Source organism: Streptomyces sp. NPDC048258, from assembly GCF_043201995.1.
Taxonomy (GTDB): Bacteria; Actinomycetota; Actinomycetes; order Streptomycetales; family Streptomycetaceae; genus Streptomyces.
The window spans coordinates 105,778-159,696 of the sequence record NZ_JBICZH010000018.1 but is presented as its reverse complement, the minus strand read 5'-3'; the positions used below and the strand labels follow the sequence as shown (position 1 = coordinate 159,696).

50 protein-coding genes, 5 pseudogenes and 1 riboswitch (1 of these 56 only partly in view) are annotated in these 53,919 nt (G+C 69.8%); of the genes and pseudogenes, 27 read left to right on the top strand and 28 right to left on the bottom strand.

The genetic code is table 11. The features are described 5' to 3' along the window. Positions 1–557: 557 nt before the first annotated feature. The 6 genes from ACGFYQ_RS32370 to ACGFYQ_RS32345 form a co-directional block, all read right to left on the bottom strand. On the bottom strand, positions 558–947 hold the full coding sequence (locus ACGFYQ_RS32370) for a hypothetical protein (protein WP_393749736.1): 390 nt from the start codon (positions 945–947) through the stop codon (positions 558–560). Between the two features lie 183 nt (positions 948–1,130). Further along, positions 1,131–1,913 carry a ribonuclease BN gene (locus tag ACGFYQ_RS32365; protein ID WP_393749735.1) on the bottom strand — a complete coding sequence of 261 codons (783 nt, stop codon included), beginning with the start codon at positions 1,911–1,913 and terminating at the stop codon, positions 1,131–1,133. 49 nt (positions 1,914–1,962) lie between these two features. Next, entirely contained in the window at positions 1,963–2,493 is a 531-nt protein-coding gene (locus ACGFYQ_RS32360; protein WP_393749734.1) for a DUF1206 domain-containing protein, read from the bottom strand. Between the two features lie 63 nt (positions 2,494–2,556). After that, entirely contained in the window at positions 2,557–2,685 is a 129-nt protein-coding gene (locus ACGFYQ_RS32355) for a DUF1206 domain-containing protein (protein WP_393749733.1), read from the bottom strand. A 237-nt stretch (positions 2,686–2,922) separates the two neighbouring features. Then, the gene (locus ACGFYQ_RS32350; protein ID WP_393749732.1) at positions 2,923–3,096 is read right to left on the bottom strand and encodes a CsbD family protein; all 174 of its coding nucleotides are present in this window, start codon (positions 3,094–3,096) and stop codon (positions 2,923–2,925) included. Positions 3,097–3,126: 30 nt separating this feature from the next. Further along, positions 3,127–3,543, bottom strand: coding sequence for a hypothetical protein (locus ACGFYQ_RS32345; RefSeq protein ID WP_393749731.1), 417 nt, complete (start codon positions 3,541–3,543; stop codon positions 3,127–3,129). Positions 3,544–3,558: 15 nt separating this feature from the next. On the opposite strand from ACGFYQ_RS32345, the gene ACGFYQ_RS32340 reads away from it, so the two are divergent. After that, a complete protein-coding gene (locus ACGFYQ_RS32340) occupies positions 3,559–3,723 on the top strand; it encodes a hypothetical protein (RefSeq protein ID WP_393749730.1) in 165 nt (54 codons plus the stop codon). 152 nt (positions 3,724–3,875) lie between these two features. Here ACGFYQ_RS32340 and ACGFYQ_RS32335 read toward each other — a convergent pair whose 3' ends face one another. From ACGFYQ_RS32335 to ACGFYQ_RS32315, 5 genes are all read right to left on the bottom strand, one after another. Continuing rightward, positions 3,876–4,064, bottom strand: a complete 189-nt coding sequence (locus ACGFYQ_RS32335) for a DUF6381 family protein (RefSeq protein ID WP_393749729.1) — start codon at positions 4,062–4,064, stop codon at positions 3,876–3,878. Between the two features lie 148 nt (positions 4,065–4,212). Continuing rightward, on the bottom strand, positions 4,213–4,380 hold the full coding sequence (locus ACGFYQ_RS32330; RefSeq protein WP_393749728.1) for a hypothetical protein: 168 nt from the start codon (positions 4,378–4,380) through the stop codon (positions 4,213–4,215). 30 nt (positions 4,381–4,410) lie between these two features. Next, entirely contained in the window at positions 4,411–4,767 is a 357-nt protein-coding gene (locus tag ACGFYQ_RS32325) for a PRC-barrel domain-containing protein (protein WP_393749727.1), read from the bottom strand. 172 nt (positions 4,768–4,939) lie between these two features. Then, on the bottom strand, positions 4,940–5,236 hold the full coding sequence (locus ACGFYQ_RS32320) for a PRC-barrel domain containing protein (RefSeq protein WP_393749746.1): 297 nt from the start codon (positions 5,234–5,236) through the stop codon (positions 4,940–4,942). Positions 5,237–5,418: 182 nt separating this feature from the next. After that, positions 5,419–5,781 carry an ANTAR domain-containing protein gene (locus tag ACGFYQ_RS32315; protein ID WP_393749726.1) on the bottom strand — a complete coding sequence of 121 codons (363 nt, stop codon included), beginning with the start codon at positions 5,779–5,781 and terminating at the stop codon, positions 5,419–5,421. 694 nt (positions 5,782–6,475) lie between these two features. Here ACGFYQ_RS32315 and ACGFYQ_RS32310 point away from each other — a divergent pair. The 3 genes from ACGFYQ_RS32310 (at position 6,476) to ACGFYQ_RS32300 (ending at position 7,257) form a co-directional block, all read left to right on the top strand. Next, positions 6,476–6,685, top strand: coding sequence for a hypothetical protein (locus tag ACGFYQ_RS32310; protein WP_393749725.1), 210 nt, complete (start codon positions 6,476–6,478; stop codon positions 6,683–6,685). 124 nt (positions 6,686–6,809) lie between these two features. After that, complete coding sequence (locus tag ACGFYQ_RS32305; RefSeq protein ID WP_393749724.1) at positions 6,810–6,983, top strand: hydrophobic protein; 174 nt, start codon at positions 6,810–6,812, stop codon at positions 6,981–6,983. A 100-nt stretch (positions 6,984–7,083) separates the two neighbouring features. Further along, entirely contained in the window at positions 7,084–7,257 is a 174-nt protein-coding gene (locus ACGFYQ_RS32300) for a CsbD family protein (protein WP_393749723.1), read from the top strand. Between the two features lie 1,166 nt (positions 7,258–8,423). Here the strand turns inward: ACGFYQ_RS32300 and ACGFYQ_RS32295 are convergent. Together ACGFYQ_RS32295 and ACGFYQ_RS32290 are read right to left on the bottom strand one after the other, a co-directional pair. Further along, positions 8,424–8,660, bottom strand: a pseudogene (locus ACGFYQ_RS32295) (B/F/G family RNA polymerase sigma-70 factor); the annotation flags it as partial. Between the two features lie 264 nt (positions 8,661–8,924). Next, the gene (locus tag ACGFYQ_RS32290) at positions 8,925–9,212 is read right to left on the bottom strand and encodes a hypothetical protein (protein WP_393749722.1); all 288 of its coding nucleotides are present in this window, start codon (positions 9,210–9,212) and stop codon (positions 8,925–8,927) included. A gap of 721 nt (positions 9,213–9,933) precedes the next feature. Between ACGFYQ_RS32290 and ACGFYQ_RS32285 the strand changes: the two genes are divergently transcribed. Next, complete coding sequence (locus ACGFYQ_RS32285) at positions 9,934–10,848, top strand: cobalamin-binding protein (protein ID WP_393749721.1); 915 nt, start codon at positions 9,934–9,936, stop codon at positions 10,846–10,848. A 4-nt stretch (positions 10,849–10,852) separates the two neighbouring features. On the opposite strand, the gene ACGFYQ_RS32280 is transcribed toward ACGFYQ_RS32285, so the two are convergent. Continuing rightward, the gene (locus ACGFYQ_RS32280) at positions 10,853–12,250 is read right to left on the bottom strand and encodes a short-chain fatty acyl-CoA regulator family protein (protein WP_393749720.1); all 1,398 of its coding nucleotides are present in this window, start codon (positions 12,248–12,250) and stop codon (positions 10,853–10,855) included. 384 nt (positions 12,251–12,634) lie between these two features. Here ACGFYQ_RS32280 and aceA point away from each other — a divergent pair, with 384 nt between their 5' ends. The 4 genes and pseudogenes from aceA to ACGFYQ_RS32260 all read left to right on the top strand — a co-directional run. Continuing rightward, complete coding sequence (gene aceA, locus ACGFYQ_RS32275; protein WP_393749719.1) at positions 12,635–13,921, top strand: isocitrate lyase; 1,287 nt, start codon at positions 12,635–12,637, stop codon at positions 13,919–13,921. Between the two features lie 111 nt (positions 13,922–14,032). Then, on the top strand, positions 14,033–15,631 hold the full coding sequence (gene aceB / locus ACGFYQ_RS32270; protein WP_393749718.1) for a malate synthase A: 1,599 nt from the start codon (positions 14,033–14,035) through the stop codon (positions 15,629–15,631). Further along, entirely contained in the window at positions 15,628–16,512 is an 885-nt protein-coding gene (locus tag ACGFYQ_RS32265) for a 3-hydroxybutyryl-CoA dehydrogenase (protein WP_393749717.1), read from the top strand. Before aceB ends, ACGFYQ_RS32265 begins: the two co-directional genes overlap by 4 nt. Positions 16,513–16,659: 147 nt before the next feature. Then, positions 16,660–16,885: riboswitch (cobalamin riboswitch) on the top strand. Between the two features lie 174 nt (positions 16,886–17,059). After that, a pseudogene (locus ACGFYQ_RS32260) lies at positions 17,060–18,280 on the top strand (cytochrome P450); the annotation flags it as partial. Positions 18,281–18,684: 404 nt separating this feature from the next. Here ACGFYQ_RS32260 and ACGFYQ_RS32255 read toward each other — a convergent pair. Together ACGFYQ_RS32255 and ACGFYQ_RS32250 are read right to left on the bottom strand one after the other, a co-directional pair. Next, entirely contained in the window at positions 18,685–19,683 is a 999-nt protein-coding gene (locus ACGFYQ_RS32255) for a hypothetical protein (protein WP_393749716.1), read from the bottom strand. 350 nt (positions 19,684–20,033) lie between these two features. Beyond that, positions 20,034–21,680 (bottom strand): SWIM zinc finger domain-containing protein, encoded by a 1,647-nt coding sequence (locus tag ACGFYQ_RS32250; RefSeq protein ID WP_393749745.1) that lies wholly within the window; start codon positions 21,678–21,680, stop codon positions 20,034–20,036. 511 nt (positions 21,681–22,191) lie between these two features. Between ACGFYQ_RS32250 and ACGFYQ_RS32245 the strand changes: the two genes are divergently transcribed. The 3 genes from ACGFYQ_RS32245 (at position 22,192) to ACGFYQ_RS32235 (ending at position 27,011) form a co-directional block, all read left to right on the top strand. Next, positions 22,192–23,601, top strand: a complete 1,410-nt coding sequence (locus ACGFYQ_RS32245; protein ID WP_393749715.1) for a family 2B encapsulin nanocompartment shell protein — start codon at positions 22,192–22,194, stop codon at positions 23,599–23,601. Then, the gene (locus ACGFYQ_RS32240; protein WP_393749714.1) at positions 23,588–25,108 is read left to right on the top strand and encodes a SufS family cysteine desulfurase; all 1,521 of its coding nucleotides are present in this window, start codon (positions 23,588–23,590) and stop codon (positions 25,106–25,108) included. Before ACGFYQ_RS32245 ends, ACGFYQ_RS32240 begins: the two co-directional genes overlap by 14 nt. Positions 25,109–25,757: 649 nt before the next feature. After that, entirely contained in the window at positions 25,758–27,011 is a 1,254-nt protein-coding gene (locus ACGFYQ_RS32235; RefSeq protein ID WP_393749713.1) for a PP2C family protein-serine/threonine phosphatase, read from the top strand. Positions 27,012–27,110: 99 nt separating this feature from the next. Here the strand turns inward: ACGFYQ_RS32235 and ACGFYQ_RS32230 are convergent, their stop codons facing one another. Then, complete coding sequence (locus tag ACGFYQ_RS32230; RefSeq protein WP_393749712.1) at positions 27,111–27,482, bottom strand: hypothetical protein; 372 nt, start codon at positions 27,480–27,482, stop codon at positions 27,111–27,113. 68 nt (positions 27,483–27,550) lie between these two features. Next, positions 27,551–28,831, bottom strand: coding sequence for a nucleotide sugar dehydrogenase (locus ACGFYQ_RS32225; protein WP_393749711.1), 1,281 nt, complete (start codon positions 28,829–28,831; stop codon positions 27,551–27,553). A gap of 136 nt (positions 28,832–28,967) precedes the next feature. Here ACGFYQ_RS32225 and ACGFYQ_RS32220 point away from each other — a divergent pair, with 136 nt between their 5' ends. The 8 genes from ACGFYQ_RS32220 (at position 28,968) to ACGFYQ_RS32185 (ending at position 37,563) form a co-directional block, all read left to right on the top strand. Then, complete coding sequence (locus ACGFYQ_RS32220; protein ID WP_393749710.1) at positions 28,968–29,999, top strand: NAD-dependent epimerase/dehydratase family protein; 1,032 nt, start codon at positions 28,968–28,970, stop codon at positions 29,997–29,999. Positions 30,000–30,022: 23 nt separating this feature from the next. Next, positions 30,023–31,126 carry an MraY family glycosyltransferase gene (locus ACGFYQ_RS32215; protein WP_393749709.1) on the top strand — a complete coding sequence of 368 codons (1,104 nt, stop codon included), beginning with the start codon at positions 30,023–30,025 and terminating at the stop codon, positions 31,124–31,126. Further along, complete coding sequence (locus ACGFYQ_RS32210) at positions 31,123–31,926, top strand: WecB/TagA/CpsF family glycosyltransferase (protein ID WP_393749708.1); 804 nt, start codon at positions 31,123–31,125, stop codon at positions 31,924–31,926. The genes ACGFYQ_RS32215 and ACGFYQ_RS32210 overlap by 4 nt, the downstream gene beginning before the upstream one ends. Then, positions 31,923–32,699 (top strand): FkbM family methyltransferase, encoded by a 777-nt coding sequence (locus tag ACGFYQ_RS32205; RefSeq protein WP_393749707.1) that lies wholly within the window; start codon positions 31,923–31,925, stop codon positions 32,697–32,699. The genes ACGFYQ_RS32210 and ACGFYQ_RS32205 overlap by 4 nt, the downstream gene beginning before the upstream one ends. Next, positions 32,696–33,820: a glycosyltransferase family 4 protein gene (locus ACGFYQ_RS32200; protein ID WP_393749706.1), complete on the top strand. Its 1,125-nt coding sequence runs from the start codon at positions 32,696–32,698 to the stop codon at positions 33,818–33,820. The genes ACGFYQ_RS32205 and ACGFYQ_RS32200 overlap by 4 nt, the downstream gene beginning before the upstream one ends. Continuing rightward, positions 33,807–34,856, top strand: coding sequence for an LCP family protein (locus ACGFYQ_RS32195; RefSeq protein ID WP_393749705.1), 1,050 nt, complete (start codon positions 33,807–33,809; stop codon positions 34,854–34,856). Before ACGFYQ_RS32200 ends, ACGFYQ_RS32195 begins: the two co-directional genes overlap by 14 nt. 275 nt (positions 34,857–35,131) lie before the next feature. Beyond that, complete coding sequence (locus ACGFYQ_RS32190) at positions 35,132–35,740, top strand: hypothetical protein (protein WP_393749704.1); 609 nt, start codon at positions 35,132–35,134, stop codon at positions 35,738–35,740. Beyond that, entirely contained in the window at positions 35,719–37,563 is a 1,845-nt protein-coding gene (locus ACGFYQ_RS32185; protein ID WP_393749703.1) for a family 20 glycosylhydrolase, read from the top strand. Before ACGFYQ_RS32190 ends, ACGFYQ_RS32185 begins: the two co-directional genes overlap by 22 nt. On the opposite strand, the pseudogene ACGFYQ_RS32180 reads toward ACGFYQ_RS32185, so the two are convergent. The 8 genes and pseudogenes from ACGFYQ_RS32180 to ACGFYQ_RS32145 form a co-directional block, all read right to left on the bottom strand. After that, positions 37,455–37,742 (bottom strand): annotated as a pseudogene (locus tag ACGFYQ_RS32180) (transposase); the annotation flags it as partial. The gene ACGFYQ_RS32185 and the pseudogene ACGFYQ_RS32180 overlap by 109 nt on opposite strands. Before the next feature lie 73 nt (positions 37,743–37,815). Further along, complete coding sequence (locus tag ACGFYQ_RS32175) at positions 37,816–38,841, bottom strand: hypothetical protein (protein WP_393749702.1); 1,026 nt, start codon at positions 38,839–38,841, stop codon at positions 37,816–37,818. Next, positions 38,838–39,995 (bottom strand): glycosyltransferase family 4 protein, encoded by a 1,158-nt coding sequence (locus tag ACGFYQ_RS32170; RefSeq protein WP_393749701.1) that lies wholly within the window; start codon positions 39,993–39,995, stop codon positions 38,838–38,840. Before ACGFYQ_RS32170 ends, ACGFYQ_RS32175 begins: the two co-directional genes overlap by 4 nt. Next, positions 39,962–41,545 carry an oligosaccharide flippase family protein gene (locus ACGFYQ_RS32165; RefSeq protein ID WP_393749700.1) on the bottom strand — a complete coding sequence of 528 codons (1,584 nt, stop codon included), beginning with the start codon at positions 41,543–41,545 and terminating at the stop codon, positions 39,962–39,964. The genes ACGFYQ_RS32170 and ACGFYQ_RS32165 overlap by 34 nt, the downstream gene beginning before the upstream one ends. After that, positions 41,542–42,621, bottom strand: coding sequence for a hypothetical protein (locus ACGFYQ_RS32160; RefSeq protein WP_393749699.1), 1,080 nt, complete (start codon positions 42,619–42,621; stop codon positions 41,542–41,544). The genes ACGFYQ_RS32165 and ACGFYQ_RS32160 overlap by 4 nt, the downstream gene beginning before the upstream one ends. After that, positions 42,618–43,619: a GDP-mannose 4,6-dehydratase gene (gmd, locus tag ACGFYQ_RS32155; RefSeq protein WP_393749698.1), complete on the bottom strand. Its 1,002-nt coding sequence runs from the start codon at positions 43,617–43,619 to the stop codon at positions 42,618–42,620. Before gmd ends, ACGFYQ_RS32160 begins: the two co-directional genes overlap by 4 nt. Then, the gene (locus ACGFYQ_RS32150) at positions 43,609–44,910 is read right to left on the bottom strand and encodes an O-antigen ligase family protein (RefSeq protein ID WP_393749697.1); all 1,302 of its coding nucleotides are present in this window, start codon (positions 44,908–44,910) and stop codon (positions 43,609–43,611) included. Before ACGFYQ_RS32150 ends, gmd begins: the two co-directional genes overlap by 11 nt. After that, complete coding sequence (locus tag ACGFYQ_RS32145) at positions 44,907–45,773, bottom strand: glycosyltransferase family 2 protein (RefSeq protein ID WP_393749696.1); 867 nt, start codon at positions 45,771–45,773, stop codon at positions 44,907–44,909. Before ACGFYQ_RS32145 ends, ACGFYQ_RS32150 begins: the two co-directional genes overlap by 4 nt. A gap of 103 nt (positions 45,774–45,876) precedes the next feature. Here ACGFYQ_RS32145 and ACGFYQ_RS32140 point away from each other — a divergent pair, with 103 nt between their 5' ends. Together ACGFYQ_RS32140 and ACGFYQ_RS32135 are read left to right on the top strand one after the other, a co-directional pair. After that, complete coding sequence (locus ACGFYQ_RS32140; RefSeq protein WP_393749695.1) at positions 45,877–47,316, top strand: polysaccharide biosynthesis tyrosine autokinase; 1,440 nt, start codon at positions 45,877–45,879, stop codon at positions 47,314–47,316. Between the two features lie 41 nt (positions 47,317–47,357). After that, positions 47,358–47,930, top strand: coding sequence for a low molecular weight phosphatase family protein (locus ACGFYQ_RS32135; RefSeq protein WP_393749694.1), 573 nt, complete (start codon positions 47,358–47,360; stop codon positions 47,928–47,930). On the opposite strand, the pseudogene ACGFYQ_RS32130 reads toward ACGFYQ_RS32135, so the two are convergent. Then, positions 47,838–48,307, bottom strand: a pseudogene (locus ACGFYQ_RS32130) (transposase family protein); the annotation flags it as partial. The gene ACGFYQ_RS32135 and the pseudogene ACGFYQ_RS32130 sit on opposite strands and share 93 nt — an antisense overlap. A 279-nt stretch (positions 48,308–48,586) precedes the next feature. Here ACGFYQ_RS32130 and ACGFYQ_RS32125 point away from each other — a divergent pair. The 4 genes from ACGFYQ_RS32125 to ACGFYQ_RS32110 all read left to right on the top strand — a co-directional run bounded on the left by ACGFYQ_RS32125 (position 48,587) and on the right by ACGFYQ_RS32110 (position 51,159). Beyond that, a complete protein-coding gene (locus ACGFYQ_RS32125; protein ID WP_393749693.1) occupies positions 48,587–48,790 on the top strand; it encodes a cold-shock protein in 204 nt (67 codons plus the stop codon). A 393-nt stretch (positions 48,791–49,183) separates the two neighbouring features. Then, entirely contained in the window at positions 49,184–49,573 is a 390-nt protein-coding gene (locus ACGFYQ_RS32120; protein WP_393749692.1) for a hypothetical protein, read from the top strand. 130 nt (positions 49,574–49,703) lie between these two features. Then, positions 49,704–50,267, top strand: a complete 564-nt coding sequence (locus ACGFYQ_RS32115) for a papain-like cysteine protease family protein (RefSeq protein WP_393749691.1) — start codon at positions 49,704–49,706, stop codon at positions 50,265–50,267. A 10-nt stretch (positions 50,268–50,277) separates the two neighbouring features. Further along, positions 50,278–51,159 (top strand): hypothetical protein, encoded by an 882-nt coding sequence (locus tag ACGFYQ_RS32110; RefSeq protein WP_393749690.1) that lies wholly within the window; start codon positions 50,278–50,280, stop codon positions 51,157–51,159. A gap of 909 nt (positions 51,160–52,068) precedes the next feature. On the opposite strand, the pseudogene ACGFYQ_RS32105 reads toward ACGFYQ_RS32110, so the two are convergent. Then, positions 52,069–52,344, bottom strand: a pseudogene (locus tag ACGFYQ_RS32105) (SigE family RNA polymerase sigma factor); the annotation flags it as partial. Between the two features lie 1,343 nt (positions 52,345–53,687). Here ACGFYQ_RS32105 and ACGFYQ_RS32100 point away from each other — a divergent pair. Beyond that, on the top strand, positions 53,688–53,919 hold the 5' end (the start) of the coding sequence (locus tag ACGFYQ_RS32100) for a hypothetical protein (protein ID WP_393749689.1). Its footprint extends 881 nt past the window's final position; 232 of the gene's 1,113 nt are visible here — the first part of the coding sequence; the start codon lies at positions 53,688–53,690; its stop codon lies off the right edge, out of view.

Here is a 53,919-nt window from a genome sequence, read left to right as displayed (position 1 = left end):
CCATCGAAAGCATGGACAACCTCTATTCAGACAACGCCACCTGCCTGCCCGGCACTGCCGAATGATCCGTTACACCACACCAAGGGACATGACCCTCAACTTCTCACAACAAGCCGATCTTCTTGGGGGAATAACTTACTAATAAGTTCTTCGTCTTCTGGTGGTACACGTGCGCCACCCCGCCTGACCGGCCCAAAATGCAGGCAACTGCTTTGGGTGGTGAACAGGTCGTGAACGGGTGGTCGATGGCCTAACGGAGGGAGCGCGGCCACGCCACCGCGGGCGGCGAGGTAGGAAACGGCGAAGCCCGCGAGGGGTCACGTTGTCGGCAGCGAGCGGAGCAGACGGCACACCGCCGGGGCTGACGCTGGCAGGATGACCCAGCACGGTGCGCCGAACACCTCATTACCTGACGTTGACATGGCTCATCCGCCGCTCACCGTCACCGTCACCGTCACCGGCTGGGCCTGGGCCTGGGCCCGGGCTCGCCTTGGCGCCAGGTGGTACCTGTGTTCGTCCGGGCCGCCGTCGAGGAGAGAACGACGCCTATGAGCGCGCTATCCGGCGCTGCGGCTGCCGGGCGGGTCCTGGGGGTCCACACCGGTGGAGGCGGAGGCGTCCTTGGTTCCGCTGGGGCGCTGTGAGCGGCCTCGCGGGCCGAGGTCGTGCATGCCCTTGTCGCCGGAGCCCTTGCTCTGGTCCTCCCCGCGGGCGCCCCTGCTCTTGGAGGGGTTGCCGTGGGGGTTGCCCGCTTCTTCCTTGGAAACCGTTCTGCCAGGGCCCTTGGCGGGGGCGTACTTTTCCGGGTGGAAGGAGCGGTGGGCGCTCGGGTTCTCCTGCTGAGTGGTCTCGTCCACATCCGGTGACCAGCCGTGTTGCTTGGCTTCCTTGTGCCGGCTGATGCCCTCGCCATCGCGGGGCTGGGACGGCTTCGGTTGCTTGGTCATGGCCTGACCTGCTGTCCTGTATCGAGATGGACGCACACATACGTGCGCTCTACCCGTGGTAGTGAAATTCTCCCACCTGCCCGCCGAGCGGTCATGTCAGGCCGCAAGGGTTCTCCTGTTCTGACAACCGGACGGTCCGAGGCCCGCACTGCCCTGAGCAGGGCAGAGTGCGGGGTTCGAGCCTCACTCTCGCCGTTTGAGCGCACGTGCCACGCGGGGGGCCTCGTCGTGGAGCAGTCGGCCGGCCAGCGCGCCGCCGAACGCGACGACGCCCACGCCGACCAGCCAGGACTGGATGACCAGGACGGTTCCGAACGGGCCGTAGGTGACGGCGCTGGATGCGATCAGTGGTGAGAACACGAGCCGGGAGAAGATGCTGAGTCCGAGCAGCCCGAGCATGGTGGCGACCGCCCCGGGCAGCAGGGTGGCCCAGGCGATGCGGCCGCCGAGCAGGAGCCGCTGGGACCACCAGAAGAACAGGGTGCCGCTCAGCACCGTGACCACCCCGCGGGCCGAGGGATCCCGCCCCAGGGGTGTGATCGCGGACAGGAAGAGGATCCCGATGAGGACGGCGAGCCACAGCACGTGTCGCCACCTGGCCCACCAGCGGGCCGGGGGCAGATCCCAGATCTTCTCGTAGCCGCTCTGCACCGCCGCCCCGAACGACAGACCGAATACGGCGAGCACGGCGAGGCCGAACGCCGTCGTCGTCCGCCACGCCTGGCCCGGCAGGGCGAACAACCGCTCGATCTCCCCTCTGGCCGCCGTGGAGACGCCGAGCCCGTCCCCCAGCCACTGCGCGAACCCCCGCCCGCTCGCCGGATCGGCCGCCGAAACGACGATCAGCAGCGGCACCAGTGTCAGGAACCCGAGCGCCGCGAATCCCAGCGAACGCTGCGACAGGTCGATATCGCTGCCCCGCCCCCACCTGCGTCCGGCCCGCGAGCGGCGGATCGCGCTGCGCAAGCGCCCGAACGGAGACAAGTGGCCCACGGCATCGGGCGAGATGCCGTCGCTAGGGCACACCTGGGCGCGTCTCCGAGCCCGGGGCCTCGGTCGGCTGCTCTGCCGAGGCGCCGTGCTCAGGGGCTTTGCGCCAGCGGGCTTCGCAGAACGAGTAGAGGCCGAACAGCAGGAGGCCCACCGCCGCGGCGATCAGGAGCACGGGGCCGGCGGGTGTGGCGGCGAACGAACGCAGCGTCTCGTCCATGCCCTTGGCCTGGGCGGGGTCGAACTGGACCGCGGCCAGCAGGACGAACAGCCCGGCCATCGCCGCGACCACGCCGGTCGCCACGCCGCCGACGATGCCCAGCCCCGCGACGATGCGCCGCGTCGTCGGGCTCATCTCGCCCGTCCGGAGATTCTCCTCGAACTTCCGCATCAGGCTGCGCACCACGATCACCACGCCCACGATGACCAGGACGGATCCGACCACGCCGACGAGGACCCGCCCATAAGGCCACTCCAGCACCCTCGCGGTGTAGTCCTTCGACGTCTCGTCGCCGGGACGGCCTCCGGCGGACCCGCCGACCAGCGCGGTCTGCACAACCCCGATACAGATCACGGCGTAGAAGACCGCCAGCCCCAGAGAGCCCAGGCGCCGGGTCCACTAGTCACCGCCCGTCACTGCCTGTCCGAATGCGGCCTCGGACAGCCGCCACAGCGCCATAGCCGCCAGCCCCACGACCAGCGCCCACAGCAGCACCCGGCCGAACGGCTGCTCGCCAATGGTCCGCACCGCACCGGTCGGCCTCCTTGCCACTGTCGCCGCCGAAACCCATCTGCACGGCCAGCAGCCCCACCAGCACGTAGATCACACCCCGCGCGCAGAGCCCGACCCTGGACAGGACCTCCATGGCGCGACTGTTGGACATACGCCGCCCCTGGGACCTGGCGTGGGCAGCATCCTTCTTGATGGCCATACGTGGCACCTCCGGGGCCCTGCCGCGTGAGGTCGGCAGGGCGGGCGCAGTGGTCAGTGCTTGAAGGCGTCCTTGATCTTCGCCCCGGCCTGCTTGGCGTTGCCCTTGACCTGGTCACCACGGCCCTCGGCCCGCAGGTGCCGGCTGCCGGTGACACGGCCGACGGTCTTCTTGGCGCCGCCCTTGACCGCTTCGGCCTTGTGCGCGATCTTCTTGCCGATACTCATCAGTGGCCACCCTTCGTAAGTGCACGCGACCTACCGGGGCTCCGATCGGTGCTTGAACGGGTTGAGCCCCCTCCGGTGCTCTCCGCTCAGGTTGGACTCTCTCCCACCCGTCGTCTGCGGGCGGGCGATGTCACGTTGGTCTACGACGTCGGCGCGGTCGTTGCCGGCGGCGGCTGTTCCCCGGCGCGACTTGTCGACTTCGGGGCCGGTGCCGTGGCCGCGATGAGAACGGCGGGCCCCAGACAGGAGAAGGCTCAGCCCGAGCAGGCCCACGGCCCCGACGACGATGCCGTAGAGGAAGAGGGTGCCGGTGGAGCCGGTGACCTCGTAGCCGAATACGGAGAATCCGCTGGTCAGCTCGTGGGCGCTGCCGTCGTTGGTAACGACGCCGGCCACACCGACGGCCAGAGCGGCGATCAGGAGGACGAGTCCGAGGATGACGAGCAATGGCGCGCTCCAGAGGTGTCTCTCCAGGGTAGGACTGTTTCGAGGCGTCACACGGCCCGCTTCTACCTCTTGCTGATCGCCGCGATCGTTCTGGTCATCGTCCGCGCGACCGTCGACGGCATGCTGTACCTGCTCTCCGCCGGAGTACTGCTCATGATCGCGTGCTCTACCTCGTCGTGAGATCGGTACTACGCCGCCGACGCCCGGCCCACTGACCCGCTCGTCACAACCGGCGTACGCTGCGGCGCTCGGACACAAAACACCGGCCGGTGTCTCTCCCGCGCAGAGAGGATCGCGTGGGCAGCCACCGGCCGGCACATGTCGCAGAGCCGTCACATGGGGTCGACGTCCCCACTGCCCCTGTCGCTCTCCATCTTGCTCTGCTCCAAGATCCGACGGGCCTTTTCCTTCAGCCGCTGACGCTCCGCCGGGTCGGTGGAACGCTCCGCGGCCTGCTCGATTTTCTGCGCCTGGTCACGCATCTGCTGGGCACGGCTGCCGGACTCGCCTGCAACACTCATGATCACTCCTGGGATCTGGGGAGAGCGGATGCTCCGATGCCAGCGAAACAGCGCCCCCGATCCCGCGCATCCCGGAGAGTCACCCACCGCTATCCCTGCAGCACAGGCCAGGTGGAAGGAGTCACCCGGCCGACGGACTGCACGCTCCTCAGCGAAGTCGGCGCCGACCGGTGCGCCGCCCGTGCATGCCCAGGTAAACGAGGGCGGACACGAAGACCAGGATGCCGACGACCAGCAGGTAGAGCAGCCCTTCGACGGCGGCGCCGATGATGCCCAGCACCATCGCCACGATGACCAGGATCAAGAAGACCTTCACGACACGGACGCCTCCTCGGGTACGGGGCGCTCAGCGGCGGGCGAGCTGCCGCTCGCCCTTGGCGCCGGGCCGGTAAGTGAGGTCGTAGTACCGGAAGACGGCTTCCTCATCCTCGGCGAGCAGGACGTCGTCCGTGCCGATCGAAGGGCTCTTCTTCACCAGTGCCTTGTCGTAGTCGACCTTGACGTAGCCCGGCCCGACGATCGCGCCGTCCAGCGGGACGAAGACCAGCCGGTGCCGTGTGGGCAGACCCACCAGCACGGTAGCCATGGCCGGCTCGTCCGTGCTGGTGTCCACGTAGACGGCCTCCAGCGCGCCGATCCTGTGCCCGCCCGAGTCGACCACGTCGTGAGTACGCCACTCCCGGACATCCGCTGTCTGGATCATCCTCATGCCCTCTTCCCACGCTCACAGCCCGGCCCGTGTACCTCTCAGCCTGCTCCCGGCTGACCGAGGACACCAGCTCGGCACACCCGGCAATTCCCCCTCGTTCGTGACGGTGCCGGCCGGCCGGAAGCATCCCGTCTGCCGGCACCGCGGCAGTTAGGCGCGGCTGAGGTCAGCCACGCGGTCGCTGGTAGTAGGAGCCCAGGCGCTGGTGGTAGTCCGAGTCTCCCAAGTGCTTGTCCTTGTCGAACTCCGGCGCGTCCTTGATCTCGTCCTTCGTCCGGGACACGTACACCTTCTGCTCGGACGTGTCCACACGCTCGATGACGCCGGCAGGCAGGAGTACGTCCTTGCCGAAGATCCACACACCGGTGTCGACCACGATGTAGGCCGAGCCGACCTGGTCGGAATGTCTGACGATCTTTCCGATGCTGCCGTCGTTGGCTTCCACCTTGAAGCCAACCAGCATGTTTCCCGGGTTGTGGCCGGCGGCCGGGGCGTAACCCCAGAGATCACTCACGAAATTCCCCTCCTTGAATTTCCTCAGAACAGCAGGGAAGATTCCTTGTCCCCACCCTGCCGCCGGCCGAGTCCCCCCATCTCACGTCACCAAACATCCCGCCCCCGGTGCCGCTCGGTGGGCTCGAGCTGTCACACGCGATCGGCTGTGTGAAGGCGCCGGAAGGCATCCCGCAGCGCACGTTGCAGTGCGTCGGGGAGCGCCTCGCCCGCCGTGCTGCCGACCAGAGCCGCAGCTACGTCCCTGAGCTTGACGTTGCGGTGCTGCGATACGTCCACCAGCAGATCCCAGGCCTTCTCACCGGAACACGGAGCCAGGGCCATCACCATGCCCCGCGCCTGATCGATCACCGCACGGCTCTCCAGCGCCCTGCTCAACTGCTCAACCTCCGCACGCAAGTCGAGGATCTCGGCGATCAGCGCGTCATCCGCCAACGAAGCCGCATCCGTCAAGTTCCGCGGCGCTTCATGGATCGTGATCGTTCGATGCATCATGCGTACCTCGCATCACAGTCATCGCGTCCGGCCTGAGCGAGAAACACCCCGGAACACCTGACACAGGGTCATCGGATGGGGTTGGAGGAAGCCGAGCAGAGCACCGCGAGGATGACAAGCGGGACGAACATGGCGTGCCTCCCCGGAGCGGAACAGGACATCGCTGCCAGGGGCTGGGGCCGCACCGAGGAGCGTAGCGTGCCCAAGGGGCACGGATAGCGCCTTGTCGACTCGTACTGCCTCGTATGGATGACTACGTGACATTGGCTCCGCGAATGCGGGGAGGCCGGGCGTACGCAGTGCCGGCCGCGCGTGATTGCACGGAGCGGAGCAGGTCATCACGCCCAGGGGGGGGCGGGGCTCTCCGACCAACGTAGTCCTGCCCGTACGCCGCAGGGCGGACCTGTACGGGACGGCCCTGCCGGTCGCCGGATGGGATGGCCGCCCTGCTCCTGTTCAGGGAGCGTGAGGAGGACTAGCGTGCGTGGTGCGGCCCCGGCCCCCGGCAGCGGAGAGAAGTCATCCCGCTCCCTCGGGAGCACCTTGCGCATCGATGCCGGAGCCTGCCTCGTCACGAGCGTGGCCGTCCCGCAGTCGCCGTCGCTACGCGATCCGGCCCAGCCTCGATGTGCCCCATGCGGGCACCGTTTCCGCTGCCTGCCGCGTCGCACGTATCCGACAACTGGCGGTTCGCATGTACGCGCTGATCGTTCCGGCCGCGCTCCCCTTCGTCCTGCTCGGCATCGTGATGGGCCTGTCCTGGTGGGAGGATCACGTCCTGCCACCTGCCGAGGCTCCGGTGGAAGCCCCTGCCGAGGCTCCGTTCACACCAGCGGCCCCGGCCGACGCACCACAACCCTCCAGTAACCATGCCCCGTTGACAACGATCGCCGCCCGGCGTTGACTGCGCCGACGGCGTAGGGCTGTGTGGTGCTCCGGAATTCCCGGGCAAAGCCTTCACCTTCGCTTCGCCCAGACCCCGCGGAACGCAGGACATGTCCCTGTGACCGTGTGGAGGCGCAGCCAAAATGGTCTGGATTCTTCTCCTTCTGCTGATCCTGCTTCTGTTCGGGTTCGGCTTCACCACGCAGATCCTCTGGTACGTCGCGGTGGTACTGCTGGTCGTCTGGATCGCCGGATTCGCCATGCGTGGCCGTGGCCGTGGCCGCGGCCGCAGTCGCGGCGGGCGCAGATACGGCTGAAGCCGCGGGTAACGCGTACCAGGCCGCCGCCCCACCCGCGGGGAATGGCGAGTCGTACGGCAATCACGCGCGGGCCCCCCGAGACGGGCAAAGGGCAGTCATGAGCTTTGAACAGAAGATCAGGAACAAGGCACAGGAACTCAAGGGCCGGATCACGCAGGGCATTGGCCGGGCCGCCCGGAACACGCGGCTGAAGAGGCAAGGCAAGACTGACCGACTCGCCGGCAACCTGAAGCAGGCCGGGGGCAAGGCCAAGGACGCCTTCAGGCGCTGACCACCGCCCCGGGTGGTGTCCACCTCTCCGTGGGCATCGCCCGGCCGGCACCGATGCGGTCACGAGCCGACAAGGAGCAGCCGCTGCCGTCTGCGGCTTGCGAGCAGTACGTGGCCCAGCAGGCCGGACCTCAGGAGCAGCTCGTCGACTCACCTCAGACGGCGCAGACAATGACGTACGGCCCCGAACGCGCACAGCAGCCCCGGTCCAGAGCCCGCGTCTCACTGAGCAGAGCGCCCCGCACCCACCGCGAACCGAACGGCGCGCGGGCGCGCGAGCCGGTGATCAGTGCCGGAGGCCCCGCCCGATGGCCCAGGCGGTCGGGGCTATGAGTAGCCGTTCCGGTAGGGGGACCAAGGCAAGCCGGCCACACGTCTCCGACAGGCCGTTTCGGATTCTCCGGGCGAAGTTCTCCTCCTTCCACGTCGCCGGGACCCCGCGGAACACAGGAAGACTGCCGCGACCTGGAGGCCTGGACATGCTTCTCTGGATTCTCTTGCTGATGCTGTTCGGGTTGGGCTTCTCCACGCTGATCTTCTGGTGCACAGCGGTCGTACTCCTGGCCGTCCGGATCCTTGGCTTCGCCGTCCGCGGTGGAGGCCCATCCGCCCGTACACATCGGGGGCGTGGTCTGCGCATGGTCCCCCGCGAATCGGACGCCGACGGTGAGCAAGGCAACGGCCTCGCCCCCTTCGCAGACAGCTCCGGTTAGGGCGGTGGCGGGTTGCTGAGAACCATGGCTTTCGATCGTCCGTCGGACCGGGCTGAGGGCCACACCGCTGTGCGGAAGTCGCAGACGCCGGCAGCATGTTGTCGCTCAGCACGGTTGGCTGCGGGAACCGGATCTTGCGTCCGATCACCCGCCGCACTCCTTCGAGGGGAACAGGACGGGTCTCCTGTCCTGGTAGACGGGCTGCCGGCCCGGCTGCTTTCCCGCCTCCGCCGAAAGCACGCCCCACCGGAAGTGCGCAAGGTGGAGTCGGAGGTCCGGCATCGCCGCGTCCACTACCCGGATGGACTCTTGAAGCGGACGGCCTGGCTGCCGGCCCGACTTCCTCGTCACGCCCGGACTTGGTGGCCCTTGTGATGCCTCGAAGCCGGTCGGCGCGGGTCCGCGTGCTGGTGGCCGAACAGGCGGCGCTGCGCGGCGCGCGGGTCGGCGTGGCGAAGCGGGAAACCGCCTTGATCAGACCCAGTTGGGCGACCTGCCGGAGGTCCTCGATGGGCTCTCGGCCGTTGCTGAACCGCCGTGCGAGCCGTGCGGCCATCGGCATCCAGGCACACACCACCTCCTGCTGCAGCGCGGACCGTTCCGGTCCTTGCGGAAGAGATGCGATACGGCGGAACGCGGCCGCGGTGTCCGGGCCGTCATCGTGAGGATGCTTGCGCCGGGTGCTGCGCATACCTACGTGCGTCATGGGCACGCGTCTCCCTGGCTCGGTGGTCAACACTCACCGTGGGAGCCGACAGACGGCAGCACACTGGGGAGCAGCGAGAGTTGCTCCCACGGCGCGCCTCCGGTCCGAAGCACACAGGGCGGCTTCCCTGACAACGCACCCCCAAACCGGATTCCCCCAGAAATCAGCGGGATGCCTCGACCTTCCGTGCCTCGGGCGACGAAGCGACCTCGACGGGGGATTGTGCCCGTGCGTGGACGCAGGAGGCGGCTACTCCTGCGGCGGTTGGCTGGCGATAGCTGTCGTGCGCAGAGTAGATGCGGTGCTGCGCAGGGTTTCGTCAGCGGCCTGACGAGGTGCACTGGGCGTGGCAGCGCAAGTGCTGTCCACCCACAGGGCCGTACGGAGTCGTAGGGGCTGGCGCTGCCAGTTGTAGGTGAAGAAGAGATGCCGCGCGCGGGCGTGGTGGGCGAGGCCGAGGAGGCGATGCAGGCCGATGATGTCGAGGAATGTCAGGCGGCGCATGCCGCAGACCGCGACCGTGAACTGGCCGTTCACGGCGGCCCGCACGGTGTCGAGGGCCGGGCCGGTATCGAGGTCGAGTTCTCCGGCCGGGTGAGGTGCAGGGGCGGTCCGTCACGCCCCATCGTGATGTCGAAGTCGCGCTGCATGCCTCTCACCTCACCTCACCTCGCCACGGTCGGCGGGGTTGATGCGCGCCCGGCCCCGGCGGGGCGGTCAACCGCGGCGAACCGGCCCGCTCGACCGAGGCCACCCCTCGGGCCTGAGCTCGCAGTCCGCCCGCCCGGTGCGGGATCACATCGCCGGCGAACACGAAGGCCGCGTACCGGCCGAGCTCGGCCGGTGCGCGCCTGGCTCAGGACGAGGCTTCCGACCGAGGCGGCCAGTACACCAGCCACGCCCTCGTCCGCCTACCGGCCGAACCGGCAGCCGTATCTCCGTCGGACGTGTCGGCCGGTCAGCGCCTCGAAGCGAATCGATGCCTGGTCCGTGACTGGTCCTGGAGCCCTGACCACGGGGCGACTAGAACTGGTATGAATCACCGGAAATCGGCCGTCGTGTGCCGGTGGTATCCAGCTCTGGCGCCAACTCCGCCGTCTGATCGACGATGGTCAGCACCCTCGCAGCGCCTCTTCGGCCAGGGGGATATCGGGCATGTTCCCGCCCTACGCGGTGCCGCCATCTCCCACACCGGCCGTCCCCGTCAGGGACGTCCTAGTAAGTCCACCCCCGGCGCCCGCGCGCCTACAGTCGGCTCATGCGCATCGTCTCCCTGCTTCCGGCGGCCACAGACATCGTGGCGGACCTCGGTCTCGTCGCTGACCTGGTCGGACGTACCCACGAGTGCGACTGGCCGCCGGAAGCGGTCGCCTCCGTTCCGGTGGTCACGCGGGCCGAGTTCGCCGCGGACGAGCTCACCAGCCGGGAGATCTCCGACGCCGTGGGCGGGGCCGCCCACTCCGGGTCCTCCCTCTACACCCTGGACGTCGAGGCACTTGCGGCACTCGCTCCGGACGTCGTGCTCACCCAGGACCTGTGCGACGTCTGCGCGGTCTCCTACGAGGGGGTCTCCCGGGCGGTACGGGTCCTCGATGCCGGCCCCCGGATCCTGAGCCTGGAGCCGCGCACCCTGGACGACGTACTGGACTGCCTGGTGACGGTGGGCGAGCTGCTGGGTGTACGGGAGCGGGCCGCGCGGCGGCGCGAGGAACTCCTGGCCCGGCTGGCGGAGGTGCGACGGCTGACCGCGGGCCGGCCCCGGCCCCGGGTGGTGGCCATCGAATGGCTGGACCCGCTGTGGCCCGCCGGGCACTGGGTACCCGAGCAGATCGCCTGCGCGGGCGGCGAGGCGCTGCTCGCGGCGCCCGGTGAGCACACCAAGCCCATGACCTGGGACTCCGTCCGCGCAGCAAGGCCCGATGTGGTACTCGTCCTCCCATGCGGCTTCCCGCCCGAACGGACCCTGCGGGAGCGGGATCTGCTCACCTCCCTGCCCGGCTGGGACGAGCTGCCCGCCGTACGGGAGGGCCGGGTCTGGGTGCTGGACGGGCCCGCGTACTTCAACCGGCCGGGGCCCCGCGTCGTGCGCGGGGCCGAGGTCCTCGCCCAGGTCCTGCACGGTGTGACGGCGGGTGAGCCGGTCGGGGTGTCCGAGGCGCGCCGACTGGCGTGAGTGGTCAGCTCCCGCTGACCGGGTAGGGGATGAAGGTGCTGGTGTTCTCGTCGACGGCCAGGGCCCGGCCGAGCGGCGGGACGGCTCGCTGTGGGCAGTCGAGGCGTTCGCAGAGCCTGCAACCCATGCCGATGGGGGTGGCCGCGGCCGCGTTGTCGAGGTCGAGGCCGTCGGAGTACACGAGCCGGGACGCGTGCCGGATCTCGCAGCCGAGGCCGATGGCGAAGGTCTTGCCCGGCTCGCCCCAGCCGCCGCGATGGCGGGTGACGGCACGCGCGGTCCACAGGTACCGCCGGCCGTCGGGCATGGCGGCGACCTGGACGTGGATGCGGCCGGGCGCGGCGAAGGCCTCGTACACGTTCCACAGCGGGCAGGTGCCGCCCGCGCGGGAGAAGTGGAATCCGGTGGCGGACTGCCGCTTGGACATGTTGCCCGCGCGGTCGACCCGGACGAAGGAGAAGGGCACCCCGCGCAGCCTGGGGCGTTGCAGGGTGCTGAGGCGGTGGCAGACGGTCTCGTAGCCGAGGCCGAAGTGGTCGGTGAGCCGCTCGATGTCGTAGCGGAACTCCTCGGCCGCGGTGTGGAAGGCCGTGTACGGGAGGACCAGCGCGCCGGCGAAGTAGTTGGCGATGCCGATGCGGGCCAGGGCGTGGGTGGGGGACTCGGACGGGAAGTCCTCGGCTGCCAGCCGGTCGAGTTCGTCTCCGTACTCGATCAGGGCGAGTTGGGTGGCCAGCCGGAAGGCCTGTTGGCCGGGCCGGAGCCGGTTCGACAGGTGCAGGACACGGGCGGTGGCGTCGTAGTGGTGCAGTCGGTCGGAGTCCGCGGCGGTCCTGACCCCGTGCCGGTCGGCGAGCCGGCGGGTCAGCGCGTGGACCACGTCCCCCCGGCGGATGCCGATCTCGCGGGCCAGTGCCTCGGCGGCGAGGTCGGTCTCGTGGAGGTAGTTCTGGCGGCGGTAGAAGAACTCGCGGATCTCCTCGTGGGGCGAGCGCGGTGCGTCGGCCACCGAGTCCCGGCCCTCGGCGGCGTCGGCGAGGCGCTCGGTCAGGAGCTGGCTGCGCCGGCCCAGGTCCAGCAGGACCGAGGCGACGGCAGGCATCCGGGTGGCCAGTTCGGCCAGGTCGGAAGGGGAGACGCGGGCCTCGGCGACCTGCTGGGCGAGCGCCTCGCGCAGGTCAGCGACCAGTCGGCTGGTGTCGCGCTCCGAGAAGAAACCGGGGTCGACCCCGAAGGCCTCGGTGAGCCGCAGCAGGACCGGAACGGTGAGCGGTCTGGAGTCGTGCTCCATCTGGTTGAGGTAGCTGGGGGAGATGGCGAGCACCCGGGCCAGGTCGGCCTGGGTCATCCGCCGCTCCTCGCGCAGCCGCCGCAGCCGGGCTCCCGCGTACGTCTTGCTCACCGCATTCCTCCCCCTGATGGGACACGCGCTCCGGCGAGCCTACGCGGGATCGCGCTGCTGCCAACCTTCGCAAGGTTGGCAAAACGGCTGTCGAAGATTCGCAGAACTTAGCACTCATCCCTTCTTGAGGGCACTCAGTGCCACTGCCAAAGTCTGTGGTGCGGCCCGCCGGACCCGGCGGCCGAGGCAGACGCTCCGGGCCTGATTCACGCCCTGATGTCGGATAACCCGGCCGTCCTGCCCCGGCAGCCCGGCAACATTGCTCAGCTCGGCCCACGGGCGGGGTCGGCGGCCGCGATCCACTACTTAGGCACAGGGTGTCAATGCACTGAGCGATTGATCAGAGCATTCGCAGACCCAGCGATCACGGAAACGGTGACGGTCATGGCAGAGGCGAACACGACGGCGGCGGCCGAGCAGCTCAAGCAGCGGTGGGCCGACGACCCGCGGTGGGCGGGCATCGAGCGCACCTACACGGCCGAGGACGTGGTGCGGCTTTCGGGCAGCGTCCGCGAGGAGCACACCCTGGCCCGGCGCGGCGCCGAGCGGCTGTGGCGCCAGCTGCACGAACAGGACTACATCCACGCGCTCGGCGCGCTCACCGGCGGCCAGGCAGTGCAGCAGGTCCGCGCGGGTCTCCAGGCGATCTACCTGTCCGGCTGGCAGGTCGCCGCCGATGCCAACCAGGCCGGGCACACCTACCCCGACCAGAGCCTCTACCCGGTCAACTCCGTTCCCCAGGTGGTTCGTCGGATCAATAACGCGCTGCTGCGCGCCGACCAGATCGCCACCGCCGAGGGCGGCCACGACACGACCGACTGGCTGGCGCCGATCGTCGCGGACGCCGAGGCCGGCTTCGGCGGCCCGCTCAACGCGTTCGAGCTGACCAAGGCGATGATCGCGGCGGGCGCGGCGGGCATCCACTACGAGGACCAGCTGGCCTCCGAGAAGAAGTGCGGCCACCTCGGCGGCAAGGTCCTCGTCCCCACCTCGCAGCACATCCGCACCCTCAACGCGGCCCGCCTCGCCGCCGACATCGCCGACACCCCGACCCTGATCATCGCCCGTACGGACGCCCTCGCGGCCACCCTGCTGACCAGCGATGTCGACGAGCGCGATGCCGAGTTCTGCACCGGGGAGCGCACCGCCGAGGGCTTCTACCACGTCCGGAACGGCATGGCGCCGGTCATCGCCCGCGGCCTGGCCTACGCACCGTACGCGGACCTCATCTGGGTCGAGACCGGCACCCCGGACCTGGAGCAGGCCCGCGAGTTCGCCGAGGCGATCCACGCGCAGTACCCGGACCAGATGCTCGCGTACAACTGCTCGCCCTCCTTCAACTGGAAGGCCGCCCTGGACGACGACCAGATCGCCAAGTTCCAGCGCGAGCTGGGCGCGATGGGCTACCGCTTCCAGTTCATCACCCTGGCCGGCTTCCACTCCCTCAACCACGGCATGTTCGACCTCGCCCGCGGCTACGCCGAGCACGGCATGACCGCGTACGTCGACCTCCAGGAGCGCGAGTTCGCGGCCCAGGCGCAGGGCTTCACCGCGGTCAAGCACCAGCGCGAGGTCGGCACCGGCTACTTCGACCTGGTCTCCACCGCAGTCAACCCCGCCTCCTCCACCACCGCGCTCTCCGGTTCCACCGAGGAAGAGCAGTTCCACTAGGAATCCTCCTGGCCGCCAGGCCAGCGCGGCGCCCTGCCGTTCGCCGTCCGACGGCGCCCGAGAGGCCTCCTTCTCGGGCGCCCGCCGTCCCACGCTGAGGAGAAGAACCGCATGTCACTCACGCCCCTGATCAGCAGTGTCCGGGTTCTCGGCGCACCGGCTGAGCGCCACGAGGAGATCCTGACCCCCGAGGCCCTGGAGTTCATCGGGCGCCTCGACGCCGCATTCGCAGACCGACGCCTGGAGATCCTCAAGGAGCGCCGCCGCCGGTCCGCCCACCTGGTCTCCGGGTCGCCCCTGGACTTCTCCCGCGCCACCGCCGCCGTCCGCGCCGACCCCGATTGGCGGGTTGCCCCACTCGCACCCGGTCTGACGGACCGCAGGGTCGAGATCACCGGCCCGCCCGAGCGCCGTATGACGATCAATGCCCTGAACTCCGGTGCCCGCGTGTGGATGGCCGACTTCGAGGACGCCACCGCCCCTACCTGGGACAACGTCATCGACGGCCAGCTGAACCTGCTCGACGCGATCACACGACGCATCGACTTCACCACCCCGGAGGGCAAGGAGTACCGGCTCGGTACGGACCTGGCGACCATCATGGTCCGCCCGCGCGGCTGGCACCTCACCGAGGACCACCTGGAGATCGACGGCCGGCCCGTCTCCGCCTCCTTCGTGGACTTCGGCCTGTACTTCTTCCACTGCGCCCAGCGGCAGATCGACGTCGGGTACGGCCCGTACTTCTACCTCCCCAAGCTGGAGAACCGGTACGAGGCCCGGCTGTGGAACGACATTTTCCTGTTCGCTCAGGAACTCCTCGGCATTCCCCGCGGCACGATCCGCGCGACCGTCCTGATCGAGACGATCACCGCTGCCTTCGAGATGGAGGAGATCCTCTACGAGCTGCGCGAGCACAGCGCAGGACTGAACGCGGGCCGCTGGGACTACCTCTTCAGCCTCATCAAGACCTTCGGCCACCGCACCGACTTCCAGCTGCCCGACCGGGCGAAGGTCACCATGACCGCCCCGTTCATGCGGGCGTACACGGAACTCCTCGTCCGCACCTGCCATCGGCGCGGCGCCCACGCCATCGGCGGCATGGCCGCCCACGTCCCCAGCCGGGACGCGGAAGCCAACAACGCCGCGCTGGCGAAGGTGCGCCTGGACAAGGAGCGGGAGGCCGAGGACGGCTTCGACGGATCCTGGGTCGCCCACCCAGGGCTCGTCCCCGTCTGCCGCGAGGTCTTCGACGGGGTCCTGGGGGAGCGGCCGAACCAGCTGGAGCGGACGCGCGAGGATGTCGAGGTCGCCGCCGCCGATCTGTTGAACGTCCGCCGGACCTCCGCCCCGCCAACCCAGGAGGGCATCCGCTCCAACGTGGCCGTGGCGCTGCGCTACTTCGACGCCTGGCTGCGCGGCAGCGGCGCCGTCGCACTGAACGGGCTGATGGAGGACGCCGCCACCGCCGAGATCGCCCGCGTTCAGATCTGGCAATGGCTCCGCCACGACCGGGTTGACCGGGGGGCGGTCATCGACCTCCTCGACGCCGAATGCGCGGCCCTGGAGGCCGAGGACCCGCAGGCGCTCGCCCTCGAAGCACGGGAGATCTTCGTGGACACGGCACTCTCGATCCGCCTCCCCGACTTCTTCACCCCCGAGGCATACACCCGCCACCTCGTCCGCCGCGCCGCCGCGCAGGTGAACGCGTGAGCGCCCCCGCGCAGTCGGCCCGCATCCAGCGCGTCGGAGTCGTCGGCGGAGGCCAGATGGGCGCAGGCATCGCAGAGGTCTGCGCCCGCGCCGGACTCGACACCGTCGTCGCCGAATCGGACGCCTCCACCGCCCGCGCCGCCCGGGAACGTGTCGCCGTCTCCCTGGAGCGCGCCGTCCAGCGGGGCAAGATGGACCGGATGTCCGCCGAGGACGCCCTGGCCCGGCTCGTGTTCACGGGCGACCTGGAGGACCTCGCCGACCGGCAGCTGGTCATCGAGGCCGTCACAGAGAACCCGGACGCCAAGACGGAGATCTTCACCGCCCTCGACAAGATCGTCGAGGACCAGGAGGCCATCCTCGCCACCAACACCTCGGCCATTCCGATCATGCGGCTGGGTATGGCCACCGGCCGCGCCGACCGGGTGGTGGGCCTGCACTTCTTCAACCCCGTCCCCGTCCTGCCGCTCGTGGAGGTCGTCTCCTCCCTCCACACCTCGGCGGACACCATCGCCGACGTCGAGGCCTTCGCCAGCGACACCCTGGGCAAGACCACGGTCCGCTCCCAGGACCGTGCCGGCTTCGTGGTCAACGCGCTGCTGATTCCCTACCTCCTCTCCGCCATCCGGATGGCCGAATCCGGGTACGCCAGCGCCGCCGACGTGGACGCCGGAATGGAACTGGGCTGCGCCCACCCGATGGGGCCGCTCAAGCTCGCCGACCTGATCGGCCTGGACACGGTCGCGGCGATCGCCGAGTCCCTCTACGAGGAGTTCAAAGAACCCCTGTACGCGCCGCCCCCGCTGCTCCAGCGGATGGTGCAGGCGGGGCTGCTCGGCCGCAAGAGCGGCCGCGGGTTCCACACATACGGCCGGGGCTGAGGGTCCCGGCAGGTCTCCGGGCTGAGGGTGCGCCGGAGGCACGCAAGAACGGTGGAGGTGTGGCGAGTGGTGTCGCCGCACCCCACCGTGTCTCATTTCATCGTCCGACATGTGGAAAGCAGCGTCCATTCCCCGGTCAGTCGACCTACTGTGGGCCTCGCAGCTGGTTCGCCCCGTCCGCCAGGCGGGATGCGTCGTAAGAGGGAACCCGGTGGGAATCCGGGACTGCCCCGCAGCGGTGAGCGGGAACGACCGCCGTCATACGCACTGGGACCGGAACCGGTCCTGGGAAGCGACGGCCAGTAGGTGCCCGCCGGGAGACCGGCAGGCGTGCCCGCGAGTCCGAAGACCTGCCCGTTGCCCGTGCGCGATCGACCGCGCCCGGTTTCCCGGTGACCTCGTGGGCGGGTCGGCGTGCACCTCAGGCGGATCCTCCCCGTCGCGTACCCCAGTCGTACGCGAACCCGGCGGTCCGCCCGTTCCGGCACCCCTTCGCACCCTCGACCCTCACCGGGTCCATGGAGACATGCTCGCGAAGGAGAGTTCCGTGACCACCGAGTCCGCAGCCGCGGCAGTACAGGCCACCGTGTACGGCTACCCCCGCCAGGGACAGAACCGCGAACTGAAGAAGGCCGTCGAGGGCTACTGGAAGGGCCGCGTCACCGCCGACGCCCTCCAGGACACCGCCCGCGACCTGCGCCGCACGAACTGGCAACAGCTGGCCGAGGCGGGCATCACCGAGGTTCCGACCGGTGACTTCTCGTACTACGACCACGTCCTGGACACCACGGTCATGGTCGGCGCGGTACCTGCCCGCCATCAGGCGGCGGTCGAGGCAGGGGCCCTGGACGGGTACTTCGCCATGGCGCGCGGCACCCAGGACGTGGCCCCCCTCGAGATGACCAAGTGGTTCGACACCAACTACCACTACCTCGTCCCCGAACTCGGCCCCGACACCGTCTTCACGGCCGACTCCGCCAAGCAGGTCGCCGAACTGAAGGAGGCCCTGGCGCTCGGCCACACCGCCCGCCCGGTCCTGGTCGGCCCGGTGACGTACCTGCTCCTCGCCAAGCCCGCGCCCGGCGTGGCCGCCGACTTCGAGCCGCTGACCTTGCTCGACCGGCTGCTGCCCGTCTACGCCCAGGTCCTCGCGGACCTGCGCGCCGCGGGCGCCGCATGGGTCCAGCTGGATGAGCCCGCCCTCGTCCAGGACCGTACCCCGGCCGAACTGAACGCCGCCGCCCGCACCTACCGGGAGTTCGGCGCCCTGACCGAGCGCCCCAAGCTGCTGGTGGCCTCGTACTTCGACCGGCTCGGCGAGGCCCTGCCCGTGCTGGCGAAGGCCCCCGTGGAGGGGCTCGCCCTCGACTTCATCGACGCGGCCGAGGCCAACCTCCGCGACCTCGCCGCGGTCGGCGGCCTCCCCGGCAAGCGACTCGTCGCCGGCGTGGTCAACGGCCGCAACATCTGGATCAACGACTACCAGAAGTCGCTGACCACCCTCGGTACTCTCCTCGGCCTCGACCCCCACCGCTGGACGGGAGACGAAGCACTCACGACCCGCGGCAACGCCTACCTCCCCTTCAGCGCCGGCGCGCACCGCTGCGTCGGTGCCCCCTTCGCTGCCATCAGCGCACCGGTCGCGCTGGCTGCCCTGGCCGCACGGTTCGAACTACGGCCGGCCCGCCGTGGAAGGTCTCCTGCCCGGGGACGGGCACGACGTCCTGCACGAGGGCGCCGGATTTCTCCGCCAGGTAGGCGAGGGGCTCGCCGAGCCCGCATGCCACCATGGTGAGCACCGCCGCCGAGATGGTGGCCTGGCGCTGGACCGAGCCGGGTACGGTCGGTGTCGCGGGCAGGGCGGCCTGACCGACGGGCAGGCCGCCGATCACCAATGTGCCGTGCGGGCCGGAATGCCTTCTGAACCGGCGCACCTCACGGCGCAGCAGTAGCGGAAGATCCTCCCAGGCGTCCCGGGCCCGTGCCACCCACTCGGGGCTGTCGACCTGGTCGTCCCCGCGGGTGCACAGGGTGCGGGCCAGCCGCTCGCACGCGCCGGCATCGGCCGGACCCAGCTCCCGGTCTGCGGCGACGACGGTGCTTTGGTTGGTGTCGGGCGTCGTCTCGGGCATCAGGGTCTCCTGCCGGGGCGTGGGCGGCGGACGCGCGGACTCACGAGTGGCGCAGGCCGGCCACGGCGTCGGCGATGTAATGGTCCCCGAATCGGATCAGCGAGGCGTACTGGGCCGCCCGGCGATGGCGCATCAGCCGTAGTTCGGCGACCGCGTTGTCGGGACCTTCGGGCTTCTGAGCGATCGAACGACGCAGATGCACCATCGAGTACGCGAGGGTGACGTGCCGTTCACCGTCCACGATGTCGGCTTCCAGGAGAGCACCCCGTGCCTCGGCCAGCTCCGGGGCGCGGGCTGCCAAGTGCTCGTAGGAGTCGGGAACCACGGACAGCAGGTCCTTCATCGCCGCCCGGAACAGCTTGTATCCGCGATGTTGGCGCCCGCTCAACGGGATGTCCACCGACGGAGGCGCCATGGTGTGGCGTATCGACGCCATGTAGTAGTCGGCCGGGATCGTACTGGCGTGGGCCATCGCTGCGGGGAAGCCGCGCACGTACACCGTCGCATCGGCCAGCCGCGTGAGGGCGGCATCGCCGTCGCCGTGCCGCAGATGGTGGGTGGCGTCGGCCACGGCGACCGCAGCGCAGACGTTGAACAGGACATGGACCTGGTGACCGATGAGCCACCGAGCACTCCACACACTCTCCAACGACGATCCCGCACCGGCCTCGGGGACGGCCACCGTCGGGAGGGAGTCATGGTCTGCGCCCGGCGCTGCGCCGGTGAGATCGAGCATCGACTGCCGCATCCCGGTCACCTCCAGCGCCAGGTCGGAACCCGACAGCGGAGCATCACACAGATCCTCCAGACCGCGGTGGATGACCAGGACACCGTGCAGGGCAGCCTGCTGATCCGACAGCTCCCCCTCACGGACCCGGAAGAACGACTGACTGGTCGACTCCGCCGGCAGTCCCTCACCGACCACGGCCGGAGCCAGATCCGACAGCGCGGCCGCCAACTCACCTGCGACCGTGGCAGCCTGCCGCAGCGCGAGGGTGCGCTCGACAGGTCTGGCATGGGTCGACACCGCGGCCAGCACGCGCGCGGTTCGCTTCGCCTCAGCATCGACCCGTGGGCCCAACACCGGGACGGGCCGCCCGCCTCGGGGCTCTCGGAACACGGCGACAGAAGGATGACCGGCAACCGGTGATAAGCCCATGGTTGAAGTACTTCGCCAAGAACACTCCACACGAAACCTGATCAGCAAGACCATTCCTGTGCGGTGCACCGGAGTTGGCCGGGAGGTCAGCGGCGGCGAGCCCGGTATGCCGCGTGGGCTCCGTCCGACCCAGGCCGTCAGCGCCGCCTCCACCGTGGGTCCCGTACGAGGACTTGGCAGAGGCCCAAGCCAAGCATCGGAGCACGGCGGGCGAGACGGCGCGGTACCGCTCACAGTCCGTGCAGGTCGAGAGTCGCCATCAGCTTCCGCTTGCGTTTCTGGTCGGCGCGCAGGGAGGCCAGGTAGGTGGCGAACTCGGCCTCGGTACCGAGTGTGCGGTGGCAGGAGCGGGCGCTGAGCAGCAGCTCCGCCATGCGTTCGTAGGTGCTGTCACCGGTCTGCTTGCGCAGCGGCTCGATCCAGCGCAGGTAGACGGTCAGCGCGTCGGCCGGTTTCTTGTCGCGGATTCGGTCGGCCAGGGCCAGCCACTGCCGCTGGTCCGCGTACCCGTCGGCGGCCGCTTGCCAGGCGGCTTCGAGGTCGGCGTCGTCCATGAGCGCGTCGACCAGCACGGAGCCGCCGTACCAGCGGCCGTCTCTGGGCTGGGCGGCCGCCTTCAGTACCTCCAGGGCGCCCGCGCGCTCGGAGCCCTCCCAGGCGTTGGCCGCCCGGGCCGCTGTACGCAGATGCTGGTAGGCGGCCAACGAGGGGCGGGCCTGCAGCAGGTCCCGGCGGATCGCGACCACGCCCGCGAGGCGGTCGGCCCGCGCGTACCGTTCGCAGACGAAGGTGACCAGCTCGTCGTCCGGCCCCCAGTCGGACTCGGCCTCCCGCAGGCCGCGTTCGGCCCACTCCAGGGCCTCGGCCGCACGGCCCGCCGCTTCCAGCTCCTTGGCGATCACCAGGTGGGTGTGGCCGTTCGGGGCGAGGTCTGCCGCGTGGACGGCGACCAGCGCGTCCACGCTGCCGCCATCCGCTTTCAGGAGGCGCTCCATGAGGAACTTCTCCGGCCACCCCTTGGGGTTGGCCCGCCAGGCGGCCACCACCAGTTCGCGCGCCCGGATCATGCCCGGCTCACCCAGGGCCTCCCGGTAGTCGAAGAGGTCGATGTCTGTGGCGTCGTTCTCTTCATCCAGCAGGTGGTGCACCAGCCACTCGGCGGTCTCCACCGGGTCGGGGCGGGCGGACAGGCAGGCCTCCAGGTGGGCCCCGGCCAGCCCGGTGGCGACTTCCCCGATCAGGCCGTCCGAGTCGTCGATCTCCCCGTAGGTGCGGCCCAAAGCCTGGAGAGCTTCGCGGGCCACCTCCACGGCGTCTGCCGACCGGCCGCTTGAGGTCATGGCCCGCAGGGCGGTGACCGCCTCTGCCGCCTGCTGCCCGTAGGCGTGGGCGTCGGCGTACTCGACGTAGCCGTAGCGGGCGAAGGGGCGGGTGTCGAGGAGGCTCAGGATGCGCTCCCGGACGATGCCGGTGTCCTCTCCGGCGGTGGCCGCGCGGAGCTCAAGGCGGCGGCGCAGGTCGCGGTCGTCGGAGAGCTGTTCCCGTACCAGGACGAGCAGTTCCTCGCGGGTGCGGGACTCCAGCCAGGTGTCCAGCAGTCGGGTGCGCGAGGCGGCGGCCGCCCGCTGCCGCGGTACGGATTCGGCCTGCCGCAGTACGGTCAGGCCCACTGCCACGCAGTGCTTGCAGAAGTTGCCCTCCCGCCCGTACGGGCAGTCGCACCAGCCGGTGAGCCCACCGTCCTCGCGCTCGGCCAGCTCGACCTCGTAGGCGTCGGTGCCGTCCACGGTCGCGGTGATCGCTTCGTCCCCGATCTCCAGCCGGGACACCGCGGACAGGTAGCCGACCCCCCGCTCGAAGGAGCGCGCCCCTGCCATCCGGCGCAGGTCTTTCTCGGCGAAACCCAGAGCATGTGTCACGCCATTCATTCAACCGGATGGGCACGCCTGTCCGCTGGGCTCTGAGGATGACGCCGACCCAGGCCAAGCGCGGCCGGGTGTGGTGCCGTCGGCCAGGGCTGCCACATCGGCCAAGTGGACAGTGGCCGCCTGCGCATGCTCGACAGGATCACCCGGACCGGGTACCGAAGGCGAAGGCCTGGCCCGCTCGTCAGTAGTCCGAGCCGCGAGCTGATCGAGGTGGTTCCCAGGGCTATCGAACATCTCAGCGCCGTCTATGCCTCGCCACACCCGTTTGAGTGAGTTTCAGGGCGCGCATGCCCGAGGCTGTGCGCCCGCGCCATTCGGGCGCTCTCGAACATGCTCACGCCAAAGCAATGCTGCCGTAACAATTTTCCCGGGGAGCACGGAAGAGCGGCTTTTCCGCCTGTAGTACGTGCTGTTACCTCTCCTCAGTTCTCCGGACCAAGGAACAGGACCAGGAACCACCATGACCACCGAGACGGTTCAGCACAACCAGCAGAGTCTCAGTACCTCCACTGCGAGGAATCTGGCCACCACCACCAAGACCGTCCCGCAGATGATGGGGATCACCCCCCGCTACCTACTGCGGGCGCTGCCCTGGGTGGACCTGGAGGCCGGTGTCTACCGGGTCAACCGCCGACGGGGCTTCATTCTCGGCGACGGGCTGATCAGCACCTACTCCGTCGGTGATGGCGATTTTCGGGTAATCGCCGAGGACCTCCGGGAAATTGCCTTTCTCCGCGACCAGGCGAGCGGCGTACTGAGCTCCCTCGCAAGCGGTTTCGTGCAGCGCGAGGTTACGGCCGGCGAGTTCATCGCCGGCACCGACGGACCTGTCGGGCAGCTCCACATCATCGCGTTCGGACGCGCCGAGAAACGGGCCACCGGCCAGTACGGCGAGGACGCGCTGCTCGCCACGCTCGGCGAAGGAGACTTCTTCGACGCTGCCGCCTGGGCGCGCGGTGAGTCGAGTTCCTACCAGGTCAAGGCAGTCACGCGTTGTACGGTGCTCTCGCTCGACCGGCGGATGCTCTCCGAACTCGCCGACCGGGAGCCGGCTCTGCGTGTCCAGCTGGACGCGTACGCCGCCAACGGCCAGGGCCCGATCGATCGCGAGAGCCCCATCGAATTGACCTCTGGCCACAGCGGCGAGCTCGATCTGCCGCAGACCTTCGTGGACTACGAGGAGAGCCCCCGCGAGTACGAGCTCAGCATCGCGCAGACCGTGCTGAAGGTGCACACCCGGGTGTCCGACATCTACAACTCCTCGATCGACCAGGTCCAGGCTCAGCTTCGGCTGACAGCCGAGGCACTGCGCGAGCGCCAGGAGTGGGAGATGCTCAACAACCCCGACTACGGGCTGCTCAACAACGTCCTGCCCGGCCAGCGAGTGCACACCCGTAAGGGCGCGCCGACGCCGGACGACCTGGACGAGCTGCTCACCCGGGTCTGGAAGCAGCCCGCGTTCTTCCTGGCCCACCCCAGGGCGATCGCCGCGTTCGGCCGCGAGTGCACCCGGCGCGGTGTGCCGCCGCAGATCGTGGAACTCTTCGGCAGTCCGTTCCTCACCTGGCGCGGCGTACCGCTGCTGCCCTGCGACAAACTGGACCTCAAGGGCTCGGGCAACTCTGTACCCGGAACCACCAACATCCTCCTCATGCGGGTCGGCGAGGCCGAGCAGGGTGTGGTGGGCCTGCGTCCGGCGAAGGTCCCGGACGAGGTGGAGCCCGGCCTGTCGGTGCGCCCCATGGGCGTCGATCGTCAGGCCATCACCTCCTACCTCGTGACCAGCTACTTCTCGGCCGCCGCGCTGGTGGACGACGCCATCGCGGTGCTCCAGAACGTCGAGGTGTCGAACTACTATGACTACTCCTGACGTACTCAGGCGCAGCGCCCAAGCCGGCCAACCCGCCGCCGTGCCAAGCGGTTTGGCGGGCGGGAGTCTTCCATCGGGAGCTGCGGCGACGGCCGGCGCGCCTGGGGGACCTGGACTACTCGGAGGATTCCCGAAGCCCGGGACGCTTCCGCCGCCGGACTCCTGCCCGCTTCCGGCGGCGCTCGCCCATGCGGCGGGCAGCCCCCGGTACTGGCTGCCACAGCAGAACGAGACACCTGCAGGGGCGCCCCCGACTCCACCGTCATCGCCGACGAACGGGTTCGATGTCGAGGCCGTCCGGCGGGACTTCCCGCAACTGCACCGGGAGGTGAACGGACATCCGTTGGTCTGGCTGGACAACGGGGCCACCACACTCAAGCCCCGCCAGGTGATCGAAGCAGTCGCCGAGCACTACTCGATGGACACTTCCAATGTCCACCGAGGTGCGCACACCCTGGCGAAGCAGGCCACCCAGGTGTACGAGGAAGGGCGCCAGGCAGCGGCCGAACTGCTCGGTACGCAGGACCAGGACGAAATCGTCTTCGTCCGAGGAACGACCGAAGCCGTCAACCTGGTGGCGCAGAGCTGGGGCCGCGCCCACCTCGGTGTGGGCGACGAAATCCTGGTCTCCGCAGCCGAGCACCACTCCAACCTGGTGCCCTGGCAGCTCATCGCCAAAGAGCGCCGAGCAAGAATCCGGCCGATCCCGCTGCTCCCCGACGGACAGCTGGACCAGGACGCCTACCGCGACATGCTCGGACCCCGGACCAAACTGGTCGCGCTGACCCATGCCTCCAACGTGCTGGGAACCATCCCGCCGGTCGCCGACATGATCGCCCTCGCCCACCGATACGGTGCCAAGGCACTGATCGACGGCGCCCAGGCCGTGAGCCACTTTCCCGTGGACGTCACCGCCCTGGACGCCGACTTCTACGCCTTCTCGGGGCACAAGATCTTCGCCCCCACCGGTATCGGGGTGCTCTTCGGCAAGCGTGAACTGCTGGAATCCATGCCCCCATGGCAGGGCGGCGGCAACATGATCGACGCGGTGAGCTTCGAGGAAACCACGTACGCCCCCATCCCGCACCGGCTCGAAGCGGGCACCGGCCACATCGCCGGAGTCGCCGGCCTACGGGCGGCCCTGCACTACCTCGCCGGCCTGGACCGGGAGACCGCCACCGCATACGAGGAGCAGCTCACCACGTACGCGACGGGCGCACTGGCAACCGTCCCCGGACTGCGCCTGATCGGCAATGCGCCGGGAAAGATCGGGGTGCTGACCTTCCTGCTCAAGGGGACCGACCCGACCGCGCTGGCCGCGGCACTCGACGAACAGGGCATCGCGGTGCGCGCCGGCCACCACTGCGCGCAGCCGGCGCTGGCTTCCTTCGGTCTGCAGAGCGCGGTCCGGGCCTCGTTGGCCCTGTACAACACAGAGCAGGACGTGGATGCCCTGGTAGCGGCCCTCCACGACATCCAGGCCCAATCAACTTCCGCCGCTGGGTAGTCGAACCGGAACCCTACGACCTACGGACACCATCCGTTGACGGGTTTCGTCGACCACGGGCACGCCGGCACGGGGGAGCCTGCGGCCGCGCTGCTTCGGCCCGGGAACGCGGGGAGCAACACAGCAGCCGACTCCCTCAGCACGTACAGGTCGGAGTCGTGCTGTTGGGGTCCGGGTCAGCAAGTGGTCAGCATCGGTCCCGGTCATGTCCCGCCGTTGGCTCTTGCGCTGCAGCACCCGCTTGCGCAGGAGACCGTGCACGCCAGCTGTTCTGACCAGGTGCGACATGCCGCCTCTGGCGTAATCGGCTCTTTGGGCCGGTTGGCGGTGTCAGGCTGTGCGGGTTGATCACTGTCGTGCGAGAAGCCCCGAGTGTACGGGCGGTGTGAGCGGCTCGAGTGGAGCCTTCGGTGACCGCCGGATGGATCCGATGGTGCTGGGGTGTGCGTCGGGTCCGTGGCACGGTGAGCCGGGATACGTGGCCGGGGCGTTGAAGCCACCAGTGCCGAGGGGATGGGAGAGCCGATCCCCATCCTGACGGGAACCGCCACGACCGGTGTCCGGCCACCGAGGCCGAGCACGAGGCCGCCGGGCGCGCACCTCGGGGAACATCCAACCAGTGGGTTTCCCGAGGCAGCGGGACGAAGGGATGCAAGCAGCGGTGACCGAAGGCGGGCGGAAGTCGAGCAAGTTCGGAGTGGACCGGTCGGAGGGGTTCGGTGAGCGGTTGCTGGGCGTGTTGCTGGACCGGGCGCACGAGATGCCGCCGCAGTTGATCGCCCCGCTCGTTGCGGAAGAGGTGGCCAGGGTCGGCGGCCGGGACCTCTCGATCCTCTTGCAGGACTACGAACAGATGCTGCTGGTGCCGCTGCCGGGCCGGCGGCTGACGGTCGGGGACCCCGAACCGGTCGAGGGCTCTCCTGCGGGCGCGTCGTTCCTGGGCCGCAGAACGGTAGAGGTGCCGCAGGACGGCAGTGTGCGGATGTATCTGCCGCTACTGGACGGCAGTGACCAGGTCGGGGTGATGGCCGTCACCCTGGACAGCGTCGATGACGACGACCGGCGGCTGTTGCGCAGACTCGCCGGTCTGGTCGCAGACATGATCGTCACCAAGGATGCGTACACCGACCTGTTCTTCCAGGCCCGCCGCCGCGCCCCGATGAGCGTGGCCGCCGAGATCCAATGGTCGCTGCTGCCCCCGCTGTCGATGACCGTCCCGCAGGTTGAGGTGGCCGGAATCCTGGAGCCCGCGTACAAGGCGGCCGGCGACAGCTTCGACTACGCCCTCAACGGCGACATCCTTCATGTGGCCGTGATCGACGCAATGGGCCACGGCCTGGACGCGGCGACCATGGCGACGGTGGCCATCGGCGCCTATCGCCACACGCGACGGGCCGACACCGGTCTGTCCCAGGTGTATGCGTTCATGGACCAGGCCATCAATGAGCAGTTCGGCCACGAACACTTCGTCACCGCGCAGATGATGTGTCTGAACATCACGACGGGCCGCCTGCAATGGGTCAATGCAGGTCACCCGGCACCGCTGCTGATCCGTGACCGCGCCGTGGTGGACCGGCTGGAGAGCCCGACCACATTGCCGGTCGGCTTCGGCGGTGAGCAGCCGGAAGTCAGCGAGCGGATGCTGCAACCCGGAGACCGGTTGCTGTGTTTCACCGACGGCCTGATCGAGGAGCACCAAGCCGGCGGGGAACAGTTCGGCGAGGAGCAACTCATCGAGTGGACCAACCGCGTCGTCCGTGACCACACCGGAGTACGGCCGGTGGTGCGCGCGCTCTCCCACGCGCTGAAACAGGAACGAGGCGGCATCACCAGCGACGACGCGACCATCTTCCTCATCGAGTGGCGCGGGGGCGACGCCGACCATCTCGCCACCCTTGACTGAGCCGCGTTCAGCTGGTCGAGATCTCCTCCATGAGGTCTTCGTCGCGGCAGGGGAGGCGGAAAATGGTCCAGGCCAGCAAGTAGTCAGCATCGGTCCCGATCATGTCCCGCCGTTGCTGACCTCGGAGACGGCAGCGGGGGAATTCGGCGGCCTCCCTCCCGCCCCCACACCGGAGACTGCGCGGGCGTTGAGGTGCCGAAGGGGGGCGGAGGCCGCCTGATCGGACCGGGTGGTGCCGGTTGAGCCTTCTCCCAGGATCAAGGCGTCGGCGGCCTCCGCCTGCCGGGCGGCGACCTCGGCCGAGGTGAGCGGTTCACCGCGATCGTCCCCGGCCGGACTGTCCAAGGGCGTGCCGGTGACCGACATGGCCGAATGGCTCGACACCGCGACCCCCCACCACATCACGTCACGGATGCTGCCCGAGCCCGCCAGGTGAGAGACAACGGGACCTTGGCAGGGATGGGCGGTCATGCCCGCTTTGGAAGCCCGGTGCGCGTGGTGATCTGTGTCGCGGGCAGCCTGACCGTGGCGCCGTGCGGCTACAGGCGGTCGATCCGGTCTCCCCGGCAGCGGTTGCGGGCGTCGAAGACGTACGTCGCATGGCGTTCCACCAGACCGTAGTCGAGGCCGTCGTGGTCGGTCAGGACAACGACTGCGTCTGTAGTCGCGATCTCCGCCTCGGTCAGCTCGACGCACAGCACCCCGGGCGGCAGCAACTGGGCATCGGCGTACGGCTCCACGGCCCGGACACGCGCGCCGCGCGCCATCAGCAGCTCGGCGACGGTGGCGGCGGGGGACTCCCGTACATCCCCGGTGTTCTTCTTGTACGCGAGCCCGAGCACCAGCACCCGTGCGCCGGCCAGCGGTCGGCCGAGCTTGGCGAGACCGCCCTCGATGCGCCCCACCACGTACTCGGGCATGTGTTCGTTGATCTCGTGGGCGAGCGAAACGAAGCGCACGTCGTGGTGGAGCTTCTGCCGTACCTGCCAGGAGAGATACGAGGGGTCCACCGGCAGGCAGTGACCGCCCACCCCGGGTCCGGGCGTGAAGGGCATGAAGCCGAACGGCTTGGTGGCGGCCGCGTCCACCGCTTCCCAGATGTCGACGCCGAGGGGCCCGGCGCACATCGCGAGTTCGTTGACGAGCGCGATGTTCACCTGCCGGAAGGTGTTCTCCAGCAGCTTGGTCAGCTCGGCGGTGCGCGGGGAGGAGACCGGCACGGTCCGGGTCACGATCCGGTCGTAGAACTCCGTGACGGCTTCGAGGGAGGCGTCGTCGATGCCGGAGACGACCTTGGGAGTGTTCTCCAGCTGCCAACGGGCGTTGCCCGGGTCGATGCGTTCCGGGCTGTACCCGAGCCGGAATCCGTCGCGGGCCCGGAGCCCGCTGCCCGCCTCCAGGATCGGCAGGAGGATCTCCTCGGTGGTGCCGGGGTACGTCGTCGACTCCAGCACCACGACCGCACCCGGACGCAGGAGCGGGGCGACCGACCGCCCCGCGCTTTCGACGCACCGCAGGTCCGGGGCGCCGTCGCGCAGGGGAGTGGGCACGGTGATCACGCAGACGTCGAAGGTGCCCGCGTCGGCGTAGTCGGTGCTGACCCTCAGCCGCCCGGAATCGAGCAGCGGCAGTAGTCGTTCATCCGGGATGTCCTCGATATACGAGTCGGCGGCCTCCAGTCGCTTGACGCGCTGCTCGTCGGTGTCCAGGCCGGTGACCCGGAAGCCCGCCTCCGCAGCACGCACCGCCAGCGGCAGCCCCACATATCCCAGTCCAACTACCAGAACGTTCCGTCGTGCTGAGGTCTCTGTTGATCCCATCTGACGTTTCTCCGATCTGCGTGCGATGCGAGCCGTGTTGGTCGTTACAGATTGTGACAAAACGGGCTATTTTGTCAGCGGCATATAACAGATGCCGTTCCGCATCACTCGGATACCGCAACCGAACAGGCGGCGTATGAATCCCTCGACGTACTTGATCACTGGCGGTGCCGGCTTCATCGGCTCACATCTCACCGACGCCCTGCTCGCGCAGGGCCATGCGGTCGTCGTGCTCGACAACCTCGCCACCGGAAGTGAGAAGAACCTGGACGAAGCCCGACGGAATCCACACTTCCGATTCGTCCATGGCTCCGTACTCGACCAGCTGCTCGTGGACGAATGGGTCCGCCGGTGCGACACGGTGATCCATCTGGCCGCCGCCGTCGGCGTCCGGCTGATCGTGGAACGGCCTCTCCAGTCCTTCACCACCAACCTCCGCGGTACCGAGACCGTCATCGAGGCGGCCCACCGGTATCGCCGCAAGGTGCTCGTCGCCTCCACCTCGGAGATCTACGGCAAGAACTCCTCGGGACCACTCGCCGAGGGCTCCGACCGGATCCTCGGCAGCACGAGCGTGGCGCGCTGGTCGTACTCCACCGCCAAGGCCGTCGACGAGATCCTCGCCTTCGCCTACCACCGCGAACTGGGCCTGCCCACCATCGTGGTACGGCTGTTCAACACGGTTGGACCGCGGCAGAGCCCCGCGTACGGGATGGTCGTGCCCCGGCTGGTGCGCCAGGCCGTCGAGGGGGAACCGCTCACCGTGCACGGCGACGGCACGCAGCAGCGCTGTTTCGCGCACGTCGCCGACGTCGTCGACGCGCTGCTGCGACTGCTTGCCCACCCGGACGCGGTCGGCAAGGTCTTCAACATCGGTACGAACGAAGAGACCACCATCGCCGGGCTGGCCGCCCGCGTCATCGCACGCAGCGCCAGCAACTCGGACATCCGGCTGGTCCCCTACCACCAGGCGTACGGCGAGGGTTTCGAGGACATGGAGCGCCGGCTGCCCGACACCGCACGCATCCGCAACCTCACCGGCTGGCGGCCGCAGCGCACCCTCGACGACATCCTCGACGCGACCATCGCCGAGGCGCGCGCCGAGCGCGTGCCGATGTCGGTGCCGGCACCGGCACCGGCCCCGGTGTCGGTGTCGGTGTCGGCCTGACCTGGTCTGAGAGGACCTTCACCGTGTCCTACGCGCTCGCGGCCGCAGCGACTGCCCTGCTGCTCACCGCCGTACTGACCGAACTCCTACGTGCCCTCGCGCTGCGGTGGCGACACGCCTCTGCCGGTCTCCTGGACCGGCCCGGCGCGCACAAGGCGCACACTCGCCCCACCCCCCATCTGGGCGGGGTCGCGGTGGCCGCGGGAACCCTCGCCGTGACCACCTCGGGACTGTGGACCGGGCAGGCGCCGCTGGGCCCCGAGGTCGGCACGCTGCTCGCGGTCGCAGCCGCCGTCGCCGTGCTCGGACTGCTCGACGACCTGCGGCCGCTGGGGCCCGGGGCGCGACTCGTCGTCGAGACGGGTGCCGCGGGTGCCGTCGCGTACGGCAGCGGACTGGGGCTGCTGACCGGGGCCCTCGCCGTGCTGTGGATCGTCTTCGTCACCAACGCCTTCAACCTGCTGGACAACTCCGACGGAGCAATGGGGACGGTCGCTGCCGTCACCGCACTGGGGCTCGCCATCTGCGCGATCACCGAGGGCCGTACCGGTCTCGCCCTGCTGCTCTGCGTACTGGCCGCCGCCCTCACCGGCTTCCTGCTGCACAACTGGCATCCCGCCCGGATCTTCCTCGGCGACTGCGGCTCGCTGTTCACCGGTTTCGTGCTGTCCTCCGCCGCCGTACTGCTGCACACCGGCGACACCCCGGCCCGCACCATGGGCGCGTTGCTCGCCTTCACCCTCGTCGTCACCGCCGACACCGCGCTCGTCCTCGTCTCCCGGCGCCGGGCCGGCCGCCGGCTGCTGCTCGGCGGCACCGACCACATCGCGCACCGGCTCCAGCGGCTCGGGCTGACGGTGCGGGGAACGGCCGTGGTACTGGGCGTCACCGCGTTCGTCGGGACGGTCATCGGGCTGCTGATCCACCACGTCTGGCTGTCGCCCTTTGTTGTACTGCCGCTGGCTGTCGCCACGCTTCTGGCCCTCGGCAGACTGCTCAGGGTGCCGGTGTACGGGGCCGGCGGGGTTGGCCGGCCTCGCCGACCAACTGGCCCGCGCCGGGGCCGAGGCCGCCGGACCGTTGGCAGACCCCGTGCTGCCAGGGCGATCGATACGGCAAGCAGGTGACGGGCAGGGACGTGCGCCTGCCGGCCACAACGCGCACGGACGTGTCCACCGGCCTGACCACCGTCCTGTGCGCCGGGGTTCCTGTGGCCGCTGCGACTCCGGCCGCCGCGGCCGCCGCGGTCGTCCGGCTCGCAACCGAGGGCGTGGCGGCCGACGTCCACCTCTGCAACGCGTACACCCTCGCCCTCGCCGACCGGGACCCGCGACTGGGTCAGGTGCTGCGGACCGCGACGCTCAACCTCCCCGACGGACAAGGGGTGGTGTGGGCCAACCGGATCGTCCACCGGAGCCGCTCCTTGCCACCGATGCGGGTGTACGGCCCCGACCTCTTCCTGGACGTCTTCCGAACCGGACAGGACGTGGGCCTGCGCCACTACCTCCTCGGCTCCACCCCGGCGGTACTGGAACAGCTGGGCGCCGAGCTGCTCGCCCGCTTCCCGCGCGCCCTGATCGTCGCCGCCGAGTCGCCGCCGTTCCGCGAACCGACCGACGGGGAACGGCAGTCGCAGCTCGACCGGATCCGCGCGAGCGGCGCCCAGATCGTCTGGCTCGGCCTCGGCACCCCCAAACAGGACTACGAGGCCGCCCGGCTCGCCGCCGCACACACCGCGGTGTTCGCCGCCGTCGGCGCCGCCTTCGACTTCGTCTCCGGCAACAAGCCGCAGGCCCCGCTGTGGATGCAGCGACACGGCCTGGAATGGCTCTTCCGCCTCTGCAGCGAACCGCGCCGGCTGTGGCGCCGGGTGCTGTGGGGGCATCCCCGTTTCCTCTGGGCAGCATACAAAGGAGCACGACAGTGACCCTCCTTCACCGTGCGCGCAGCGCCATGCAGCGCCTCGGCATCGATATCGCCCGCTATCCGGCAAGCTGGAGCGGTCAGCAACTCGTGCAGTTGCTCCGAAAGTTCGATGTCGGCCTCGTCATTGACGCGGGTGCACACGCCGGCGGCTACGGCACGATGCTCCGCCGCTCCGGCTACCGCGGCCGTATCGTCTCCTTCGAGCCGCTCACCGGCCCGCGCACGGAACTCCAGCGCAGGGCGGCGTCCGACCCGGCCTGGACGGTCCTGCCGTACGCGCTCGGCGACCACTCCGGCACCATTGTCATGAACGTCGCGGGCAACGCGGGTGCGAGCAGCTCCGTCCTTCCCATGCTCGAACGCCACCGCGCGGCCGCCCCGCACGCCGCCTACCTGAGCCGACAGACCGCCGAGATCCGCCGCCTCGACGAACTGTGGGAGCAGATCGTCGCCCCGGGCGAGCGGGTGTTCCTCAAGATGGACGTCCAGGGGTACGAGGCGCATGTGCTGCGCGGCGCCGGTCGGTACGCGAGCGAGTGCGTCGGCATCCAGACCGAGACGTCCTTCGTGCCCCTGTACCGGGACGGCCTGCTCTTCGACGACGCCCTCGCCCTCACCCAGGGCGAGTTGGGCCTCACCCTGATGTCCGTCGTGCCCGGGTTCACCGACCCGCGCACCGGCCAGATGCTCCAGTGCGACCTGGTGCTCTTCCGCGCGGACACCGCCGCCCAGGACTTGCGCATGCCGGCCCAGGCGGCGTGGGCGGCCCGATGAGAAGAGCCGTCGTCGTCCAACAGTACGTGCCGGGCTACCGCCTCGCCTTCTACGAACGCCTGACCCGCGAACTCGCCGGCCGAGACATCGAGCTGACCATCGCCCACGGCCGACCCTGGGGCAAGGACATCCGGCGCGCCGACGCCTGCCCCCTTGCCGGATCGGTCCTACTGCCGCAGCGCACCTTCCGCCTGGCCGACCGCCATCTCGTCTGGCGGGGCCTGGGCCCCCTCGCCCGCGACTGCGACGCCCTGGTCCTCGGGCAGTCCCTGCACAGCCTGGAGAACTACCGCGCACTGCTGAGCCGTGGCGGCCCACCCGTCGGGCTGTGGGGACACGGCGGGACATACACGCGCAGCCACCCGGCCCCGCTGCGCGCAGCCAAGCGCGCTCTGACCCAGCGGGCCCGCTGGTTCTTCGCCTATACGGAGACGGGCGCCCGGCACGTCATCGGCGAGGGCTTCCCCGAACAGCGGGTCACGACGGTCCGCAACACCGTGGACACCAGGGCCCTGGTCGCAGCCCGTTCCCGTATCCCCGGCACCGAACTCTCGGCCCTGAGGCAGTCGTACGGGCTGCGCCCCGGCCGTACCGCGCTGTACGTCGGCGGCCTCGACGCCGCCAAACGCATCCCGTTCCTGCTGACGGCGGCCGGCCGGGTTGCACAACTGCTGCCCGGCTTCAGGCTGCTCGTCGCGGGCGACGGGGCACAGCGACACCTGGTGGAGGAAGTCCAGCGTGCGGGCGGTCCCGTCGTGTACGTGGGGACGGCCACCGCTGAGGAGAAGGCCCGGCTCGGCGCTGTCGCCGACGTCCTGCTGGTGCCCGGCGCGGTGGGGCTCGCCGCGGTCGACTCGTTCGCGCTGGACACGCCCCTGGTCACCACCACCCACGCGGCGCACGGGCCCGAGTTCGAGTATCTGCAGCACGGCCGCAACGCACTCGTCGTGGATGGTGGCCTGGACGCGTACAGCGCGGCCGTCGCGGATCTGCTCACCCGGCCCGCACTCTACGACAGGCTGCTTTCCGCCTGCCGGACGGATGCCGAGCTGTACACGGTCGAGTCAATGGCACAGCGATTTGCCGACGGAGTGGAGGGTCTGATCGATGCCGGTACCTGAGAGCTGGTGGCGCAGTCGCAAGGTCCTGAGACGGCTCGGTATCGGCGCCGTCCTACTGTTCGCGGTGACGGCAGGTGCCGGCTGGCTGCTCTACCAGCGGATCGACGGCAACATCCGCACCGACGAGGCCGCCGCCCGGGCCCTCGCCGCAGACCACGGCAAGCGGCCCCGCCCCGCGCCCGGCAAGGCCCAGAACATCCTGGTGCTCGGCTCGGACAAGGAAGCGAACTGGGGCAGCGAACGCTCCGACACCGCCATGCTGATCCACCTCTCCGCGGACCGAAGCCGGGCTTCCGTGGTCAGCGTGCCGCGGGACCTGGTGGTGGACATCCCCAGCTGCCTGCAGCCGGACGGCTCCCGCAGCACTGCCCAGCACGCCCCGTTCAACTGGGCCTTCCAGTTCGGCAGGGCCGCCTGTGCGGTCCGTACCTTCGAGGACCTCTCCGGCATCCCGGTCGACCACCATCTCGTCGTCGACTTCTCCGGCTTCAGAAGGGTCGTCGACGCTGTCGGGGGCGTGGAGGTGAACGTGTCCGAGAAGGTCCGTGAGCCTGAGTACAACATCACGCTCCAGCCAGGCAGGCAGGTGCTGCGCGGGCAACGGGCACTCGTGTTCGTACGCACGAGGGTGGGCGTCGGCGACGGCAGCGACCTCCAACGGGTGGAGCGGCAGAAGCAGTTCATCCGGGAGTTGTTGACGAAGGCGCAGAGCGACGGAGTGCTGACCAACCCCACCAAGCTGTATCCGCTGCTGGACGCGGCGACGTCCTCTCTGGTGGCAGACCCCGGCCTCGACTCGCTGGACGAGCTCTACCGGCTGGTGAACAGCGCGCGGGCGATCCCCGCGAGCGGCACGCAGATCCTGACCGTTCCGAGCGTGGAGCACCCCGATCAGCGGGGCCGGTACACGATGGTCGAGGATCAAGCCGAGGCGTTGTTCCGGGCGATCCGCGACGACCGGCCGCTGCCGAAGGTCTACAACGCGTACGAGAAGGACCCGTCCGGCCGGTCCTTTCTGGACGGCTCCGACTCCTAGTGAGGTTGTGATCAGTTGCTGCTGGCGGCCCTCGACGAGCGTGGGTCGTTGACGGGTTTGGTGAAGGCGTGATGTGTACACGCCCTGGTGGCCGGGAGCGGGCAGCCACAGAGGGGTGCGGAATCCATGAGTTGAGTGGCGCCGTCGGCCGTCCGAGGGCCTGCCACCGGCATGGCACGTCTCTCCGCCACAGAAGATGCGATGTGTGACGCAAAGTGATTCGATGGACACGCGATGTCATCGTTTCAGTCGCGCGCACATACCTGGAGCCCGCCATGGCCCGGATCACCATCAACGGTGTGACCAGCGATCCGCTGAGGCAGTCCCACGCGCTGGTCAGCGCCTCGCTGGTCTCGGAGGACGCGTCCGCCTCCAACTATCTCCTCGTCCAGACCACCCGTATCCCCTCGGTGCAGGAGAGGGAGCAGCTCGCGGAGCTGGGCGTAGTGATCCATGAGTACGTTGCGGAGAGCACCTATCTGTGCGGGTCCCGGCCTGTCGACCTCGGTGCCGTCCGGGCCTTGCCCTTCGTGGCCTGGGCGGATGTTTATCTGGAGGGCTTCAAGATCGCCCCTTCGTTTCGGCCAGGCGGGTTGCAATCCGATCCGGCCGCCCTGGCCGCACCCACGGCGGCAGTGGATTCACAGGAGCATGCGGTCGATGTGGTGCTTCATGACGATGTCGATCCGGAAGTGGACGGTGTCAGACAGCGGATCGCCGATGCGGCCGGTGTCAGTGCCGATGACGTCCAGCTCACGAGGAACAAGATGCGTCTCACGCTTTCAGGAGACCACCTCGGCGCGCTGCGCTGCACTGGTGCACCCCACATGCTCCGCTCGGCCATACCCGGCTGGAGGCAGCCATGCGTCTGCTCAGATTGCTGATCGCCACCGCGTGCGCGGTGTTCGCACTGGCGATACCCGGCGTCGGCGCCGGCCCCGCCCAGGCGGCCGCCGGGCCGCCGCAGACCATACCGGCCCTGCGTCAATGGACGGCCGGCACCGGTACCTACACCTTCACCGACGCCACCCGCATCGTCGTCGACCCGTCCTCCGCCGCCCAACTGGCCGACGAAGCCGCCACGTTCGCCCAGGACCTGGGATCGCTGGCCGGTCGCAGCGTGGCCGTCGTGACCGGGAGCCCGGCCGCCGGTGACATCGGGCTCGGTCTCGGTGGCGCCGCCCTGCCCGCGGAGGGTTACCGGATGTCGGTCGCGGGGGCTCTCACCCTCCAGGCCGGGACCGACGCCGGCGTGTTCTACGGCACCCGCACCGTCCTCCAGCTCCTGCGCCGCTCCGCCTCGGTGCCGGCCGGCACGGCGGTGGACTGGCCCGCCAAGGCCGAGCGCGGGCTCATGGTCGACCAGGGGCGGAAGTTCTTCACCGTCGACTGGCTCAAGCAGCACATCAAGGAGCTGGCCTACCTCAAGCTCAACTACTTCCACTTCCACCTGTCGGACACGTACGGATTCCGTCTGGAGAGCTCCACCCACCCGGAGATCGTCTCCACCGACCACTACTCCAAGCAGGACATCGCCGACCTGGTCGAGCTCGGCCGCAAGTACCACGTCACCATCGTCCCGGAGATAGACACCCCCGGTCACATGAACGCGATCCTGGCCGCGCACCCCGAACTCAAGCTCAAGAGCAGCTCCGGCGCCGTCAGCAACGACTTCATCGACCTCTCGCTCCCCGGCGCGTACACACTGATCAAGGACCTGGTGGGCGAGTACCTGCCGCTGTTCCCGGCCCCGTACTGGCACATCGGCGCGGACGAATACAGCACCGACTACAACAAGTACCCGCAGCTGCTCAGTTACGCGCGCGCCCACTACGGCGCGAACGCCACCGCCAAGGACACCTACTACGGGTTCGTCAACTGGGCCGACGACCTGGTGCGGGCGGGCGGCAAGACCACCCGCATGTGGAACGACGGCATCAAATCGGGCGACGGGACCCTCCGCCCCCACCCCGGCATCATCGTCGAGTACTGGTACACCTACGGCCTCACCCCCCAGCAGCTGGCCGACGCCGGGCACGTCGTGGCCAACGAGTCCTGGACCCCCACCTATTACGTGCTCGGGGGCCCGAAGTCCGACACCAAGTGGATGTACGACACCTGGACCCCGGACCGCTTCGAGGGCGGCAACACCCTGTCCGACCCCGCGAAGAACCCCGGCTCGGTGATCCACGTCTGGTGCGACAGCCCCACCGCCGAGACCGAGGAACAGATAGCCGCCGGCATCATGTACCCGCTGCGCGCACTGGCCCAGCAGACCTGGGGATCGCCGAAGCCCGCGGCGACGTACGCCGCGTTCACCCCCCTCGTCGCGGCCGTCGGGCACAACCCCGCCTGGCCCGGCCCCGCACAGCCGGGCAACCTCGCCCTGGGCCGTCCGACCACCGCCTCCAGCACCGAGACGGCGAACTTCCCTGCGGCGTCGGCCACCGACGGCGACCCCGCCACCCGCTGGTCCAGCGCCTACAGCGACCCGCAGTGGCTCCAGGTCGACCTCGGCACCACCCGGAGCGTCGGCCGCGTCGTGCTGCGCTGGGAGGCGGCGTACGGAAAGTCCTTCCAGATCCAGCTCTCCGACGACGCCACCAGCGACAAGTCCGTTCTCCCCGAGCAGGCCGCCTCGGCGATCACGCCTTCCAGCAGAGCGGAGAAGACGCCGGCGTCCCGCCAGACTCGGAAGCGCCCGTAGACGGTGGCCCGGGGGCCGAACTCGGAGGGCATCTCCCGTCACTGGCCGCTGGAGCGGGACCGCCCGATCACCCCCTCGAAGTGTTCCCGCAGCCGTTCGTGGTACGGGCCGAACCTGCCGATCGGGAGGTTAGGCTCGATGAACTTCCACTGAGGATCTGTGAGTTGCCTGCGCGTCACGACCAATGTCCTACCGGGTTCCACCCCACGAGGAAGGCAAAACCCAGCAACTGATCACGACATCACACAGGCCCTAGCAGTCCAGGGCGGTGAGCCCGGCCCACGGGTCGGCGGGCGGGGCGGGCAGCGGGATGTACGGCGAGAGCATGTGGAGCAGGGCTTGGCGTTCGGTCAGCCGGGCACGGGCCCACTCGCTCATCCACCGTCCCTGCACGAGAAGTTCCTCGGGGTCACGGCGAAGCAGATCCCGGACCCGCCCGGCCGCGGCGCGCGGGGTGTCCATCAGGTGCAGGCCGCGGTCGGGACCCGGTAGCCAGCCAAGTCCCGGCTGGCGGGAGGTGACATGGACCCGGCCGGCGCACATCGCGATCGGCAGCCGGTCGGAGAAGTACCCGGTGTGCTTGCGATAGCGGTCCCAGCCGGCGCTGATCAACGCCCCTTCCATGACGGTGAGCTGCTCGGGGAAGGGGACGGGGCCGCGTGCGCAGGGGCCTCGCCATCCCCTGCCGTACACAGAGAGCCGCTCTCCCGCGACCTTGCGCAACTCCTTGACGAACAAAGTCCGTTCGCGATCATCGGGGATCAGTTCGATTCCCAGGTACGTGAGCCGCTTGCCGACCAGCGTCACTCCGCCCCCGGCCGGCTCCGGGCCGCGCGGTGCGGCGAGCAGATGCAGCGGCGCGACGTGCGGCACGTACCGCACCGGCCGGCCGCAGGCCCGACGCAGCATCGCGGCCTGCCCACCCGCGGCGACGCTGAAGACTTCTTCCGCGGCCCGCATCCACGCCAGGTTCCGCTCGCGCAACGGCTTGGTGAGCCCTCCCCACGCGTCGCCCTCCCACACCACGACCGGCGGCTCCCCGGCGGTCCGCAACCACTTCCGGACATGCCGGTTCGTCCACGGGAACGACTGGGGGGACTGGACGAAGACCAGGTCCGGACGGGAGGAGGGCAGTTGGTCCCCGGCGGCGGGGACGGCGCACGCGTACCGCAGCAGGCCCGCATCGGCGAGGTCCTCAAAGGCACGCGCGAAGCGGGTGCGCGGGCCGAAGGGCTCGGGTTCATTGCTGATCTGCAGTACGAGGGGCATGGTGGTCACGGGCGGCTGCCTTCCGTGGCGAACCAGCACGTGTATGCGGCGGCCACGTCCCGCAGCTCGAAGCGGCCCGCCGTCCGGTGGCGCCCCGCCGTCGCGAGCCGGGCCCGCAACTGCGGGTCGCAGGCCAGCCGGCTCATGGCGTCGGCCAGCGTCCGGGGCGAGTCGATGTCCACGGCGAGGCCGCCGTCCCCGGCGACCCAGGGTACGGCTCCACTGCGTTCGCCCACGATGACGGGGAGCCCCATGCCCATCGCCTCGGCTGTGATCATCGAGAACGACTCGATACGGGACGGGTGGACCAGGACGTGGGCCTCGGCGGCGATCCGGCGCAGCAAGGTGTCGTGCGCCAGCGGGCCGGCGAACTCGACCCCGACGGTGAGCCCGTGTGCGGCGGCCCACTGCCGGGCCGGTCCCCGCGCGTCGTGTCCGTCGCCGCACAGCAGCAGCCGGGCGTACGGGAGTTCGGCCCGCAGGAGCGCGAAGGCGCGCAGCAGCGTGGCCGTGTTCTTGAGCGGCCCCCAGCCCTGGACGGCGGTGGCGAACACCGGGGCGGCGTCGGGCGGCGCCGTGGCGCTGGGCAGATGCTCCATCCGCACCCCGTTGGGGATGACCTCGATGGGCCGTCGTACACCCAGCACCCGGCGCAGATGCCGCGCGGTGTAGGGGCTGTTGGCGCTGAGCGCGGTGGCGCGGTGGACGGCCGGGAGAGCCATGGAGTGACGCAGCCAGCGATAGGCGCTGCGCATCTCCCAGGCGTAGCGCAATGGGGTGTCGTGGGCGGTGACGAAGGAGGGCAGGCCGCTGGCGATCGCGGCCAGCGCGAACTCGTACGTCCAGTGGGCGCTGACCAGGTCGGCGGGGTGAGCCCGCATCGCGGCCGCGAGCCCTCGGCGTTCGGCGCGGAACAAGTCCTTCAGCCGGTGTCTGGCCCGCGCGCGCTGCGGTACGACGACGAGGTCGATGCCCTTGCCGCTGTACACCTGCCGCCCGGTGACGGCGCCGCTCAGGGCGTACACCGTCAGTCGGTGCCCCTGCTCCAGCCAGGTCCTGGCGAGCCAGCCGGTGCACGGTCCGCTGTAGACGGCGGGCAGCCGCGCGGGCAGCAGGTGCTGGAGGGGGGTCAGATCGACGGGGCCTGCGAGGCCGATGTGCATGGGTGGCTCCTCGGATGGGATCTGACGAGACCGTGGCGGCGGGCCGTGGCATAGACGGGCAGACGGGTGCGGAGCACGGCGCAGGCGAGGGCCACCGGGAGCATGGCGCCGAGGCCCAGCAGCAGCCCGTAGTGGGGGGGATGGGAGCGCAGGCCGAGCGCGGCCGAGAGACCGAGTGCGGTGCCGACCGTCGCGTGCACGGCGTGCGCGAAGAGCAGCGGACGTACACCGAGGACCTTGGCGCTATGCCAGTGGGCGAGCTGGACGAGATGACCGGCCAGCGGGGCGACCACGGTGGCGCAGGCGGCGAGGAACAGGCTGTGGTACGCCCGGGCGAAGCAGAGCATCAGCGCGGTCGCGCCGATGGCGGCGAGCTGGGCGCGCAGCAGGGCTCTGGTGTCCATGCGGACGGTGTCGACGGAGCTCGCGGTGGAGCAGAGCATCCACAGTGCGGCCCCGGCGGCGAGCACCGGAACCAGGCTCGAGGCCGTCTCCCAGGCCGGCCCCAGCAGCAGGAGCAGCGCGGCCGGCCCGAGACCGGCGAGCGCGCCCAGGCCCATCAGTCCCACGGCGGATGCCGAGCACAGCACGTCATGCACCGCCTGCGGAGGAATCCTCCCGGCCGCGCGGGCGTCGGCCAGCGCCGGGGTGACGGCCCGGTGGAGGCCCTGCGCGAGGACGGTCAGCGGGATACCGGTCAGGAGAGCGGCCCGTGAGTAGTGACCGGCCGCGGCGGCGCCGAGGGTGGCGCCCGCCAGCCACAGCGGGGCGTTGTTGGTGGCGGACTGTACAAGGCCGTACCCGGTGAAGAAGCCGGAGGAGCGGAGAAGTTCGCGGGCCGGGACGGGAGGGCCGACGGGCAGCCGTGCGGGCGCAGCGGGCACCGACGGTGCGCCGTGCTCCGTCGGCGCCTGCGCCGCGGACGCCGGGCGGGGACGCCGGCGCCACGGCCGTGCGGCGGCCGGGGAGGGGCGCCGTTCGGGTAGCAGGGCGCAGGCGGCCAGGACCAGGGTGCAGGCCGCGGACAGCGGGAACGCGGTGGCCAGGGCGTAGGGGTTCCAGCCCGCCAGCAGTAGCGTCAGCGCCAGGGCCGATCCCGTGATCTGGCCCGCCAGTTCGGCGCGTACCGCCGTACGAGGACGCTCCAGTCTACGCAGTGCAGCGACCGCCGCCAGCGCAGCCGGCTGGACCAGGAACTGCGCCGCCAGCACGCGCAGTATCCCGGCCGTCTGCGGGTCTTCCCAGACCGCCGTGAGCAGCGGGGCGGCGAGCAGCGCGGCGCAGAAACAGACGAGGCCGAAGGCGGCGGCGAGTGTGAAGACGGTACGCAACAGGCACCTGGTGAGCTGCTCGGCGCGCAGCACACAGGTGGCCAGGCCGGAGTTGGCGACGTAGCCGAGCAGGACGGTGACACTGCACGCGGTGGCGTACGCGCCGAAGTGGTCGGGGGACACCAGGCGCGCGGCGATCGCCGTGTAGCCGAGCTGGAACAGCATTCCGAGCGCGGAGCCGCCGTAGTTCCAGCCGAGGCTGCGCGTGGCTGCGCTCATACGCCGATGGCGTCCATCGCGGCGATCTCCTGCCAGGGGTCGGCGCGCGGTGCGGGCACGGTAGCCAGGTGGCGGGTGAGCATGTGCCGAAGCGCGTTGGTTTCGGTGAGCCGGGTACGGACCCACGTGTGCCCGGCGAGTCCGGCGGCATGCAGCTGTGCGGGGCCGGCGCGCAGCAGTTCGGTGACCCGGTCGACCGCTTCGGCGGGGGAGTCCACCAGGTGCAGGCCGCACTCCGGGCCCGGCAGCCAGCCGGTGTTCAGGGGCCTGGTCGTGACGTGCGGCCGTCCCGCGAACAGACTGATCGGCAGCCGGTTGGAGAAATAGCCGTCGCGGCCGGGGAAGTGGTCCCAGTTGGCGCTGATCCGGGCGGTGCGCAGGGCGTCCACCTGATCGTCGAACGGGACGGGTCCGAGTGCGCCACGGCCGCGCCACCCGTGGCCGTGCACGGCGAACCGGCAACCGGGCAGTCGCTGCAGGGACCGTACGAACCGCCGACGCTCCCGAGCGCCGTCGATCCGCTCGAACATCCCGAAGCGCACGAAGCAGCTGCCGATGTGCATCACGTCGTGTGCCGTGGCGTCGACGCCCGGGACGGGCCCGTCGTCCCAGAGGCGATGGGGCACGGTCTGCGGGATGTATCGCACGGGCCGCTGGGTGTACCTGCCCAGGAGACGGGCCTGGATGCCGAGGCCAGGGGTGAAGACGGTGTCCGCGTACCGCAACCAGGGCTCCATGGAGGGCAGGACGGGTTTGCGTCCGCCCCACGGGTCGCCCTCCCACATCACGACGGTCGGTGAGCCGAGGCGCCGCAGGAGGTCCGCCACATCCGCGTCGGTCCAGGGGAAGTTGCCCGGTGTCTGGACGAACAGGACTTCAGGGCGGGCCCGTTCGGCGGTCCGGAGGATTTCGGCCAGCGCGGCCGCGCGGCCTGCCGACAGCAGCGCCGCGGGGGCGAGCGGCACGTGGGTGAGCTCGCCGTCGATGGCCAGGGCACGGAACGCGCCGCCGAAGCTCAGCCGCGGACCTGGCGGTTCGCGGTCGTTGGTGAGGTGGAGGACGGTCGGCGGGGTCACCGGGCCACCTGCCCCTCGGGCAGCTGTGCGCCCAGCTCGGCGTCGGTCATGAGGCGGGCCAGGTCGGGGGTCAGCACGGTCGGCCGCCAGCCCAGCTCGCGTTCAGCCTTCGACGCGTCGCCGACCAGGTCCGGCACCTCGGAGGGCCTCAAGTAACGCTCGTCGAACCGTACGTGGCGCTCCCAGTCGAGGCCCGCGCGCTCGAAGCAGAAGGTGAGGAAGTCCCGGACGCTGTAGCTGGTGCCCGTGGCCACCACATAGTCGTCCGGCCGGTCGCACTGGAGCATCCGCCACATCGCGTCCACGTATTCGGGCGCGTAACCCCAGTCGCGGCGGGCCTCCAGATTGCCGAGGTGCAGGAACTCCTGCTCGCCGCGGGCGATCCGGGCCGCGGCCCGGGCGATCTTGCGGGTCACGAAGGTCTCGCCGCGCCGGGGTGACTCATGGTTGAAGAGGATGCCGTTGACCGCGTGAATTCCGTACGCCTCACGGTAGTTGCGGGTGATCCAGTACGCGTACACCTTGGCGGCGGCGTACGGGGAGCGCGGGTGGAAGGGCGTCGTCTCGGACTGCGGGGGCGCCGTGATCCCGTACATCTCCGAACTGGAGGCCTGGTAGAAACGGCACGGCAGACCGGTCATCCGGATGGCCTCCAGCAGCCGGGTGGTGCCGAGACCCGTGGTGGTGCCGGTGAACTCGGGCTCGTCGAAGGAGACGCGGACGTGCGACTGGGCAGCCAGGTGGTAGACCTCGTCGGGCTGGATGTGCTCCAGGAGGGCGGCGATCCGGGAGCCGTCGGCCAGGTCCCCGTAGTGCAGGCGGAGCCGGGCGTCCGGCTCGTGCGGGTCCTGGTAGAGGTGGTCGATCCGCTGGGTGGTGAAGGTGGACGAGCGGCGGATCAGGCCGTGCACCAGATAGTCCTTGGAGAGCAGGAGTTCGGCGAGATACGAGCCGTCCTGTCCGGTGATGCCGGTGATCAGCGCGGTTCTACGGGACATCTGACGGCTCCTGGGTTGCGGAGGTGGGGAAGGGGGTTCCGTGGAGCAGAACGCACCACACCACGGTGAGCAGCAGTACGGCGGCGGACAGTCCGCCGAGAGCGCGCAACGGAGCCTCGGTGGTGCACGCCACGATCAGCAGTGTCACCAGCGCGGTCGAGAGGCCACTGGTGTGCGCGGAGGCCCGCCGGGCCTGTACGACCAGGGAGCTCACCAGCAGACACAGCCCGGCGAACCCGATCAGACCGGACCCTCCGAGCGTTTGCATGACCTGGCTGTGCGCCTGGCCGATCCAGTGGTCCGTGGTGCCGAAGAGCTCCAGTCGGTGGGCCGGGCTGAACAGAGTGGGCCCGTAACCGAACAGCGGATTGCGCTCGAACTCGTCGTAGGCGAGCCGCCAGGCAAGGGTGCGGCCGTTGAAGTCCCCGTACATCGGATCGGCGGCGAGCCGGGCGAGCGCGGCCTGCACGGGGGCCGCCATCAGCACCATCAGCGCGGCGGCGCCCCCGAAGACGGTGAGCAACTGCCTGCGGAGCACGGTCCGGCCCCATGCGCCGTGAACGAAGAACACCGAGGCGGCGCAGATCCAGCCCGTTCTGGACTGGGTGAGCGTCAGGGCGAGGAGCGCGGCAGCCGCATGGATCGCACGGGCGCGCCACCGCCCCACCGGGGTGACTTCGAGGAGCAGAGCCGCCGCCATCAGGGGCCCCAGATGGTTCGGGTTGGGGGCAAGGCCCATGAACTGGCCCCAGCCGAGGCCGAGGAAGTCCCGCCCCCCGTCGCCGTGGGCGGGCAACAGGAAGGCCCAGCCCGGTGCGACCAGGATGCTGAGCAAGCTGCCCCAGACGTAACAGCGCAAGATGACGCGGAGTTGGCGCAGCACCTGGGGGAAGGGGCGGCGGGGGCACAGGTAGAGGGCGGCGAACAGCAGCGGCGCGAACACCACCGTCGCGTCCAGAGCGCCGTGCTCGCCGAACACGGCCGACAGGACGGGGCCCGCAGCGAACGCGACAGCGGCCCAGGCGAGCCCCTGGCCGGTCCTGGGTGGGCGCGCACCGGCCCCAGCGCCCTGGAACACAGCGCGGGTCACCAGGGCTGCCGCCAGGACGGACACCAGCAGGATCACGCCCTGGGAGAAGAGCAGTCGCAGGCCGGAGAGGGGTTCGCCGGTTGCCGTGCCGAGCCCGTGGTAGAGATGGGGGACCAGGGGGGCCACCGCAATGGTGCCGAGCCCGGTGATCCACAGCAGCAGGGCGCCGCCCCCGGCGACCGGCGCGATCGGCCCGGTCACCGCGGGTACTCCCCGCCCCCCACGCGCCGCCCGGCCAGTGCCAGCGCCACCGTCTTCAGGTACGGCGAGACCATCAGCAACGGCGCCCATGGCCATGCGTGCCGTCGGCAGTACACCCACCATTGGCGGGGCGGCAGTTCGCGCTGCGAGGTGACGCGGCGCAGCGCCTCGCGCACCCCGATGCCCGGTTCGCGGGAGCCGGTGTCCGGCGGGTTGCGGTCGCAGCTGCCCACGTGGCGTGGGCTCACATAGGCGGGGATGCCGGCCCGACGGGCGCGGAAGCCGTGGTCGTAGTCACCCATGCCGTGCCGGAAGACCTTGTCGATGTCACCGATCCGTTCATGTACTGCGCGGGGCAGGAGCACCACATTGCCGTTGTACGTGTCACAGGGCTCGGGCCGTCCTGTGGGCTCGACCAGGGTGAGTGCGCGGCCGCTCCGTCCGGAGTACGTCGTATGCACGCCGTTTCGCGCGCGCACCGCGCCGACGACGACGGCGCCGGGCCCGACGGCCCGTACGGTGTCGAGCAGGACGGCGAGGGCGTCCCGGTCCAGCACCACGTCATCGTTGAGCCAGAGCTGGTACTCCCAGGGCGGCAGGCCCGCGGCGTGGCTGTTGCGGCTCGCGATGCGCATGCCCTGGCCCCAGTAGACGTCGTCGCCGGCCGTCACCACCTCGACCCGCGGGTGCGCCTCTCGGACCGCCTCGGGTGTGCCGTCGGTACTGCCCGCATCCACGAGGTGGATCCGCACCTCCGTGTCCTCGGGCAGTCCGCGCTGCAGGTGGAGGGCAGAGAGGGCGGACAGGGTCTTCTCGCGGCGGTTGTGACTGGTGATCAGCACGGCGATATGGGCTGGCAGCACGAAGGGCTCCTCCGGTCAGGCTCCCATGGTTGCCAGACAAACCAGACAAATTAGTCTAACCTGGCCGGGCGCGCTGCCCGAACGACCCGATGAGGTGCACATCTTGGAACTTCGCAGCATCCTGAGAGCGCTGGCCAGGAGCTGGCCCGTCGTGATCGTCTGCACCCTGCTCGGGGTCTCTGCCGGCTGGGCTGCCACTGCGCTCTCGACCCCCGTCTACCAGGCGCACGCCCAGCTGTTCGTCTCCGCCCGGTCCGGCGGCGAAACCAGCGAGCTCCAGCAGGGCAACAGCTTCTCGCTGGCCCGGGTCCAGTCGTACGCATCGATCGTGACCAGCCGTCAGGTCACCCGGCACGTCGTCTCCTCCCTCGGCCTCGACACCACGCCGGACGAACTCGCCGGCCGGATCACCGCGGAAGCGCCGATCGGCACCGTGCTGGTCAACATCACGGTCAGGGACACCGAGCCGCGTCGCGCGGCAGCCGTCGCAGATGCGGTTGCCTACCGCTTCAGCGATGTCGTCGAGCGCCTGGAGACCCTCGACGCCCCGTCCCCCAACAGGGTGGCCAAGTCCCCGGTGAAACTGGGCGTCACCCAGACGGCCTCGGTCCCCTCGGCCCCGGTCAGCCCGCGTCCTGCTCTCAACCTTGCCGCGGGCCTGATCGCCGGTCTTTTGCTGGGCGCGGGGGCCGCCCTGCTCCGGGAGACCCTCGACGTCACCCTCAAGTCTGCGGACGCCCTGGCTGCCCTCACCGGCCTCCCCGTACTCAGCTCGATTCCCTTCGACAAGGACAGCCCGCAGCAGCCGCTCGCCGCCGGTGCCGCAAGGCACTCGGCGCGGGCCGAGGCATTCCGTCATCTGCGGACGAACTTGCAGTTCGCCCAGATCGGCGACCGGCCTCGGGTCATCGTCGTGACCAGTTCGCTGCCCGGCGAAGGCAAGACCAGCACCGCGGTCAACCTCGCCTTCTCGCTCACCGAGGCCGGCACCTCCACCTGCCTCGTCGACGCCGATCTGCGCCGCCCCTGCGTGGCCGGCACCCTCGGGCTCGTCCAGGATGCCGGCCTCACCAGCGTGCTGATCGGCCAGGCGCGGATCGGGGATGTGATGCAGACGGCGGGCGGGCTCTCCGTCCTGACCAGCGGCCCCGTCCCGCCCAACCCCACCGAGCTGCTCGCCTCCGACCGGATGGCGGAGTTGCTGCGCGAACTCGCCGCCGGCTACGAGGCCGTGATCGTCGACACCGCCCCGCTGTTGCCCGTGGCCGACACGGTGGCCCTCGCCACTCTCGCCCACGGCGCACTCCTGGTCGTACGGGCCGGAAAGACCCCGCGCGACCGGGTCGCGGCGGCCACCGAAGCCCTGCGTACGGTGGGGGTGCGGACCCTCGGCACGGTCTTCAGCATGAGCCCGAAGCCGAGGCAGGGGGGATACGGATACGGATACGGCGACCCGTCGGCCGCACTGACCCCGCCGCCGCGTTCATGTGCCGAGGACGAGCTGTCCCACGGAGCAGCGCTGCTGCGGGGTGGGGTCGAGTGACGCGCCCGGACGGCATCCCGCGGTATCGGGGAGACCTGCCCATGGATGACGACGACGCGGCTCGGCTGACCATCCTGTTCATCTGTACGGGCAATGTGCACCGCTCCCCCCTGGCCGAACGGCTGCTGGCGGCCAGGCTCCCGGAAGCGCGGGTGGGCAGTGCGGGCACCAGGGCCCGGCACATCGCGGGCATGCATCCGGCGACCGGTTCCGTGCTGAAACAACTGGGCGGGAACAGTGCGAGGTTCACGTCACGGCTTTTGAGGCCGGAGCTGGTTGCGGAGGCCGATCTCGTACTGGGTCTTGAGCGGGAGCACCGGGAGACGGCCGTACGGCTGTGGCCGGTGGCCCTGCGCAAGTGTTTCACGGTCAGGGAGTTCTTGCGGCTGGCCCAGGGGGAGACGGTCCCGCCCCGGGAAAGGATCGCCCGGGCCGCGGCCGCCCGCGGCAGTCTGGCGCCGGTGGAACGGGCCGCAGACGGGATCGCAGATCCCTGGGGTGCCTCGTACGACGTACTGCTGACGTGCGGGCGGGAGATCGACGAGGCGGCCGCGGAGCTGGCCGGGCTGCTGGCGGAGGGGCAGCCCGTAAGGCCAACTATCGGTTGTGACTGATTCCCGATCGTCGTTGCCCGAGTAGTACGGGGTGTCGGCGGCGATGCGGTCGATCGGCAGCAGGGTGCCGTCCAGGATCACGAATGCCTTCGTCCGGGCGGTCTCCATCGCCTCGGCCAGGGTCGGTGCGGGAGCGGCCAGGACTTCGATGGCCTCGCGTATGTACTGGTAGACGGTCGCGATGCCGATTCCGAACCCGGTGGCAAGCTGGGTGTAGGTGTCTCCGCACCGCAGGTGGGCAGGGCAAGCAGGGCCTGACGGACGGCGGGCAGTCGTCGCCACCGCGTACCGATCTCCCGTTGCCGAACTGTGAGCTGCTCGGTCAGGTGCCGCAGGGTGCTGCTGGACAGATCGATCGAGGACGGGTAGACAAGCACGCGAAGCTCCTGGCGGACATGGGTGATCTTGGTCGAGGACCCGTCTACCAGGAGCTTCTTCGTTCCGTACAGCCCTTGACCCCCAGCCCGGCATCGCGGGCAGGTTGGAAAAAGGCTCCACCACAACCCCTGCCGGGGCCGCGCCGGGATCGGTGTGGCCGGGGGCCCATTGCCGCACACGACCCCCGGTCCGGGGTTTTGTCCTGGGGTGGTTGGGGAGTATCGGCGTGCAGCCGGGTGCGGATCATGTTCTCGGCAATGTCTTGCAAGGGGTTGGGCATGGCTCAGGGGACTGTGAAGTGGTTCAACGGGGAAAAGGGCTTCGGTTTCATTTCTCCGGATGAGGGCGGTGCGGATGTCTTCGTTCACTTCAGTGCGATCCAGGGCTCCGGGTTCAGGAACCTGGAGGAGAACCAGCGGGTGGAGTTCGAGATCACCAACGGGCAGCGTGGTCCGCAGGCCGACAAGGTGAGGGCCCTCTGACTGCTGTCGACCTGGTTCCGCGGCAGCGGGACCAGGTCCTGGGGCTGTCCCTCCTGGCCGGCACCGTGGTGCCGGGCAGCGCGTAGCGGTCAGGAGCACTTCGCCCGGCATCGCCGCGTCGTCGGCTGCTTGACCGCCGCTGGGCCCCGCGTTCCGGGGGATCGATTCCGTGTGGGTGGCAGGTGGCTACCTCGTGTGGGTTACACGTCGTCAGTGCCCGTTCGTAGCGTCCGGCCACGACGATTCCACCGCCCGCGGGCGGTGCCTCCTCAAGGCGGTGGCCTTCCGCCGGCGCCGTCCTGACTGCCGGGGCCCGGCGTCGGCACGGAAGCCGGCAACGCCGGCACGGCGATCGACCAGCGGCTGCGGCTGGCCTTCACCACGGCTGCGCCCGTGGACCTGGCCACCGAGGCCGGGATCGACCTCACCGGCGGAATCGGCCGGGGCGCGGGCCTGCGGATGCGTGCGGTAGGCAACGAACTCGCCGCGCGCCTGGCCGAGACCGTGCACCGGCTGGACCTCGACAACCGCGCGTTGCCGATGGACCGCGCCCACGACGAAGAGGAGGACCTGGCCCGGATGCTGCTCGCCGCAGCCTGGTACCAGGTGATGGTCCGCAGCCCCTACGGATTCACCTACACCCAGCTGTACCTCACCGCACTCCAGGATCCCGGCGGCTTCACCTACGTTCTGCAACCCCAGGTGCCGCGGCCGCGAACAGACCCTGCGCCGCAAGGGCCTGCTCCCCGGCGGCCCGACTCCGTTGCTGCCCGAGTCACGTGATTACCCGACAAATAATCAGTATGGGGCAATTTCCTGCAAGACCCCTATGTGCCTCAGACATGATGCGCTGTCATATTCCTGCCAGATTGCCCCGTTCATCTCGTTGCACCCATCAGGGGAAGGCAGGAAAATGGGCAGGTTCAGGTACGGAACCACGGCGTCGGCCATCGCGCTGGCCGCCTTGGGATCGCTCGCGGCCGCGGGAGGCACGGCTCACGCGGAAGCGGGTCAGGACACCATCAGCATGCTGAAGCAGGAGAAGACCCAGTGGTGCTGGGTCGCCTCCGGGCTCACCATCGCCAAGTTCCAGGGCTTCGGCTCCACACAGACGGACTTCTGCAACCGGGCCCAGCCCTACTACGGCTGCAACAACCAGCCCGCCACGCTCGACGACATGGCCAGGGGCTGGAGCAGCCTCGGCATGACCCACACCGGCTCGGGCCTCAGCAGCGCGGCCACGTTCAACCAGGTGTACACCGACGTCAAGGCGGCCCGGCCGATCGGTGCCCGCATCGGGTGGACGTCCGGTGGCGGCCACATGAACGTGGTCTACGGCTTCGACACGTCGAACAGCACGATCGCCGTGGCCGACCCGTGGCCGGACACCACCACGTACACGTGGTGGAACTACAACGACTACGTGAGCAACAGCTCGTCCAAGTGGACCCACTCCCGCATCGGTATCTCCCGCTAAGGCAGGCGACATGCGCGACACCAGCGGCACCAAAATGTCCAGCAAGCGGGCGGCCTCTCGCTTCTCCCGTCTGTCCATCGTCATCGCAGTGAGTGCATCCGCGCTGCTGTCCGTCGTCGGTCCGACGCACGCGGTCCCGGCCAAGGACCCTCTCCCGGCCGACATCCCCGACTACCAGGCCGCCCTCAACGCGGTGAAGTCCACCGACGTCCGCAACACCGTCTGCCGCTTCCTGCGCACTCCGGTACCCACCGGCGGCGCCGGCGAGCCGGTGCAGGCGATCCCCGAAACAGCCGAGCCCTGCCAGGGCCTCCCGGTCTTCACGATCAAGGACCCGGTGGCACTGAACGAGATCACCCCCGGGTTCGTCGCAGGCACCGCCCAGCCACTGCCCACCGAGGCGATCAAGCTGACGCAGCTGGTCTCCTCGCTGAGCACCACCGTCAACGGCCGCAACGCCACCGTCATGCTCGCCCCCACCCAGGGCGGCGGCTGGCACCTGGCAGCCGTGCGCGACGGCGACAGCGACGCCGCATACGCCAGCAAGGCCACCGTGGGCACGCTGGTCTTCACCGAGCCGCAGATCCGCGGCTGGTACCAGCTCAAGCTCACCACCGTCGAGCCCCTCAACGACCAAGCCCGGCAAGGACTCGGCGGCCAGGCGTCGGTGTCGCTCACCGACTACCAGAAACTGGTCAAGGCCCGCTACGCCGACAAGCTGCCCGGCTCGGAGTACGACGCAAAGGGCTACTCCAGCGGTTACAGCCTCCAGGGCACGGAGGACGACGCCCCGTCCTCCACGCTGCTCCTTGCCGGCAGTTCCGGCACGGCACTCGCCCTCGCCGGCGGAGCCGTCGTGCTCCGCCGGCGCCGGCGCGCAAGCACCCGCTGAGCCCAACCCCGTACGCCCCCTCGCTCCGCCCTGGCAGCCGGCCGGGACGGAGCAAGTCCCCGTCCAGCCGGACCGCCACTACGGTCCGGCCATCGCAGAGGGGCTATGGGTTGTGCCTGTCCAGGCGCGCCCTGATCACCGTCGCCGGCCGTACGGACGACCTCGCGGAGTGATCCCCGCCGACTCGCCACGCTCGCTCACAGCGACCTCCAGCCCCTGGACGGACGGTGCGCGCGCTGGTTTGCCAGGCCGTCCGCGACGTCCGCACCGCACCGCCCCGCACCCGCCGCCCGCCGATCCGCCGACGGATCCCGCGCTCGCCGCGCTGCGCGCCGTGGTCGACGAGCTCTTCCTCTCTGCGCCGGCACGCTCTGCAGCCGCACCCCGGACCTCACTCGAAGCGGTTCGGGTGTCCCGCTCCGGGTGGGGCTCGGTGACCGCCGACCAGGGTCCCGGGGTCCTCCCGGGGAGTGAATTCGGCCCCCGCATACGCGTACGCGGCTCGTGTGCCATTTTCCCAACACGCTCCGAAAACAGGGATATTGACAGAAATCGGGACTGTCGCCCACACCCCCGTTCCATAGCGCCTTCTCGCATGGAGGGCCAGACGGCGTACCCCGCTCGCCGTGGTGATGGTGGCGTCTTAGCGTGGAGGAGCCCGGGGCCCTGGCCCCGGCCGGGGCCTCTTGCCCGGCCGTCCGATACGGATCCCGTGTCGGCGGCAGGGCTCTGTGGTCGTGGCGGGCCGCACAGCCGCACACACAGCACCGGTGTTCGCACCGGTGGTGGGACGGGTCCGCCCAGACCCTTCGAGGACTACCCGGTGGAGCTGCGCGAGAGTGGGGGTGAGGCCGGTGACTGTTCCCGCCTCACCGGCAGCGGCGCCACCTCTACATCCCGGCGCCACGGCGCGCGTGCTCCGAGGGGGAGCCGGCTCAGCGCGCCCGTACGTCCACGACCACCGCAATGTCCGGGTCCTCCGCCCGGTCGGTGCGCCGGGCCCGGGGCGACGCGACGCGGCGCGCGAACCGTGCTGCGGATGCGGTTGCGCGCCATGTCGGAGACCACGCCCGGGCATAGGCGAGCGGACGATTCGCTCGCCGGACACGGTCCCAGTGGTGCCAGCTCGGCGTAGTGGCGTTCGAAGAAGTCGTGGAACTCAGCGGATGCGTCGTCGAGGAGCATGTGGGGGTGACCTCCTCTCCAAGTTGTTAGCGTTAACATAATTGCCGCAGCTTGGCAGCTTGGCAGCTTGGCAGCTGGCGGCCGAGGCGACCGGCTCTGAGTCAGTCGCCGAAGGCGGCGACGAACGTTCGCCGGCTCCGTCGGAACATTCGTGGCGCTGCCCGGTGGCACGGCCGCAGCTGCCCCTGTCCGCTACGAGGCCGAGAGCTCCCGAATGCGTACCCGACCAGGTGGCTATCCCGACGCTGGACTCATTGAGGAGACCTACCGCACATAGAGGCCCCGCATTCCCGGACGCGTCGCAAAGGCGGCTCTTATCCTTGATGCCGGCCTCTGGGAGGAGGTCTGAGGCAATGGTGAGCTTCTCTCACCTGTGGTCTGAGCATCAGCACATTCATCAGTCTTCTAGCGGGCGTCGTCCATGTGCCGGCACCGCAGTGGTCTGACGGAACGTACGTCGGGCCCACTCCGACGCAGACGCTCGCCTGGGCTGTGCGCGGCGGCACTGGCAAACGCGAACGCCGGATTCTGCCCGTCATCTCCCGCAAAGGAGCCCCGGACATCAAGGGCAAGGGCGCGCAGCCACTTTGGGACGATATTGCTCGCCGTGAACGGACGAGCGGCGGGCCCCCGTAGCGTGCGGAGCCATCGGGACCGCACGCTCGTGCATGCCGACTGGCGATCATTGGTTGATCATGGCTAGCTTCGGGATCGAATTTGAGCCAAGTTGACCCAGAAGGATCGTTTCATTCCCCGCAAACCGGCCTTAATCGCGGCCCGAGGACGGCTACGCGGGGTTGCGGATTGGCCGGGGTGGGCGCACGTTTTGGAGCACCAAAGGGTGGGATCGGTTCGGCGTCCGTCCCCGTGGCAGCAGTGGATCGTCAGCCTATGGGCCGTCTCGGAGGGAGAAACCATGCCTCAGGAACTGACATTCGCGATCCTCGTCCAGTCCCCGATCAAGGGGCATGACCCGGACGCGCCAGAGACCCGCCACGGGATGATCTCGAGCTCGTGACGGGGCGTCACCCGTACGTATCGCTACGGTGCCGGGACTCCGGCGCTCTGCTCGTCGTGCTCGCGCAGCATCTGCATGTCCTGGTCACGCAGACGCCTCCGCGTGACCATGGGCATGCACGCCGCAGAGCTGCTGCGGACGTGGCGAGTACATGGGAACCAAGGCGACATCGGCGATGCACAACGCGCCCTCACGAATTCCCCTATGTGCAGCACGTTCACTTCCTCGCCCACGGCACGCGGGTTCTGCCGGCCCCTGTAACTGCTCAGGGCACGCCGGGGCGACACGCAACACCGATGCGCGCCGAAAGAGAAGCAGGGATCTCATGACAGTGCAGGCCATCAAGCTGCCCATACTGCGGATGCCGTACCCGGTGCGGGTGAATCCGTACCTGCTGGCCCTGCGCGAGGAGACCGAGACGTGGGCGCGAGAGATGGGCATGCTGGACAGCGGCGAAGCACCGTCGGCCCGCCGGGCGATCTGGACCCTGTCCCAGTTCCACGCCATGGCCGTTGACCAGCTGACCGCCTGGGCTCTTCCTGACGCCTCACTCACCG

Bases quoted from the DNA above. Each gene is read 5' to 3' on its own strand.
- ACGFYQ_RS32240 (WP_393749714.1), top strand. From the start codon at position 23,588: ATGACTACTCCTGACGTACTCAGGCGCAGCGCCCAAGCCGGCCAACCC.
- ACGFYQ_RS32170 (WP_393749701.1), bottom strand. From the start codon at position 39,995: ATGCACATCGGCCTCGCAGGCCCCGTCGATCTGACCCCCCTCCAGCAC.
- ACGFYQ_RS32110 (WP_393749690.1), top strand. From the start codon at position 50,278: ATGCGCGACACCAGCGGCACCAAAATGTCCAGCAAGCGGGCGGCCTCT.
- ACGFYQ_RS32220 (WP_393749710.1), top strand. From the start codon at position 28,968: ATGAATCCCTCGACGTACTTGATCACTGGCGGTGCCGGCTTCATCGGC.
- ACGFYQ_RS32310 (WP_393749725.1), top strand. From the start codon at position 6,476: ATGTACGCGCTGATCGTTCCGGCCGCGCTCCCCTTCGTCCTGCTCGGC.
- ACGFYQ_RS32165 (WP_393749700.1), bottom strand. From the start codon at position 41,545: ATGAGCGCAGCCACGCGCAGCCTCGGCTGGAACTACGGCGGCTCCGCG.
- ACGFYQ_RS32335 (WP_393749729.1), bottom strand. From the start codon at position 4,064: ATGAGTGTTGCAGGCGAGTCCGGCAGCCGTGCCCAGCAGATGCGTGAC.
- ACGFYQ_RS32235 (WP_393749713.1), top strand. From the start codon at position 25,758: ATGCAAGCAGCGGTGACCGAAGGCGGGCGGAAGTCGAGCAAGTTCGGA.
- ACGFYQ_RS32305 (WP_393749724.1), top strand. From the start codon at position 6,810: ATGGTCTGGATTCTTCTCCTTCTGCTGATCCTGCTTCTGTTCGGGTTC.
- ACGFYQ_RS32190 (WP_393749704.1), top strand. From the start codon at position 35,132: ATGGCCCGGATCACCATCAACGGTGTGACCAGCGATCCGCTGAGGCAG.
- ACGFYQ_RS32195 (WP_393749705.1), top strand. From the start codon at position 33,807: ATGCCGGTACCTGAGAGCTGGTGGCGCAGTCGCAAGGTCCTGAGACGG.
- ACGFYQ_RS32300 (WP_393749723.1), top strand. From the start codon at position 7,084: ATGAGCTTTGAACAGAAGATCAGGAACAAGGCACAGGAACTCAAGGGC.
- ACGFYQ_RS32350 (WP_393749732.1), bottom strand. From the start codon at position 3,096: ATGAGTATCGGCAAGAAGATCGCGCACAAGGCCGAAGCGGTCAAGGGC.
- ACGFYQ_RS32325 (WP_393749727.1), bottom strand. From the start codon at position 4,767: ATGATCCAGACAGCGGATGTCCGGGAGTGGCGTACTCACGACGTGGTC.
- ACGFYQ_RS32135 (WP_393749694.1), top strand. From the start codon at position 47,358: ATGGATGACGACGACGCGGCTCGGCTGACCATCCTGTTCATCTGTACG.
- ACGFYQ_RS32370 (WP_393749736.1), bottom strand. From the start codon at position 947: ATGACCAAGCAACCGAAGCCGTCCCAGCCCCGCGATGGCGAGGGCATC.
- ACGFYQ_RS32315 (WP_393749726.1), bottom strand. From the start codon at position 5,781: ATGATGCATCGAACGATCACGATCCATGAAGCGCCGCGGAACTTGACG.
- aceA (WP_393749719.1), top strand. From the start codon at position 12,635: ATGGCAGAGGCGAACACGACGGCGGCGGCCGAGCAGCTCAAGCAGCGG.
- gmd (WP_393749698.1), bottom strand. From the start codon at position 43,619: ATGTCCCGTAGAACCGCGCTGATCACCGGCATCACCGGACAGGACGGC.
- ACGFYQ_RS32285 (WP_393749721.1), top strand. From the start codon at position 9,934: ATGCGCATCGTCTCCCTGCTTCCGGCGGCCACAGACATCGTGGCGGAC.
- ACGFYQ_RS32225 (WP_393749711.1), bottom strand. From the start codon at position 28,831: ATGGGATCAACAGAGACCTCAGCACGACGGAACGTTCTGGTAGTTGGA.
- ACGFYQ_RS32185 (WP_393749703.1), top strand. From the start codon at position 35,719: ATGCGTCTGCTCAGATTGCTGATCGCCACCGCGTGCGCGGTGTTCGCA.
- aceB (WP_393749718.1), top strand. From the start codon at position 14,033: ATGTCACTCACGCCCCTGATCAGCAGTGTCCGGGTTCTCGGCGCACCG.
- ACGFYQ_RS32125 (WP_393749693.1), top strand. From the start codon at position 48,587: ATGGCTCAGGGGACTGTGAAGTGGTTCAACGGGGAAAAGGGCTTCGGT.
- ACGFYQ_RS32200 (WP_393749706.1), top strand. From the start codon at position 32,696: ATGAGAAGAGCCGTCGTCGTCCAACAGTACGTGCCGGGCTACCGCCTC.
- ACGFYQ_RS32245 (WP_393749715.1), top strand. From the start codon at position 22,192: ATGACCACCGAGACGGTTCAGCACAACCAGCAGAGTCTCAGTACCTCC.
- ACGFYQ_RS32250 (WP_393749745.1), bottom strand. From the start codon at position 21,680: ATGGCAGGGGCGCGCTCCTTCGAGCGGGGGGTCGGCTACCTGTCCGCG.
- ACGFYQ_RS32115 (WP_393749691.1), top strand. From the start codon at position 49,704: ATGGGCAGGTTCAGGTACGGAACCACGGCGTCGGCCATCGCGCTGGCC.
- ACGFYQ_RS32320 (WP_393749746.1), bottom strand. From the start codon at position 5,236: ATGCTGGTTGGCTTCAAGGTGGAAGCCAACGACGGCAGCATCGGAAAG.
- ACGFYQ_RS32230 (WP_393749712.1), bottom strand. From the start codon at position 27,482: ATGACCGCCCATCCCTGCCAAGGTCCCGTTGTCTCTCACCTGGCGGGC.